This is a genomic window from Anaerocolumna xylanovorans DSM 12503 (assembly GCF_900143645.1).
In the GTDB taxonomy this organism is placed as follows: domain Bacteria; phylum Bacillota; class Clostridia; order Lachnospirales; family Lachnospiraceae; genus Anaerocolumna; species Anaerocolumna xylanovorans.
Genome location: NZ_FRFD01000005.1, coordinates 1 through 57671 on the forward strand (window position 1 = coordinate 1; position 57671 = coordinate 57671).

Here is a 57671-nt window from a genome sequence, read left to right on the forward strand (position 1 = left end):
ATGTGAATATAATAGCCTCTCTGTATTCTTAGCAATACAGCGATTGATTATCCTTGTATATACCTGATGATAAATCTGATGGCGAATCAGGAAAAAACATTGCTTTGGATGGGTGATGTGATCCAGAGCAATATGAATTTAAAGCGAGAGGGTTTCCTGCTAAAGAACAGCGGGACCTATCTGCAGTTGGATGCGGTGCTGGAGGTGAAACCGCTCTTTATGAAGCTGTCATTAAGACAGAGGACAACAACGGCCTTTTAGAGGATACCAGGTGTTTTCGCATCTAAATATATACCAAAGAACTTATCAGGAGGAGTATCCATGAAAAGAAAAAGATGGAAAAGGGGTTCCGTTACCATAGAGGCAACCATCGCCTTAACGGCTTTCCTGTTTGCATTCATGATGCTGTATGACGTAGTTACCTTATGCCGGGCACAGACTAAGATTGGAGTGGCAATTAACAATACCGCCAAGGAAATTTCCCAATACAGCTATATTTATGGACTAACTGGGATTAAGGGGAGCCTGGATCAGTTAAACGAGGCGGCAGGGGGAACACGGGTCGAAATCAATGATGTCATTAAAAACGTGGATAGCTCCTTTCAGGCAATACAATCACTTAGCCAGGATGCATCAGGAATGGCGGAATCCCTAAGCGGTGATTTGCAAGGAGGACTGGATTCCTGGGACAAGACCGGCCAGTCCATAAAAAATGTCTATGATACAGTTTCTGCCGGGAGCGGAGATATAAAAGAGGATGCAGGCCAGTTAAAGGAATCGGTCACTGCCGTTCAGGCACAGATAGAAGCCATGGCAGAGAATCCCCAGCAGCTGATGTTCGGTATGGCGAAAATGATTGTCAGTGAGGGCATCTCAGTAGCACAATCCAAGCTGATTGCAGAACCGGTGTCCCGTGCCCTGATTAAAAAGCATCTGAAACGGGCACCGGGAGATACGGCGGAGGGATGCTTAAAAGCCTTGGAAGTGGTGCCGGACGGGAGTGGTTCTTATTTAAAAGGGCTGGATTTTACCGGCTCCATGCTGTTTCCGAGTCAGTCAGATGATATCCTGGTGGTGGTCACCTATAAGGTGAAGCTGTTTCCTTATCTGCCGCTGGACATTGAATTTACCATAAGGCAGACGGCCATTACCAAGGGATGGCTTATGGGAGACGGACAGACGGTGGATAAGACCTATCTGCCGACTAAAACAGATGCCGGAAAAGAAACGGAGACAACTCCCACACCAATTGTAACACCAAGTCCCACACCGGAACCAACCAATCCGCTTCTTGCCAAGACTACCTTGACAAAGGAGCAACTTTATATTTATTTAAAAGTAAATTATGGCGCTGTACAAGCAGATTTGTATGATGTAACAGGTGAGCTGCCGGAGGATGTACAGATTCCCAAGAATATGACAGTTCTAAATGGAGATAAAAGAATCGATTGGGATCAGGTGCCCAAAAATGGATATGTTCTGAAAGCGAACGGAGAGGCTGATAAAGACGAGTATGATCCTAAAAAGGGAGAGGTAATAGACCGGTATGGACCTTCTAACGGTACCTTCACTTCACCTGTGATTGATGGCAAGTCATATAGTTATGATGAACGTTCGCTGCCATATGTGGAAGATGACAGTAAATACCACCAATATGAATTTACAGATGATTTAAGCAAGTTAAAAGAGTACATAACTACATGTAAGGATGAAGAACTGGTAAAAGAAATCGATAGTTACATGGAATATAAGAATATCAAATCTTATGATGAACTGAAATCCTATCAGGGTAAGATAGCTGGTGGTTTTGGATCGGATGGAGGAGGCATTCAGTATCAGCTGCCGTTGCCGGTAAACATACTGGAGGAGTTGGGAATCATAAAAAAAATTAAATAAACAGGGAGGAAAATAGCATGGATTATAAAGAAGCGATGGATATCATAGCAAGAGAAGAGCTTGGCAGGTACAAAAGATATACCTTTGACGGAAGTGTTATCACGGATAACCAGATTGGAATCAGAGAAGCAGCAGATGGCTGGCAGGTATTCTGCACAAGTGAACGGGGAGGTGTGGAAATAATAAAAACCTATAAAGATAAGGGAGAGGCTATTTCACATATGATTAAAGGACTTCGGGTTGAAAAGAGTATGGCTGAAAGACCCTGGTATTAGATGATACACATGATTTTGGATAGGAAAGGATAAAAAGACTGATCGTTAAGTGACCAAAATATGGAATAAGGAATGGACATATATATTGAGGTATGGTAAAATTATGAAGCGATATAATAAGTATGACAAAATAAAATAAAGGATGGGATTAAGATGAAAAAATTATTAAAACAGTGCTTGGTAATCATTATGGTCTTAAGTTTGGTACCTGCAAACTATGTGAGGGCAAGCGAGGTTAATGAACAGCCGGAAACAGTGCAGGAGGCGGATGGAAGTGTTTTATGCTCTATTTTATCCAGTCCGGATGATTTACAGGGTTTAATTGATAACGATATAGAATTTAGCAGCCAGGACGTAATCACTACAAAGTGGAGTGGTACAGGGAATCCCCATAAAATCGTTGTCAAAGAAAAAGGATGGATTTTTATTACATTCTTTGAAGATGATAAATATACGGATTGTAGTTTGTTTTCTAATTTTGCGTTAACATCGAAAATAGCGAAAGTGCATCCCAGTACCGATGATACCAATACGTTGGCTTGCTATGTAGATGCCGGCACATATTATTATCAAATAAGCAGATGGAATGGATATGTTGTGTCAACAACAACGAGTTATGTGGGCTTTATGCCTGCATCAGCCAGAATTAAGATGGATAAAATTACTTTAAGTGCCGATAAGTCTTCCGCAACGGTTACTTTTGATTATGATGAAAATTATTTGGAGAATTTTTTAAACGGAACCATAAGAGTTGTAGGGGGTACCGCATCATATAAAGATATCCAAAATGAAAAAACCTGGAAGACTGAAAACAGAGAAAACGCACTGGAAAAGAATGCATTTTATACAACCCAAAATGGAACTTATACTGCAAGAATTGCCGGAAGCAGTAAGGATAATTATTTCTGTGATGTCACCTTTGAAATAAGAGGAATAGATAACAAGAAACCTGCTGCTCCCAAAGTTACATCTTATAAAAGCGGTTCCAGAGAAATATCGGGGACTGGCTTGGCTGGTACGCAGGTATACATAAAAACGGGAGGAAGTACTTATTCCGCCACCGTGGGAAAAAATGGGGAATGGAAAGTGACCTGTAAGACTAAGTTAAAAAAAGGCATAAATATTACTGCGTATGTAAAAAACCAAAGCGGAGTAAGCAGTAAATCAACTACAGTAAAAGTGAAATAAGAAAAATGGAACTAAATGAAATAATATGAGAATGACTCAAAATCAGAGGGCGTGGACAGCCCTCTGATTTTGTCTTTATCGGATGGACAACATAGAAGTTTTCAGTGTTATTTCTTTGACAGAAGCCTGTACCGATATTACCGGTGTCAATACGATTGCATTGCTGCTTCTATTATTTTGTATCAAATGAAAGTTAATTACCATTTCTATTATAAAATCTTGACAGCAACCGGTATTTACCAATATAATAATAGTTGAACAATTATTCAACTATTATTATTGGAGGAACCCTATGATACAAATAATTGGAATTATCGAAATCCTAATATTCTATATTGCTTATTTCTTAAAACTATCTAATCAAAAGAGCCGGGGAATAAAAACTAATCAACTGGGAGAGGGAAATAAATTAATTCGGACAATCATAATAGAGAAGCTATTAAGAATTTTTAGTACAGTTATCACTATAGTAATGATGATTAGTGCTATAACAAATACTTTCCTGTTCGAAAGTCTGATAATACGAGGCTTGGGCTTGATGATATTTGGACTGGGTACTTGCATATTCATTACTGCTATGATTACAATGCAGGATAATTGGAGGGCGGGAATTCCTGATCAGGATAAGACGACTATGGTCACATCGGGGATTTATAAGATTAGCAGAAATCCTGCCTTTTTAGGATTTGATTTGACGTACATAGGAGTAAGCATCACTTTTGGAAACGTAGTACTAATCATAATGGCTGTTCTGGCTGTAACACTAATGCACCTTCAGATACTGGAAGAAGAGGAATTTCTGGAAGAGACATTTGGAAGTCAATACAGTAATTATAAAAAACGCGTTGGAAGATATTTTATATTTATCTAAACAGGGAGAGTATTTGTAATGGAAAGTTTATTGCTTTATAAGGGAGGGGTGAAATGATTTTGCGGTTCTCCTTGATTTCATATACTAAGGAATATATAATATTGGAAGGAATATCCGATTTTATAGGAGCGGTGGAGAGTGAAAGAAAATTCAGAAAAAGAAGGGGTGCCACAATGTAATTGGCAGTATCGCAGGTCTTCCTGCGATATGCAATGGGTGTAAGGTTGAAAGAATATAATTCTTTCAACCGGAGATTTGTGCTGCGCACAAAGTCTCCAGACTTTGAAAGGAGCATGGTTATAAATATGAAATTAAAAGTAAGCAATTATGTAAAAGGGATTTTGTTTTTGGGTATCTTAACGATGGGCTTGTTACTGGCGACAGGAAGTAGTTTTGCTGCGCAGAAAAGCAGCGGATTGGATGGAGTTAAAATCTTAGATAAGGATACCACGTATCAATATGATTTAAACGGCGATGGTAAGGCAGATACCATACAGTATAAGACAACTGAGAATGACGAGAAACATACGGCTACCATAAAGCTGTATATCAATAAAAAGCTGTGCCTGACAAAGACGGATGACGGACTGTTTTTCAGAGTATTTATCCTGGATTTGTATAAGAACGACAATCATTTGGATTTGTTTATTCATACAGGAATGGAATCCGATGGTGTCAAAAATGCATTTTTTGTACAGTATGACGGAACAAAAATAGTTAATAAGATAAAATTTGATATTGATAAACTGACAAAGAACTTTGGTACTTACCGGTATTCTATCGAAGAAACCGATGGGAAGGGCAAGTTTACCACTGCTATTGATACTCCGATTTATTCCAAGGCAACCGGATGTTACTACTGTTATGTATCCTTTATATTAAAGGATAATAAGATATCCATTGTTCCGGCAAGTACCTATACCCTGACGAAGTTTTCCAGAGAATATACTTATAAAGCGGTCAAGGGCTTTTCTGTCTATGAGAAGGCGGGTTCAAAGAAAGCTGTTTACCAGGTGAAAAAGGGAGATAAGGTTACTTTTGACCGGATGTATGTATCAAAAACAGGGAAAGCATATTTTAGAATAATTAACAGCAAGGGAAAGAAAGGCTGGATTAATTCCGACCAGGAAAATCTCTTTGCAGAGCTGCCTTTGTGGGGATAAAAATAATGCTAAAAGGGTGGAACATTAGGTGCACCCTGACCAGGAGCCTTTCCGAAGGCTTTTCGAAAGCTCCCGGGATTATAGCCGGTGTAGTGCTTGAAGAAATTGGAGAAGGAGCTTAAATCCTGGGAACCTACCTGGAGCATAATTTCAGAAACCGGAAGCAGGGTATTTTCAAGAAGGGATTTTGCCCTTTCGACTTTTAAGGTATTAACATAGTTGAAAGGAGTAGTTCCCATTTTACTCTTAAATAAGCGGATAAAGTAGTTGGGGTGCATATGCATTCTGGCAGCCAAGTCCTCCAGAGTTATCTTTTTCTCCAAGTTATTATTTATATAAGTGATAATCCCATTAAAGTCGGAGTGGTTGTCATTGTAAACCACCGCCGGCACTGGGTGGGACTTCTCAATATAGTCTGAAAAGAGGGACAGCAGGGAGGATTTTAACCTAAGGGCATTAGGCAGGGAATTATCCCTTGCGGACCGGAAGATGTCCTGAAAATGGTTCGCGATGCCGGCATCATCTGTTACATCAATATAATATGGCAGGTTTAGATATTTTAAGAGATTGCCCTCTCCGGTCTTGATGTCAAAATGAATCCAGTATTTTGTAATAAAATTATCGTTTATATGATAAAAGGAATGTCTTGTCTGAGAAGGGATGAAAAACATCCGGCCCTTTTTCCCGGAATAAGGCGTTCCTTTTATTTTGATTTCGCATTCTCCTTCAGTGATGTAGTATATTTTGCAAAATGGACATAGAACGTCATAGCCCTTCCAGGACCTTCCAAGGTGTGAATATCCTCCGTAATAGTAGTCAATATATAAGTTTGACAGATTGCTTATATTGAAAGTATCCATGAAATACCCCTTTCGATAACAGGTTAATTTTTTTCAAGTTTAGGTTTGTATTTTGCATTACATAATTATTATAGTAATGGTAAACTGACCTTGTCAATGAAGAAAAAAAGGAGAGCGTGATGGGATTATTTAAAGAGAGAGCCAAGAGAACAGAATGGTTTATGGATGCAAGGTTTGGAATGTTTATTCATTGGGGATTGTATGCTATTCCAGCCAGAGGAGAATGGGTACGCAGCACAGAGAAAATGTCTATAGAAACTTATAATCAGTACTTTGAAGAATTTAACCCGGTAAGATATAATCCGAAGGAATGGGCTAAGCTTGCAAAGGAAGCGGGAATGAAATATGCAGTTCTAACCACCAAACATCATGATGGATTCTGCCTTTTTGATTCTGCTTATACCGATTATAAAAGCACCAATACCAAATGTAAGAGGGATTTGGTGAAGGAATATGTGGAAGCCTTTAGGGAGGAAGGGATAAAGATAGGATTTTATTATTCCCTGCTGGACTGGCATCATCCGGATTACCCTCATTATGGTGACAGGCAGCATCCCATGCGTGAAGAAGAAAGCTTTAAGAATGCAAAACATAACTGGAAGAACTATGTGGAGTATTTTCATGGTCAGGTGCGGGAGCTGCTTACTAACTATGGAAAGATTGACTTGATGTGGTTTGACTTTTCCTATGAAAACGAGAACTTAAAAGGTACAGAATTTGAGCATATGTCAGAGGAGACCTGGGGAGCGAAGGAACTTGTCACTATGATGAGAGAACTTCAGCCGGAGATTGTAATTGATAACCGGCTTGGAGGGGATGCAAGAAAGGAAGAGCCGGATCTTCATGCCGGAGATTTTGTATCACCTGAATGTATAATGCCTTCTTCGGAGGAGGTAGATTCCCTTGGAAGATCCATACCCTGGGAGCTTTGCCTTACCTTAAATGAGAACTGGGGCTATGCCAAGAATAAACCATGGGAATATAAGTCAACAGAGAACGTCATACATATGCTTGTGGAATGTGTCAGTAAGAATGGAAATATGCTGATTAACGTCGGACCAAATGCCAAGGGAGAGATTCCAAGGGAAAGTATCCGCGTCTTAAAGGAAATCGGAGAATGGATGCGGGTCAATTCAGACAGTATCTATGGCTGCAAGAAGAGTGAGCTTGAAAAACCGGAATGGGGAAGATACACTCAAAAAGGAAATATGCTCTATGCTCATATTTTTGACAGGGGAGTAGGATCATTTCGCCTTCCCGGACTGGAAGGAAGGATTAAAAAAGCCCGTATCCTGGAAGATGGGGCAGAAGTGAGGATTGAAAGACCCTGGAATGGTTCGGAGTATCCCAAGGATGCCTTTGTGCAGCTTGAAATAGCAGGGCTTTATGATGAGAAGGACACCGTGCTGGAATTGGAGTTGAAATCTTAAAGATACCGGAAAGGACTCCTTGCCGAATATAGAAAGAGGATGGTGCATAAACCGTCCTCTTTCTAACATTTACCTTGCTTGGTGTACAGTATAGATAGACAACAGGAATTAGAAGCTGCATCTAAAAGCGAACGGATAGCAACAGGATAAAACCCAATAAAAGCAATGCAGCCAGCACGAAGGCAAAAAAAGAGCAGATATTTTTAATTGCATTTATGGATTCTGTCTGCTTGGCAAGGAGGGCTTCCACAATATCCTCATGGGTAAGCTCGGGCTCTTTCCATTCATAGACTTCATTATTTTCGTGATAAATAATTTGCGGGTCTTTGGAAGCAGCCTCTGCTTCGGTTATCTTTTTGGAATGTAAAATCTCCAAATCCGTCAGTAAAAACTTTATATCCCTTTTGGTCATATAGAAGCTCCCTTCTTTAATCGAAACGCTTTAACACTCCAAGGCAGGGTGAAAAGTAGATAATATAATTCCTGCAGGCAACATAAACGCCATATTTTCTCTCATAAGCGCTAAGTGCCTCCAGCAGATAATCTTCTGTTACCTCCAGATATTCCGCCATAGTATAGAGGCTGTTGCAGCCTGCTTCGTGGGAGCGGATAATACCCTCTAAACCTATCTGTATATCGTAAGCAGCAAGCCGTGCACGGTATTCCTGCTTTCTGTTGGAAGTATTAGTCTGGTCAAGGATATCCCCTGCTGTTGTAAGATGATGCCCGATTTCTTCGGAAAGGACACAGCTTTTTTCAACGGAGGTAAGGTTTTTGTCTATGGCAATGCAGCCGTCTACATACAGACCCTTTAACCCTTCCACCTCGTAAAGATTCATTTCTTTTACATACAAATAGTCATATTTCGTCTGTAAATCTTCGTATGTCATTCACATCTCCCCTTAACGTTACTGTTTGTTTGCTCTGGCCGCCAATAGAAGCTTCTTATATTCTTCGATTTTATGAAGCTCCTCTTCCGTCCAGTGTTCGTTATCCTCTTTGTGGGCAGCTGTGGTAGGGACAATGCTGTCTTCCCAACCCATCAGATAAGAAGGAGAACAATGAAAAATCTTTGCCAGATTAACAATTGTTTCATGCTTGATATTTTTTATTTCACCGCTTTCATAGCGCTGCATAGTGGCTTCTTTAATCCCTAATTGGTCAGCCACCTCTAATAAGGTCATTCCTAAGCTTGATCTTCGTTCTTTAATTCTTTCCTGCAAAACAGACATAAAATCCACTCCAGTCCATATTTTGTGCGAAATTTCCTATGTTAAATTAAGTTAATTATATCATAATCTTTCGTACTACGCAATAAAATACAAAAATATTTTATAAAACTTACGTAATACGTATTGACAACATAGAAGCGGAGTGGTATTATGTACTTACGCAATGAGTAAGTAGATATAGCAACAAGATGCCAAGTGCTGTCTTGTGTAAAGAAAAATGCTTAAAATATACGGTTTTAATGGTATTGATAATGGATTCTTCTTTTATTAAACAATATATCAGGGGAGTTTTATGCCCTATACTTACGCAATGCGAAAGCTGAAAGCTGTTTTTTGAGGTTTTCAGCTGCTTGGACTAAACCATGTGAAAAAATGTATTTGAGAGGAACATTTTATGAAAAAGAAGCAGTTATTGCAATTAGGTCTTACAGAAGAAATTTCCATAAAAGTACTTGCACTTTACAAAGAAGAACAAAGCGTCTTCATTCCAAAAGCCAGGTTTGATGAGATTAACCAGAAGAAAAAAGAGCTGGAGTGGCAGGTTATGCACCAGAAAGAACAAATTGACGAAATGAGAGGGTCTAATCTTATCTGCCAAAAGTTAAAGGAAGAGATGTTGGGGCTTTTATGGCAGGCAGGACAGGAAAAGAAGAAAGACGAGGAAAAATACAGGGATGTTCTGCTATATTCACTGCTTTTAGAAAGACTTTCTTCCTATAAATATGCAGAGCTTATTTTTGAAAAAATGGACAAGCAAAGGCTGGTTCTTACTCCGGAAGGTGAAGTCCTTGGGGCAGAAGAAGAAATAGAAAGAGTACGTACAGCCTATCAGGAGTTGTTTGGTTTGAAAAATAAATGACATTTTTCACTTTCTATTTGGGCAGTTTCGTAAGTAAACTTGCGAAATGCATAGGTGTTAGTGTGAATTATTGAAAAGCATAATTCACACCGGACAGCTACTGGAAAAAACAAAATAAGAAGGAGGGAAGCCATGGGAAAAGAACTAAAGGATGCCATAAGTGCAAAGCTTACAGAACTTTTTCCGGGGGTTACGGTATATGATGAGGACTTGCCTGATGGTTATCAAAAACCGGCTTTTCTTGTTACCACAACAAACGCGGTAAAGGGAAGAGGGCTGGGAGGCAGAAAGAATTATTCGTTGTCTTTTGATGTTTCCTATTACAGTAATTTAACAGGGCAGACGAATAATGACTGCTACCAAAAAGGAATAGCGTTATTAGAGAGTTTTCACCTTTTAGAATACCGGCTTAAGGGAAAGAAATCCGCTACGGCCCAGGGAGTACTGCATTTTACCTTTGAAACACAGTTTACTGTTGCAGGGGAAACCAGTGACACAAAGATGGAACAGAAAGAATTATCAACCAATATAAAGGAGGATTAACATGGCAGGAACATGGAACAACCAAAACAAAATATTACCCGGTGCTTATATTAATTTCTTAACCAATGCGCCCTTATCCATTACACCGGGGGACAGGGGAACCGTACTTTTATTACAGGAAGTAAGTAAAGGGACCAAAGGAGATATTTATACCGTAACAGCAACGGATAATGACTATCCAAGCGGCATTACAAGCCAGGACAGCTTTTTGGCAGGAGAAGCCTTAAAGGGAGCCAATACCGTAAAGGTATACAACCTTGGCACCTCCCATACAAATGCCGAAGTAGAGGCAGCGCTTACAGCAGCTAAAACAATGGATTTTGATGTACTTGTTTATCCTTATGACGGACAGAACTTTGATGCCATTAAGACTGCTATTGCAGCCTGGATTACAGCAATGGTAACAAATGAAGGCAAAGGAATACAGGCAGTACTTGCTAATTTCACAGGAAATTCAGAAAATATCATCAACGTTGCCCACGGTGTAAAATTATCCGATCAGAGCATTCTGACTCCGGCACAGACAACTGCCTGGGTAGCAGGTATTACCGCAGGAGCGAAAATCAGCCAGTCCAATACCGGCAAGAAATATACCGGTGCCATTGATGTGGTTCCGCGCATGACCAAGGCAGAAATGGAAAGTGCCGTATCAGCAGGAAAATTCATCTTAAAGGTGGACACTGCACAGAATGTAACAGCAGTTTATGATATCAACTCACTTACAACTCTGACAGAAGAGAAGGGAAAGGCATTTACCAAGAACCGTGTTATCCGTACGCTAAAGGGTATTAACAATGATATCACAGAGATTTTTGAAGCCAATTACGTGGGTACAATGAGTAATAACGAGGACGGAAGATCCCTTCTTCGTGCCACTCTGATTCAGTACTTTGGAAGGCTTGGAGAGCTTTCTGCTATCAAGAACTTTAAATCCGAGGATGTGGAAGTAAAAGAAGGTACAGATTCCGATTCTGTTATCATCAACTGCTATATCCAGCCGGTGGACAGCATTGAGAAGATGTACATAACTGTAAGCTTATCATAAAGAAGGAGATGAAAACTATGACAGATCAATATTTAAGATTGGCAGACACGATTTCTGCAAAGGAAGGCACAGCCTTTATCATTATTAACGGTGTTTCCAGGCCGCTATTTGAAGTTTCCGCTTTAAAAGCACAGCTGGACTTAACCGTACAGTCAAGAAAGACCCTTGGGAACCGTATGACACAGCACAAAATAGTAGGGGCGGAAGGAACCGGAAGCATGACGATGTACTTTATGGATTCTGACATGTTAAAACTGGCGGTAGAATATTTGAGCGGCGGCAAATTCGGAACCATTGATTTGAAGGTAACCAATGAAGATCCCCAATCCAGCGTTGGCAAGCAGGAGGTAATACTCAAAAATGTCCTGCTAAAGACAATACCGGTTGTAAACCTTGATGACCAGTCCGATGATCCCATCACGGTGGATACAGATTTTACCTTTGACGGTATAGACAAGCTTAAATTTTTTAACAAGCCGGAAGGTTTTAACGAATAAAGAATTTCTCTGTTGTTGCAGGCTGCAGAAAATAATGCATAGGTGCAGCCTGCGGTATTTAAAAAATAAAAATATAAAATTCAGTTCGCAAAGAAAAGGAGAACAAATATGAGTTCATTAAAAGCATTCTTAAATCCTGTACAGGTAGAAAATAAAGAAGTTATAGTATCCAACCGTTTTATGGAGGAGGGGAAGGTCATTCCTTTCATTATCCACCCCATTACCCAGAAAGAAAATGAACAGCTTATCAAAAAGTATACCAGAAAGGATAAAAAGGGAGTGGAGAATTTCAACCGGACAGAGTACGTACAGGCACTTACTGCCTGCGCGGTGGTTTTTCCCAACCTCAATGATGCTAAGCTCCAGGAAAAGTACGGTCTTGGAGATACGGAAGTTCTAAAAAATATGCTGCTAGTGGGAGAATACGCTACTCTTGCTTCTGAAGTACAGACCTTAAGCGGGCTGGATACGGATATTAATGAGGATATTGAAGAAGCAAAAAACGAATAACGCAAGGTGATGCCGAATTCAATCTGGCACACTTTGCACTTCAAAAGCTCCATATTCTGCCCTCCGCTTTAGACGCCATGAGTCAGAGAGAAAAGGCATTTGTCTATGCCAGTATTATGGTAAGGGTAGAATCGGAGAGAAGGGAAGCAGACAAAATAAAGATGAAAGGAGGCAGGAGTAGATAATGGCAGATATTAATACAGTGATTGCATCAATGAACATGAATTTGACAGCAGTAAATAAAACGTCAATAAATTATAGCAAGGTCACAAACAATATGCTGATTGTCAACAACCAGCTGGGAAAATCTTTGGATAGTGCAAAAAGCAGCGCATCAAAGGCTGGAGATAAGGTAAAGGCCTTAATAGGAAAGTTCAAAGAACTGAAAAATGTAACAAAAGCCTTTGACTTAGCAGATAGTCTTAGTGTGTCCAATACAAAATTGGATAAGGTTTACGACGGAAGCCAGCCATCTAAGGATAAATTCCATGAAAAAGTAGCTGCGGCAGCAGGCAGCTCCAGAAGCACTTATAAAGACATGTCGGGTTATGTGGCAAAGCTGTCAACCTCGGGTGATACCTTTAAGAAGAATGATGACGCTGTTGCTTTTGCGGAACTGATGCAAAAAGCCGTTGTAGCAGGGGGAACTGATGATCGTGGAGCGGCAATGAACCAGATGATTGACAGGCTATCAAAGGGGAGTCTTGGAAGTGAAGACTTACAGGCGGCTTCAGGAACCACCCCTCTTGTTATGGAATCCTTAAAAAGCTATACGGGTAAGTCTTCAGAAGACCTGTATAAAATGGCAGATCAGGGAGAAATTACGGCAGATGTGATAAAAAATGCAATGTTCTCAATGAGTGGAGATATCAATGGAGCCTTTGCAAATACCAAAATGACCTTTGGAGAGACCTGGGACAAATTAAAAGAAGGAGCATTACAGGCGGCTTCCGGTGTACTGGAGAAAATAAACGAGATAATAGCAAATCCCCAGGTGCAGCAGTTTATAGATAAAATAATAGCAGGTATGAGCTTGTTGGGAGATGTAGCGACAAGCGTGTGCGACTTTATCATTTCAAATTGGAATATAATTGGATTTATTTTAGGCTTTATCGGAGGAGTAGCCCTTGTGTCTATGATAACCTCATTATGGGGAATGTTACCTCCATTACTTGCACAGGCTGCAGCGTGGCTGGCAATCAATTGGCCTATTCTTCTAATTGTGGGACTCTTGGTGGCGGTCACTGGAATTTTAGTAAATATGGGAGTTTCTTTTGAACAGGTATGTACTGCAATCGGAGGTTATATCGGTGAACTTGGAGCAAACATTTATAACTTTTTTATAGACACATGGAATGGGACAGCAGAGCTTGTAAATTTCTTGGGTAATTCATTTAATATTGCTATAGCGAATATAAAAATTCTTTTTCTTGACCTTGCGATTACTGCATTAAGCAATATAACTAAAATTGGAAAGGGATTTTCTTCTTTTATCAGTAAGCTGACAGGGAAAAAAATAAATATAGCAGCAGGGATTACTGAAATGACCGATGCACTATCTTCAGAAAAAACAAAAGCAATGGGAGATATGGGAAATAAGGTCTATATGGACTATAAAGCTCCTATGGATGTTCAAAAGGCCGCTTTAAATGGAGAAAAAGCCGGTAGTAACTTTGCCGGAAAAGCAAAGAATGCCGTAAATTCGGTTAATGATACGCTGAATAAATACATGACAAAAGACCCTGTGACGAGTCCGGGTTACACCCCTTTTCAAGGGGGCGCTGCTGGGAGTTCTACTTCCCCTTTCCAGGGAAGTAAAAACATTCTTGGAGACCAGACAAAACCTCTCAAAGTAGAAGGAACAGGTGCAGGAGGTTCCATGAATGTGGAAATGCCGGATGAGGATAAGGAATATTTAAAAAATATTGCAGAGAGGGATTACATTGCAAATGTTGCCACCAACTCCCTTGCCCCTAATATATCCGTGCAGTTCGGAGATGTTCATAAGACAGCTGATGCCAATAAAGTAGCAGGCAGAATCAAGAAGATCCTAAGGGAGCAGATTGCCATGGCAAGTGAGGGGGTATATTAATGTACGCAATATTCTTTGACTACAATGGAACAACCTACCGGCTGCCTACCACTCCGGAAGAAATCAGTGTATCAAACAGTCAGGCAGTAGAAAAATACAATGTATTAAAGATTGGGCAGATTGCGGTTCCAACTTATATGGAACTGAAAGAATACAGCTTTGAATGTGAGTTTCCCCACATGCAGTACAGTTATGTGAAGGTTAAGAAAGAGGAAGAATTCTTAGAGGCAAAGAAATACCTGGATGTATTTGCCCAGTGGAGAAAGAAAAAAGTACCGGTAAGATTCTTAGCCGGCAGTGTTACAAAAAAAGGGATCCTCTATAAAGACAGGATTAATACCCTGGTGCTGATTGAAGAGATGTCCATATCCGAAAAAGCCGGAGAAGAAGGGGATAAATATGTATCCTTCAAGCTTATAGAATACCGGGATTTTAATAAAATACCCTATTATGAAATAAATAAAGTTACGGGTAAGCCTGAAAAAGGGAAAAATGACGCGGAAAATCCCAAGAAAAATAAATACCACATTGTAGTATCAGGAGACACACTGATTGGTATTTCAAAAAAATATTACGGGGATGGGACAAAATATACGAAGATATATGAAGCCAACAAGGATAAGATAAAAAATCCTGCCCTGATTCACCCCGGATGGAAGCTGGTGATCCCATGATTAATTTCATCATAAAAACCGGTGACAAGGTCTATGACATCAGTGAACTGGTGACAAAGATTTCTTTTCAGGAAACATTAAATGAGGGCTGCAGCAAGTTGGAATTTACCTACATAAAGAAGGAACTGGATATAAAAAACGGAAGCATTGTGCGATTTATTTATAACAGTGTAGGCATTTTCCAGGGGCGTGTCTTTAAAATCAGCAGAGGACGGGATCAGGAGATAAGCGTCACTGCCTATGACCAGCTCCGTTACTGTAAAGCGAAGGACACTCTGTTCTTAAAAGAAGATACGGCATCCACCCTGACCCATAAGATGTGCAATTATTTTCATTTAACTAAAGGGACTATAGCGGAAGCAGGATTTGTTCTTCCGGTGGGAGTTCAGGAAGATAAGACCTGGCTTGATATTATCTATTCTGCCATCAGTGATACTTTAAAGGCTAAGGGAAAATGGTATGTCTTAAGGGATGAATTCGGAAAGATAACGCTGCGTGAAATAGGAGATCTTAAATTAAATCTGATACTTGGTGATGCCAGTCTTTGTTACGACTATAAGTATGAGAAATCCATTGATGATGAATTTTATAACATGATAAAGCTGGTAACGGTGGATGAAGAGGCAAAGAAATCCAATGTAGAAGTGGTAAAGGATGACAAGTCGATTTACACCTATGGATTTTTACAATATTTTGAGAAGGTTGATAAAAACTACAGCAGTGCACAGGTAAAGAAAATGGCGGACAGCCTGTTAGGTCTTTATAACAGAGAGGCAGAAAGCGTAAGCCTTGAGTGCCTTGGAAATACCAAGATACGGGTAGGTACCAGCTTTGATGGATATATAAAGGATATAGGCCTTAATAAACGGCTTATCGTAAAGAGTGTTACCCATCAGTTTTTACCTCATCACACCATGAGCCTGGAGGTAATGATATGATACAGGAGATTAAAATAATAATAGAGAATTATCTAAATAATGCAAAGCTGTGTATGCTCCTTACCGGAACAGTAGTGGAGGAAGGAATTCAGATAAGTGACAGGCTGACTCTGCCCTTAGAGTTAGTACAGGGAAACCTTAAGAAAGGGCTGACCCCGGGAAAACAAGTCAGGCTCTTAAGAAACCATGGCGGGCAGCAATACTATTTACTGGAGGTGGTGGAATGATTCCGGCAAATTTATTAGAAGATGACCTGATAATTGAGACAGAAGTGCAAAGCAGCAGAACTTATGGCCTCTATCCTGATAAAATCCAGGGATATATTACGGATGCAGATGCGGTATGGCAGGCAGTCTATAAGATGTTAAATACGGAAAAGTACGAATACCCCATCTATAGCTTTGACTATGGAATCGCCCTGGAGGACTTAATCGGAAAGGACCCGGACTATGTAGTAATTGAAATAGAACGCAGGATATCCGAATGCCTTCTCTCCGATGAAAGGATCAGTGATGTAACGGATTTTGAGTTCGAGGAAAATGGGGATGAGCTCCACATCAGCTTTCTGGTAAAGAGCATCTACGGAGATTTGAATGTGACAAAGGAGGTGACATATTAATGTTCGAAACAATGACCTACGAAACCATATTAAATGACATGCTAAGCCGTGTAGGAAGCGATGTGGATAAAAGGGAAGGAAGTATTATATATGATGCCCTGGCTCCTTGTGCCTATGAGCTTGCCCAAACCTATTTTAATATGGATAACTTTATTGACCTGGTATTTGGCGACACTGCTGTGGATGAATATTTAGACCGTGTAGTATCCGATTACGGTATTACAAGAAAGCCTGCTACCAAAGCAATCAGAAAAATAACCACAAATAAAGAGATTCCAATAGGCAGCAGATGGGGACTGGAGACAACCACTTATACGGTTACGGGAAAGCTTACGGCTGGCACCGGAGGAGGTAGTGTTCCAAATAGTTATGAAGGAGAATGTGAACAGGCAGGAGAAATAGGTAACCATTACAGCGGTACTCTTGTAAATATTGATAACATAAGTGATGTTACAGCCAGCCTTACTGATATCATTACGGCCGGCGAGGAAGAGGAAAATGACGAGAATCTAAGAGCCAGATTCTATGCTTTAGTCCAGTCACCCAGTACCAGCGGCAATGCATATAATTACCGTAAATGGGCCCTTGAGGTCCCGGGAGTGGGAGATGCCAAGGTGTATCCCCTCTGGAACGGTAACGGTACGGTAAAGGTGATGATCGTAGACAGCAGTATGTCTATTGATACCAGCCTGGAAGCAAAGGTATATGAGCATATTGAGACGGTAAGGCCTATTGGTGCCGCTGTTACGGTAACCAGCCCGGCAAGTAAGGAAATTACAGTAACAGCAAAGATAACTTTAAATGGAACCAGGCTCTTAAGTGAGGTATCGGCCGATTTTACGGCAGCTGTAGCCGAATATTTAAAGGGAACCATCTTTGAAGCCTACTCAGTCAGCTATGCCAAAATCGGCAGTCTTCTATTAGGTACGGCGGGAATATCTGATTATACCGACCTCCTTTTAAATGGGGGTACAGGAAATATATCCATTGACGATACCCAGATGCCAATAGCAGGAGCAATCACCCTATCGGAGGTGGATTAAGTTGAATCTAATGGAATATTTACCCCCTTATTATGGGGGAAACAAAACGATGGAAGAGCTTCAGAGAATACTTACCGTAAAAACAGAAGAAGCGGCTCTTAAATTTGAGGAAACGGTCAATCAGTGCTTTATCAACACAGCCACAGCTCTCCTTAGCAGGTATGAGAAAATCTATGGAATTACGGTAGATGTCACAAAGAGTGACGGATTTCGAAGGGAAAGGATTTTGGCAAAGGCCAGAGGAACCGGAACGGTGACCAAAAAGATGCTTGCAGAGACCGCCAGTGCCTATTCCAACGGAGAGGTAGAGGTAATTGAGGATGTGAAGAATAACTACTTTACTGTAAAGTTTGTGGGAACCAAAGGCATCCCGGCCAATATGGCGGACCTTACATTGACCATAGAGGAAATAAAGCCCGCCCATCTGTCCTTTGCCTTTGAGTATACCTATAATACCTGGAAGGATGTAAGCAATATGACCTGGCAGGAAGCAAAAGCTTATACATGGAAAGTAATCAGAGAAAGGAGTTAGGTTGAAAAATAAATTTTTCAACTACCAATTAGCGAATATCCAATCGAAGATTGGATATTCAGGAAAGAGGTTAATATGGCAGAAAAAACAAGCAATTATAATTTAGAAAAGCAACAGCTTAATGATTACGTTGATATCGAAGGTTTAAATGAGAACTTTGATATTATCGATGAACAGATTAAAAACGTAAGTAATAAGGCAGACCAGGCTTTTCAGTCAGCCAGTAATGGTAAGTCCGCTATAAAGACGGCTATTACTGGCGTAGACCCTAAAGTTACAGTACCAACAGATGCCACTTTTAGTCAGCTTGCAACGGCTATTGGCCAGATAAAGACCGGAGTGGATACGGAGGATGCCACGGCAAAGGCGGAGCAAATACTTGCAGGTATGACAGCTTATGTAAAAGGTGCAAAAGTAACAGGTACCATGCCTGATTGTTCAGGAGCAAGCCAAGCAAATTACACTGCTACTGATATGTATTCCGCTAATACACAAATACTTCTTAAGCCTCCTGTAGGCTATTATAATCCAAATGGAGACCATAATAATCCTACACAGTTATCGGGATGGGTGTATGCGGCAGACTCTAACTTTGTTTCAGATAATATAAAAGCCGGTAAAAGTATTTTTGGTGTGTCTGGCAAAAGCAGTGTAGTAGATACAGCGGATGCTACTGCCACAGCGCCAAATATATTATCGGGGAATACAGCTTATGTAAATGGCAATAAAATAACGGGTATAATGCCAAATAACGACACTCGCGCCAATTGGGCAGCAAAGGATGTGTATACATCAGGTGGAACGGTGTACTTGAAGCCACAACCGGGCTGCTATAACCCTGGTGGAAGTTCTTCTGATGGAAGTTCTATAGGAGGATGGGTGTCAGCTTACAGCTCTGGTTTATTTTCTGGAAACATCCTTTCTGGCAAATCCATTTTTGGAGTAGTGGGAACCGCTATAGAGGGGAAGAGATGGGCAAGCGGAACAGTTAATATTCAACCAGGCGGAACGTTTATAACAAGTAGTGGACTTAGTGTGACATCAGTATTCGTGGAAGTTTCAGGTCTAAATTTTAAGCCATCAATTATAATTACGTGGCCTTATAAATGTAATCCAACAAATTTTACCATTTATAATAGCAATGACGAAAGTTATCTTGGAGTACCATTAATCATGACTATCGCCACACAGCTGACATATAACTATATAGACACGCCTACTAATTCCGCAGGCAGACATTTTAGGCTAACAGGAAATGCATATGTGGCTAATACTGGATTTAAATTACCAGTTTTTGATGGATTGTACGATCGACATAACTGGATAGCATATGAATAAGGAAGGAACAAAAAAATGAAAACAGTAATAATTTATGACACAACCGGTGAAATATTTTATCAGGCCCAGGGAAACATACAGGAGCCTGCCGGAGTCCCATTTCTCTGACTTGAAATCCCGGAAGGGAAAACACTGAAATCCATTGACACTACAAAGACACCACACGAACCTGTATATGAGGATTTGCTAAAAACAGAAGTACAGCTCATTGGTGAACAGGTTGCAGCGTTAAACACTGCACTAGCCGAAATAATGGGGGGATAGAATATGCCAACATGGAAGAAAACAATATTCGTTAATGCCATTAAGAGCAGGATGCAATCAGAGAATCGAACGGCAGAGGATAGCTTAAAGGAATATGTAAAGCTGACTGAAACAGAAAAAACAGAAATATTAAATGAGCTTTAAACTGGGACTGTCACAGATAGGCAGTTAAAGTGGGGTATCTGGGATGGTTATCAGATACCCTATAGTTTTCAGTAAAAGCCGCACTTTGAAATCTAATAAGGAGGGTTATGTTAATTGAAGAAAAAGTAAATGAGCTTGAAAAAGCTCTGATAAAAGTAGACGAGCGTTCCAAGTCAAATAAAAGCCGGCTGGACGAGATGGAAGCAGAAATGAAGGAAAATAACTCCCTTGTTACTGCCATCAAAGAACTGGCTATCGAAACGAAATATATGCGGGCTGATTTGAACGAAACGATACAAAGGCTTTCGAAACTGGAGGGCAGAGATGCCGATAAATGGGATAAGTTCAAATGGCTCTTGGCGGCTGGAACGGTAACAATTATTCTGGGCTTTATAGCCCTGCAGATAGGGCTTAGATAAGCCCGTGAAAGGAGTAAAAGAATATGGATATCACATTTTTACTGCAATACATCAATGTAATTACCCTTGGGATATGCCTGTGTTTAGGATATGCCTTTAAGAACATTAAGAAGTTTGATAACCAGTACATACCGGCAGCTATGTTGATCCTTGGGACGGTTATCAATGTAATTGCCAATATCCCAAGCATCAATATGACAGTAGTCCTTAGCGGAATGATCAGCGGACTGGCAAGTACCGGGCTTTATGAAGCTATGAGAAACCTGATAGAGAAAGGACAGTAAAGAGGTTACTATGAAAAACGAAGATTTTATAAAAGCAATAGCAGTCGCAGCCATAAAACACTATCCTGCCTTCCGGATACTTCCAAGCCTTACCATAGCCCAGGCTATTTTAGAATCCCGCTGGGGAAAGTCCGGGTTAGCAAAGGACTGTTACAATTATTTTGGCATGAAGTGGTCAAGTACCTGCGGCACGGCCTGTAAGGAATATGCTACCTGTGAGCAGACAGCGGAAGGGGTTCCTTATACCATAAAGGCGAAGTTCCGGAGATATTCCAATTTAGAGGAGGGCATTGCAGGCTATTACAAATTTCTTGGATATCCCAGATACTCGAACTTAAAAGGAATTACCGATTACAGGGAAGCCTGCGAGCTTATCAGGAAAGACGGATGGGCGACGGATACCTGTTACAGCATTAAGCTGGTGGAATTAATCCAAGCCTATAAATTATGGAAATACGACTTACAGGCTGTGTACGCAAAAGGGCCGGAAGAAGCCATAACACCGGGAGGGGATTTTTTGGCAATTATCTGGCTGCAGGATAGGCTTAATGGCTGCCTTAAGGGGAAGGCAGGTTTTAGGGAATTGGCTGTGGATGGAATCTATGGGGAAAAGACCAGAACAGCGCTGCTTCTTTATTGGAAGAAGCTTGGCTGGAATAAGAATGGAGTAAGTACCGGATGGGAAGCAGGAAATAAAACCAGGGCGGTGCTGGCAGCAATTTAAGAGGCTTATAAAAAAATGCACTTTTTCGACTTATCAAAAATATAATATTATGTCCGTAGTTAAAGTTTATGCCGCCCCAGGCGGCGGAATGGAGAATATATGAAAATAGCAGTAGATGCAGGACATGGCTATAATACCGCCGGAAAGCGCACTCCTCCGGTACCTACAGACGTGGATTTTAATAAGGACGGAAAAGCAGATGTTAAAAAAGGAGACAGTATCAGGGAGCATGTAGCAGCGGTAGGAGTTGCCTACAACCTTATAAAAGAATTAAAGCGCTGTGGTTTTGAAACGGTTATGACAGGTTTTAAGGATGATAATCCGAAGGATGATGCGGATACCCCTTTAACAGAAAGGCAGGCAGCTATCCGGGAAGCCAAATGTGATTATTCTGTCAGCATACACTATAATGCCTATGGTGACGGAAATGCATTTAATTCCGCAGAAGGGGTAGGAATCTATATCCACAACACCTATAGCGGCAAATCAGATAAACTTGCTAAAAGCGTATTAAAATACCTTGTACAGGGGACCAAGCAGACGAACAGGGGAATCAGCAAGATGGCTCTTGCCATGTGCAACTGTAAGACCCTTGGAACGAAAGCTTCTATTCTGGCAGAGCTCTGTTTTATGACCAACGAAAAAGAAGCCTTGCAGATGATGGGAAGCAGTGCCTATTGGAAGGAATCTGCCCAGGAAATCTGTAAAGGAATCTGTGATTATACGGGAGTAAAATATGTGCCGGAGGCGTATACACCAACAAAGACGATTAGTAAAAAATCTTCTGTGACGGATATTAAGTGGCTTCAGGAAAAGCTGAATTCGGTATTGGCAGGTGAGAGCTTTATTCCGTTGGCGCTTGACGGAAACTATGGGAACAGAACGAGAATTGCAGTACTTATTTATTGGGAGAAGCTTGGCTGGAACCAGACAGGAAAAGATACCGGGTTTAGTGCCGGCAGCAATACCATAACGGCACTTTCGAAGGGTAGGAAGAAATAAGGAGTCTGCCTGGGACAAATGCATGAAGATTGTTACAGAGGCTGTGCCGGCAGGATTATCATATGAGTATAACACTGCCGGCAGTTAAGAGCGAATTGTGCAAAATGTTGAAAGTATTAGTAATGTATTGGAAAGAGTAAATTGTGGTTTTATGCATAATTAGCATAAAACGAGTTTGTTTCTGCTGTATTAAATATAAAAAGACATGTAAAAAGTTGTAATTTAGAGAAATAAATTGAAATATGCCCAAAATGATGATAGAATAGATACTAAACAAATATTATTCATACAGAGGGGGATGGACATGTTTAAAAGCAGCAGAAAGTTACAAAGCCCAGTCTTAATACAGAGAATGTTAGACTGGGATTTCGAAAGCGAATTTGTTGGCAGCGACAATAAAGATGAGAATGATCTGTATCACAGCTACCGAAAATATTTTACCCAGTTCCGTAATGAGTTCGATAATGTCAAATCCATATCCGGGCAGTTAGAAGGCGTGGTGGAAGAGATTGTCGATGCCTCCCAAAGTGTGCGACATTCATCGGAGTACATAGCCCAGGGCGCACAGACACAGGCAGAGGATGTCGGAAGATGCATGGGCGTTGCTGACCATCTTTCAGAGAAAATCAACGAAATGGACCAAAAATCAAAGGATCTGATCGGTCTCGCTTTTGATATGAGTAAAGTTAATGCAGAAGGCAAGGAGGCCATTCATAATCTTTCCCTGAACCAGGAAAAGAATGAAAAGGTTATGAAGGAAATCTCAAATGCCATCTATACGCTTTTAAATAAAACCCAGAACATAACAGAGATTACCAAGGTATTATATAGTATTGCTTCCCAGACAAATTTACTGGCGTTGAATGCTTCCATTGAAGCAGCCAGAGCCGGTGAAGCCGGTAAAGGCTTTGCGGTGGTTGCGGAGGAAGTCAGGAAACTGTCGGAAGAAAGCAGACAGGCCAGTGAAAATATCAGCAATTCCCTATCGGATATTACCAGCCAGCTGGACAATTTAAAAGATGTAATGGATTCCTCCACAGCTATTTTCGGAGAACAGAATCAGGCAGTAGACAAGGTAATTAAATCCGTTGAGCAGGTTAATAATACAGCGGATGTATTTATTAAGAAACAGGAGGATTTTGGACAGGAAGTAAATCAGCTCACCCAGGAAAAGAGTACGCTGATTGAAGCTCTTGGAAGTATTGCTTCTGTCGTAGAGGAATCTTCTGCTACAACGGAGGAAGTTGCCTCCTTAACCATCAGCCAGAACAGTATGGCGGATGTATTGGTTAAGATGACAAGGGAATTATGTGAAAAGGTAACAGGAATAGACCGTAATTCCGCTGCTGTGAAGATAATTGCGGCAAGCAAGAAGAAAAAAAAGATAGCCCTTGTCTGGGATTTGGATGACCCATTCTGGGAACCTGCCGCAAAAGAAGCACAAAAGACCTCGAAAGTACTTGGCATGGATATTGAGATATTTGCTCCCAGGTCCAGAGGGGAGCAGGGAACAAAGGAAATGGTTGATATCTTAAAGAGAATAGCCGTAGGCGGATTTGATGGGGTTGCAATCTCTCCCATTGAAAATGATGAGGTGGCAAAAGAGCTGAAGGCTATTTCGGACAAAGGCGCAAAAATAATCTTTATCCAGTCTCCTGTTAAGGGGATTCCCTATGAGTCAGTTATCGGTACCAATACCCTGCAATGCGGAAGAAGTGCCGGAAAGATAGTGAACCAGCTCTTAGGGGGCAAGGGTGAGGTTATTGTTGGAATGTGGACGGACTATAAGCTGGCTTCGATTGAAGAAAGGGCCGAGGGCTTTATAAAAGAATTAAGAGAAAATTCCGGTATTACAGTGCATCAGGTAGGTGTCATGGGAGAACCCTCCAAGGAGGATGCAGAGAGAGTCATTTCAAAGATGCTTAAGGATTATCCGAACACCAGGCTGCTTTTTGCTACCAATGTAGGCTGGGGCTTGGCCTATGCAAGGTATGTGGAAAGCCATAAGTTAGGCATCAAGGTTGTGACGGTTGACTTTACCAAAGCAGTAGCAGAGCATATGAAGAAAGGAAGCATAAGCGCTGCAGTAGCTCAAAGACCTTTTGCATGGGGAAGTGTTCCTCTGGAATTGTTTGTAGACGTACTTGCTGGAAAAGAAGTTAAGAAGGCAGTAGATACCGGAACTTATGAAGTAAATGCGGGCAATCTTAAAATATTTGAGCAGAGAGTTTAAAGCTGTTTAATCACATTGTAAAACCTGTTGTTGCATATTAAATCACTTTTGCAGCAGCAGGTTTTTTGTGCTGCAACCATATGTTCTGGCTGCTCTCGACTTGAAAGCTTTTCTGTGGTATAATGCTCTTTAAATTCAGGCCGGCCCTGCAAATGAAAGAAATTTGTAAAAAAATTTAAAAATACTGCAATAGAAACTTAAATAGTTTTCCCTATAAGCCTGTGTTATAATGTAAGCGGAAACTTTTCAAAGATTTGCCATTTACAGAAAGGGATTAGTATGAAAAATGCATTGCATTTTTCATACACAAATTTGTGCTGACGCCCAAATTTGCGGCGCGTTGGCAGCATGGAGGATTATTATGAAATTCATTCATATAGCAGATGTACACCTTGGTGCCAGCCCCGACAGAGGATTTCCCTGGTCAGAGCAGAGGGCAAAAGATATCTGGGACGGCTTTTTTCATATAACGGAGATTTGTGAAAGAGAAGAGATAGACCTTTTGTTAATAGCAGGGGATTTATTTCATAAACAGCCTCTTCTTAGAGAATTAAAGGAAGTATCTTATGCTCTTGGAAGACTTTCTAAGACCCAGGTGGTTCTAATTGCGGGCAATCATGATTACATCAGCGAACGCTCTCCCTATACGGGCTTTTCCTGGACAGAAAATGTACATATGCTGATTAACCGTGATATGGACAGTATTTATCTTGAGAATATAAACACAGAGGTTTATGGCTTTAGCTACCATGCAAGAGAGATAAAGGAGCCTCTTTATGATAAGATAACCCCCGGCTGCGCAGAGAGAATTAATATTTTACTTGCTCATGGAGGGACGGCAGATAACATCCCTATTGATAAGAATGCCCTGCTTCGCTCTGACTTTGATTATATTGCGCTGGGGCACATCCATAAGCCGGAATACCTGGCGGAACGTATAGCATACTGCGGCTCCTTAGAACCCATGGATAAAAATGAGACAGGGGAGAGGGGCTTTATAAAAGGGGTAATTATAAAGGAAGAAGAGAAAAATACAATTCATTCAGAGTTCATTTCCCAGGCAAAGTGCCAGTATAAAAAGACGGCACTGACAATCCACCCGGGCATGACAAACGGAGAAATCCGTGATGGAATAAAAGCTGTAATCAAGAGTCAGGGAGAAGGACATATCTACCAATTCTGCCTTATGGGAAAGCGGGCAAGAGACATGATATTTGACAGAGAGAGTTTTCTTACCCTTGGAAATATCCTTGAGGTCACAGATAATACTCTTCCGGATTATGATTTTAAAGCCTTAAAGGAAGAGAACGAAGATAATATCATCGGACTCTATATCAAAGCAATAGAAGAAGGGGACTTTCCGAAGGAATTTGGGGAAAAAGCATTATATTATGGTATGGAAGCCCTTTTAGAAGCCAAGAATTACAAATAAGGAGAGAAAAGTTGCAATTTAGGGAGCTTAAAATAACGGATTTCGGAAAATTTCATCAGAAGAATATTTCCCTGAAAGAGGGTATCAACCTGGTTTACGGGGAAAATGAGACCGGCAAATCCACGGTTCACGCCTTTATCCGGGGAATGCTCTTTGGTATTGAAAAGCCCAGAGGAAGGGTTTCAAAAGAAGATATCTATACCAGATACCAGCCATGGGATACTCCTGCGCTATACCGCGGAAGCCTGGATTTTACTCTGGAGGGAAAAGAGTACCGGATTATCCGCAATCTTGAGAAAAATCAGAAAAACACCACCCTTCTTGACTTAGAGACCGGAAGGGAACTGGGTAACGATAACAGTAAGATAAGAGAACTGCTGGGAGGGCTTACGGAATCGGGCTATATCAATACCGTAAGTATAGAGCAGCAGAAAATCAGGACAGGTACAGAGCTTGCGGGAGAAGTCCGGAATTATATTACCAATCTGTCCCTGGCTAAGAACAATGAAGTGGATGTGAATAAAGCTCTTACTTTCCTGCAGGGAAAGAAAAAAGAACTGGAAGGCAAACGGCCCTTAAAGGAACTAAAGGAAACAAAAGAACTGATAGAGAAGGGAAAGGTCTTAGAACAGCGTGCTGACAGCCTTATGGATCAGCTGAATGCTGTTAAGTGTGACTTTCTTGCTGCGGAGGAGAGGTTAAATCATCAAAAGAATGACAACGCAGAAAGAGAAGAAACACCGCAATATGACGAGGCACTTCTTCGATATCCCCTTATGCAAAATAAACTGGAGAACTATGAGAAGAAAAAGGAACAGATAAGAGAGCTTCGGGAAAAAGCCGATGTCTTAAGAACAGAGACAGCAAAGACACAGTATCCGGGGAGTAATGAGCTTAAAAAGGATATGGAAGCCATTAAGAACACCGTTAAGGAGAGAGAAGAAATAGAAGCAGAAAAGGAACATCTGCTTTTGGAGGCTTCCGAAAAGAAAAGCAGGACGAGAAAAGCTCTTACCGGTGCATCACTATTATTTTTGGCAGGTTTACTGTCGCTTTTAATTGGTTTTACAGCACACAGTAAAGTCTGGCTGGCAGCCATCCCGTTTGTTCTTGCCGCTATGGCGGTATTTATAAGGTTCTATACAGGTACCCAAAGAGCAGCGAAAGAGTATGAAGAGGGCATAAAAGCTCTTGATGCTAAATATCAGAAAAACAAAAAGAAAATTGAAGAAGCCTTTGCGAAATACAATGTAAAAGAGGAAGAAGAGCTTACTGTTCTTTATGAGGCTTCCATAAAGGCAGAAATGCAAAAAAAATTTACAGAAGGACAAATCAGGGAATACATAGGGCAGGAGGAACAATTAAAAGAGCTGGCAGCAGAAGAAAAGAAGGAGTTGCTTTCCTATCTGATGTTGATACCTGACTGGAAGGAAAAACTGCCTGACCGGCAATATGAACCGGAAGAAGAGGACCTTCTAAGGGTAAAAAGCTTTTTTACCGGAAAGAAAGAGGAACAGCAAAGAGCAAAAGAGGAGCTTTATAAGGAGAGGGACCGGTTGAAGCTTTTGACAGAACAAATCAAGTGGGAGCTTAATTCTCTGGCAGATAATGAAGAAGAATTATTATTCTGTCAGGAGAAAGAAAGAGAACTCCTGGAAAAAGAAGAAGAAATAAAAACAGAGCTGGAGGCTGTCACAACAGCGATGGAGACCATAAAAGGCCTTTCCCAGAAAATTCATGATTCCTTTGGAACGGTACTAAACCGTAAGGTATCTTGCCTTGTGTCGGAACTTACCGGAGATAAATACAGCAATATTAGGATAGATGAAAATCTTGAAATGAAGGCAGAGGTAGGGGATGAATATAAGGCTTGGGACAGATTGAGCACCGGAACCATGGAGCAGCTTCTATTTGCCCTGCGGCTTGGTGTATCGGACATTCTCTATAACAAAGAGCTTCCTCTTCTTCTTGATGACTGCTTTGCCTATTATGACGATAAAAGGACAAGAGCAGCTTTATCCTATCTCGCCGGGAGCAGCAGGCAGATACTTATTTTTACCTGCCACGGGAGAGAGAGGGAAATAATAAGGGAGCTTGGTATTTCTTATAACTACGTAGACTTGGGAGAAGCGTAAAGGCTTCCCTATCCGTTTTTATTCAGACGGTATAAAGAGGTATATATGGAAAATAATAAAAATAATTCGAGAAACAACGACACACGAAACCAGACAAACAGAGGTACAGGAAGCACTTCGGGCGGTAACGCACAGAGAAGCAGCGGTGCAGGTACCTCCCATAAGGACAGTGGTAATATGACAACAGGAAAGAATCACAAAAAGAAAAAAAATAAACGTTTAAGGCAAAAAGTAAGGCTGACAGTTTTAGCAGTATTTCTGGTGTTTTCCCTTCTTTTTCTGGCGGGCTGCCTGTTCTTTGACTATAAATACGGAGATGCCTTTGTGGAATATCAAAAGGAAGCCAATAAATTAGTCGGTGAATCAACCCCCGAGACCTTCAGGCAGATGGAGACCAGCCTGGTGTATGACAATAATAAGAAGCTTTTGTCTGTTTTAAAGGGTGAAAAGGATGTTTATTATCTGACCTATGAGAATATCCCGCCGGATGTAGTGAAAGCAATGATTTCCATTGAGGATAAGAAGTTTTTGGATCATGGCGGAGTAGACCTCACAGCCAATATCCGTGCTGTTGTGGCACTGATAAAGCATAAGGGAAAGATTACACAAGGGGCCAGTACCATTACCCAGCAGCTTGCCAGAAATATCTTCTTATCCAATGAGGTAAGCTATGAAAGGAAATTAAAGGAAATATTTTTTGCGGTAGACTTGGAGAAGAAGTACAGCAAGAAGCAGATAATGGAGTTCTATCTGAATAATATTTATTTTGCCAATGGATATTACGGAATTCAGGCGGCCAGCAAGGGATATTTTAATAAGAATGTAAGTAAGCTAAGCCTTTCGCAAATTGCTTATCTTTGCGCCATTCCTAATAACCCTACCATATATGACCCCCTTGATTACCCGGAGAATACCTTAAAAAGAAGGGACCGTATCCTATACCAGATGTATAAGGACGGCAATATCAGCGAGGCAGAATATGACCAGGCCCTTACGGAAAAGATTAAGATTAAGACAAAGAAGCCGGACCGCAATAATTATGTGGAAACCTATATTTTCTATTGCGCTACAAGAGCCTTAATGGAGCAGCAGGGATTTGTCTTTAAGACAGAATTCGAATCGGATGACGATAAGAAGGAATACGAAAAGGAATACAATGAGTTATACGCCAAGTACCAGAAATCTTTGTATTATGGCGGATACCGTATCTACACTTCCATTGATATGACAAAGCAGGAGGAGCTGCAAAAGGCTGTGGATAATACTTTGGCAGACTTTACCGAAAAGAACAAAGATGGAATTTATAAATTCCAGGGAGCGGCAGTTTCCATTGACAACAAAACGGGAAGAGTAATTGCTATTGTAGGCGGCCGGTATCAGGAGTCACAAGGGATTACATTAAACCGTGCATACCAGAGCTTTCGCCAGCCCGGCAGCTCCATCAAGCCGCTGATTGTATACACCCCGTCCTTTGAAAACGGCTATTATCCCGACAATGTGGTGGATGACCATAAATTCAAGGGAGGACCCTCCAATTCCGATGGGAAATACCTTGGAAAGATACCCCTAAGGAAAGCCGTGGAGATGTCCAGGAATACCATTGCCTGGCAGTTGTTTGAAGAACTGACCCCCAAGGTTGGTTTGTCCTATCTTTTAAATATGAACTTTAATAGGATTGATAAGAATGATTATTATCCGGCAGCATCTCTTGGCGGCTTTACAAATGGTGTAAGTACCCTGGAGATGACTTCTGCCTATGCCGCTCTTGAAAATGACGGTATATTCAGAAAGCCCACCTGTATTGTGACCATTAAGGATTCACAGGGAAATGTTATTGTAGACGATAAGATGATAAAGAAGCAGGTCTACAGTCAGAATTCAGCCCGCATGATGACCGACGTGCTGACAGGAGTTATAAAGAACGGTACCGGAAGAGGACTTGCCCTTGACAACATGATAAGTGCAGGAAAGACAGGTACTACGAATGATAAAAAGGATGGGTGGTTTGTGGGATATACACCTTACTATACTACCGGTGTCTGGGTGGGCTATGATATTCCGAAAACAAGCAGCGGCTTAGCCGGTGCTACCTATCCCGGAACTATTTGGAAGACCTATATGAATGTGATTAATAAAGGCCTTGAAAATGTTTCCTTCCCTTCCTATACCGATACCAGATCGGATGAAGAGAAGGCAAAGGATCAGGGAATTACGCCGACTCCAACCGAAACACCGACACCAACTCCCACGGAAACGCCTACGCCAACTCCAACAGATACCATTACGGAGGAACCGACAGAACCGGATGACGAAGGAGATACGGAAATAACAGAAGAACCAACGGAGGAACCAACCGAAGAGCCGGGTGATGGAGAAGATACTGGAGAAGGCGGAGATAACCAGGGAACGGATAATGGCGGGAATACGTTTGTTCCATAGGTTCTGTTATAAAAAATATTATAAAAGATATTTAACAGGTAATATCAAAATTTAAGGGTATGTAACCACGAAGGTTACATACCCTTTTTTCTTTTGTTTATTACAGCATTTTCTTTTGTATAACTATTATATCGGCATGTAAATCGAAAACATTATAGATTCCGACAAAAAAATTATTTTTTTACTCTGGCCAAAATGTTCTGGATTCTTTCAGTAGGATTCAAAAGCTTACTGATAGAGGAATCATGGTTCAAGGTGTCTATTAAGAGAGCAATGTATTTGCTCATGTCTACATTGATATAATAAGGCTTTGATAAAAGCTCTTCTGTCTGGTAAACCAAATTGGTGGTAAGCACTCGGTAGATTAAGCCTTGCTCATAGGCTTCATCAAATTTCTGGAGCCCGTTGGTAAATAATCCGAAGGTAGAAGCAACAAAGATTCTGCCGGCCTTTCTTCTCTTTAATTCCTTGGCAACGTCAATCATACTTTCACCGGAGGAGATCATATCATCAATGATAAGCATATCTTTTCCTTCGATATCAGAGCCTAAGAATTCATGGGCAACAATTGGATTACGGCCGTTTACGATAGTAGTATAATCACGGCGTTTATAGAACATACCCAGGTCTACGCCCAGTACGTTAGCGAAATAAATGGCACGGTTCATGCCGCCTTCGTCGGGGCTGATTACCATCATGTTATCGGAGCTTATCTTTAAGTCCGGTACATGGTTTACAAGAGCCTTGATAAATTGGTAGGTAGGCTGAACGGTTTCGAAACTTTTTAAAGGAATAGCATTTTGTACACGGGGGTCATGGGCATCAAAGGTAATAATGCTTTCCACTCCCATATTGGTCAGTTCCTGTAAGGCCAGGGCGCAGTCAAGGGATTCTCTGGAGCTTCTTCTATGCTGTCTGCTTTCATAAAGAAAAGGCATGATAACAGTAATTCTTCTTGCCTTTCCGCCGACTGCTGCAATGATCCTCTTCAAATCCTGATAGTGGTCATCGGGTGACATATGATTGGTATGTCCGCATACCGTGTAAGTTAAACTGTAGTTGCAAACGTCCAGAAGCAGATAAAGGTCGGAACCACGAACTGATTCTTTGATAACACCCTTTGCTTCACCGGTACCAAATCTCGGGCAGTAAGCATCAATAAGGTAGGAGTCACGTTGATATCCTGCAAAAGCAATGGTTGAAGTATGTTCGCTTTCTCTTGCTTTACGCCAGTCCACAATGTAGTCATTTACCTTTTGACCAAGAGATTTACTGCTTTCTAGTGCAATAATACCCAAGGTACCGACGGGAATCGTTTCTAGTATTTTTTCTTGCTGCGGCATTTCGTTTGACCTCCAATTAATTTTAGGGAGTTGATAAGTATCTTAAACCCCGTTGTTTACGATAAAATGTCCATTAACGTTATACCATTATCGGGATAGTTAGTCAAGGCTAAAACAGTTTTTTTAGTCGAATATCCTCGCCTATAATTTTTAGCAGGGTGAAATTGCTGGCAATCCTTGAGAAAACTCTTTCACTGTATAGACTGTTTATATTGTCAAGGGACAAGTTGGTAGAGATAATGGTGGATTTGTTTCTTAACAGTCTTTCATTAATGCAAAGATACAGCTGCACATTCACAAAGGAGTTGTTAAGCTCTGTACCCAGATCATCAATGATAAGCAGGTTACAGTCTAAAATATATTCAAACTGGCTTTGGGATTCGAAATTATCTTCCCCTCTGCCGAATTTGTTCTTTTCCAGGATATCAAAGAGCTGGAAGGCGGTCAGGTAAATGACGGTAAAGGCCTTATCTAAAAGCTCTTTTGCAATGCAGTTGGCCAGAAAGGTTTTGCCGACACCGGTATTTCCGTATAATAGAAGATTTCCTTTCGCGGTATCAAAGTTGTCAATGTAAGACTTGCATTCCTTTACCACCCGGATAATATTCTCTCTGGGAGTCATATTCAAAGAGGGCTCCACGTAAGTCTCATCATAATAATCAAGAGAAAATGTATTGAAATTTTCCCTGCCGATAGCCTCCTTCATATTGGACTGGGAGTAGACAATATCGACAATAGCCTGCTTAAAACAGTGACATTTTTCATTGCCTATATATCCGGTATCCCTGCAGTCGGGGCATTGGTAATGGAGCTTTAAAAAATCTTCCGGATAACCGTTTGCTTTAAGCAGAGCAGCACGTTTTTTTTCTGCACTTCCGGCCACCTGCTTTAGGGTATCCAGCGCATCCTCATTGCCGGTCAGCATTTCTTTGGCACTGCTGATAGCACAGGTTACAATCTCATCGTCGATTTCTTTCAGGGCGGGGATTTTTCCATATGCCTCCTCCATGCGGGTATCAAGCTCATGTTTGGCCTCAAGCTGCCTGTTATCATAATCCCTTAAGATTTTGTTATATTGATAATTTTTAAGAGCCATAGGGTAAAATCTCCTTTAATTGCATCAATTCATTTTCTTTTGCAGAAGCTTCTGTTCCATGGAGGAATAGTCGGCGTCTGTATAGGAACGCTGGGGGAAAGCATTAAAACGGTTCTGGGAAGAAGGACGCGGCTGCTGTGGTGCCTTATTATAATTATTTACGGCTGTGCTGGCTTTTGCAGCATCAGTTGCATGTTCTTTATCCAGCTTGCTGATTTGGGACAACTCTTTTACACCTTTTTTATGCCAGTTCTCCAAAATCTTATCCGTATATTTAAAATCGGGCTTCTGGGTCAGAAGAATCGTACGGTTGCAGGCTTCTATGATAATTTCAATGGAAAAGGCGAATTTATTCAGCCATTTCTCTATGTACTGCTTTTCAATCTGTCCTGGGGCCCGGTTTAATCCGAAAGCCTTATTGATAGCATTGTAATTACTGTTGTACAGGGCCGTGCTTGCCTCTGCCTTTTCTACGGTATCAATTCCTTCCTCTGCCCAGGAAAGAGCCACAGCTTCTATGTAGGAAGGATTTTTCTTGTTTTTTGAAATACAGTATTCGTACAGATACATAATAAGCTCTGCGGAAAATCCAAGGCTTTCGTACAAATACAGGATTAATTGCATGTCCGAAGGCTTTATTAAGCGCTCCAGATAGATTTCTATGATATTTAAGAGCCACTTTACCTCATCATTTTCTGTAAGTTGTTTTATTTGGGCCTCGGAGTAAGTGGGCTTTTCAAACAGGTGGTGTCTGGGGGGCTCTGCCGTTTTGGATGTTGCAATTTCTTCGTAAGAGGCCTGCGGTGTTTCCAAAGGGTATTTTTTTTCATCAGCAAGTTTCGCATCCCTGGCAGCTTCGCTTGGAACAGCCTCATGACTTTCCCTGCTGTCCGGTGTTTTGTAATCCGGCTCGTTAACAGTAATCGAGACAATCTCCTGCTGCTCATTTCTTTCCAAAGTAATCAGGCTGACTTTTTCCCAATAGCACAGAGCACGAATAATATCTTTTTCCGTTTCATCCAGATGGTCGGCTATGGATGATATGGTAATTCCAACATCAGTAGAGCTGTTCATACAGCGAAGCAGATAAAGATATACTTTTACGTAGGAACCGCTGGCAACGGGCATATATTCATCAATAAAACAGTTAGGCACAAGGGTCACGCCCCGTTCACGGCTGGAATTTAATAGTATTGCACTCATTTTCTTAAACCTCTCATTTCCTTTGTAAAGCTATTGTATCATAGTCTAAAGTACTTGAAAATAGGCTAAATTTTGAAAGGCTTTTCAAGAAAAAAATTGTGGATAATGTGGATGGTGTGGATAAACACTCAAAAACGTATGTAAAATTATGTAAAATATACAGGAACACTGTAAAATTCAAAGGGTCTGAATTTATTTCAGAGGCGTTAACATAGGAGAGGGAGAGTTTAAAAAATCCACAGCCTTATCACAGGGAAATTGTTGATAAGGTTGTGGATAATGTGGATAACTATAGTCCTAAAAGGGCATTTCCAATGGTTACAACGTCTCCGGCACCCATAGTTATCAACAAGTCACCGTTCGTACAATTTTCTAATAAATAATTTTGGATTTCATCAAAGCTCTTAATATAGATGACATCCTTGCCTTTTTCCTTTAAAGCGGTTTCCAAATCCCTGGAAGAAATATCTCCGGGGTCTTTCTCCCTTGCAGCGTAAATGTCGGTTAATACAATCTTATCCGCCAGGGAAAGACTTTCTGCAAAATCATTTAAAAAGGCGCGGGTCCTGCTATAGGTATGCGGCTGAAATACACAACAGATACGGCTGTGAGGGTAATTCTTCGCAGCCTCTAAAGTAGCCGTTACTTCGCTTGGGTGGTGTGCATAATCATCAATAATGGTAACACCTGCAATAGTCCCCTTTTTCTCAAAGCGCCTTTTGGTACCTGTAAAGCGGGAAAGAGATTCTGCTATCACAGAAAGTGGTATCTCATAGCTTCTTGCCAGCGCAACGGCAGGTAAGGAGTTGGATATATTGTGGCTTCCTACGATATTAAGGTTGATATCGGCAAGAAATTCCCCGTCTTCATAAAGGCTGTACTGCCCAAAGCCCTGGGCATCATAGTGGATATCCTTTGCATAATAGTGATGCAGGGCATCCTCTGCAGGGGAAACTTCACTGGTGATGCTGTAAGTAATAAAGGGGCAGGCAAGGTCTTTTGTAAAATACGTGATATTATCAATATCACCATTAAAGATTAAAAGACCGTTTTCCGGCAGGAGCTTCGTAAACTGCTTAAAAGAGTTTCTGATATCGTCAATATCTTTAAAGAAGTCCAGATGTTCCGGTTCTATATTCAAAATGACACCTGTTGTCGGACTGAATTTTAAAAAGCTATTGGTATATTCACAGGCTTCTACTACAAAATGTCCGGAACCGCCAATTCGGATATTGCCTCCGATATTTTCAAGAATGCCGCCTACGGATATGGTAGGATCGAGTCCGGCATCCAATAATATCAAGGATATCATAGAAGTTGTGGTGGTTTTTCCGTGGGTACCGGATACAGCGATGGCATCGGAATACCGCTTCATAACCTGGCCCAATAATTCGGCCCTGTCGATAACGGGTATTTCAAGCTGCCTTGCTTCCATCAGCTCCGGGTTATCTTCTTTAACAGCAGTGGTGTAAACGACCAGATTTACATCGGGGGTAATATTTGAAGGACGTTGACCATAGAATACAGTAATGCCGAGTCCTTCCAGGTGGTCGGTAGTGGTACTCATTTTCGCGTCAGAGCCGGTGACTGTAAAATGCATGGTATGTAAAAGCTCTGCCAGACCGCTCATGCTGATACCGCCAATGCCTATAAAATGTACCTTGATGGGGGTGTTAAAGTTAATGTTATACATAAGACACTTCCTATTCTCTGTGATTGCTTTTTCTGAAACATAAATTGCAGGGATAAACTTAGTAATAGTATTTTACCTATTTGTAATTATAATCAATTCCCCTGAAAAAACAAATCCTTTTTTCGCATACACCCATAATATGTATGGATACATAGAGAGGGAACTTGGGTAGGCAAACTTTTGCCGCAATTTTTGCCGCAAACTTTTTACCCCAAAGTTTACCGGCAGACAGTCTGATAGGTCTTATGTATAAAAATTATTTCAAACGATAGGAAGGGAGGTTAAAAGAATAATAGGAATGGACAAAATGGTAATATATAGTACCGGAAATAGAAAAAATATCCAGATGATTATATATAATGCTATAAAAAATATATATTTTAATAAAATATTTGTAAATTTTATTCACAAACATGTAAATGAATGGTATAATAATGTCAAATTAAACAACGAGAGGTGATTGCATGATAAAGAAGGAAATGATCGCAATGCTTCTGGCAGGGGGACAAGGCTCAAGACTTGGCGTATTGACCTCAAACATTGCGAAGCCCGCGGTAACATTCGGTGGAAAGTACAGAATTATAGATTTTCCGCTAAGTAACTGTATCAACTCAGGTGTTGATACTGTCGGGGTACTGACCCAATACCAACCCCTTCGTTTAAATACTCATATAGGGATAGGAATTTCATGGGATCTCGATAGAAATATCGGAGGGGTTTCCATTCTGCCGCCCTATGAGAGAAGTACCTGCAGCGAATGGTATACAGGTACTGCTAATGCGATATACCAGAATATGGAATACATGGAGTACTATAATCCGGATTATGTTCTGATACTTGGCGGGGACCATATCTATAAGATGGATTATGAAGCAATGCTTGATTTCCATAAGCAAAAAAATGCCGATATTACGCTGGCTACGATACCGGTCCCATGGGAAGAGGCCAGCCGCTTTGGTGTTGCGATTACGGATGAAGACAGGAGGATCAAAGAGTTTGAAGAAAAGCCAAAGGAGCCGAGAAGTAATCTGGCTTCAATGGGGATATACATATTCACCTGGTCTGTTTTAAGAGAGGCACTTATTACCTTATCAGAACAAAAAGGCTGTGACTTTGGAAAGCATGTGATTCCGTACTGCCATAAGAGAGGGGATAGGGTATATGCCTACGAATATAATGGTTATTGGAAAGATGTAGGAACCCTGGGGGCATACTGGGAAGCCAATATGGAGCTGATTGACCTGGTTCCCGTATTTAATCTGTATGAAGAATTTTGGAAGATATATACCAAAAGTGATATTATCCGGCCACAATTTATCGGAGAAGAGGCTGTTATTGATAAAGTAATTATCGGAGAAGGGGCAGAAGTTTACGGGGAGGTTCATAATTCTGTTATCGGCTCCGGTGTTTACATCGGACAAGGTGCCGTTGTCAGGGATTCCATCATTATGAAATCCGCTGTGATAGAAGATGGAGCCAAAGTTTATAAAGGGATTGTTGCAGAAAGCGCTGTTATAGGAAAAGGAGCAGAGTTGGGTGAGGGTGAAGAAATCCCCAATGAGAAAGAACCTTCGATTTACTCCTTCGGTCTGGTCACAATCGCAGAAGGAACAGTAATACCGCCAGGCGTCAGAATCGGTAAGAACACTGCTATTCGGGGAGTCACCCTTCCATCTGATTATCCAGATGGGTACCTTTTAAGCGGAGAGACACTGATAAAGGCAGGTGAGAGACTATGAGAGCATTAGGGATTGTTTTGGCAGGCGGAAATAACAATAAAATGAAGGAGCTGTCCCATAAAAGGGCAATTGCGGCTATGCCCATAGCAGGCAGTTACCGCAGCATCGATTTTGCACTAAGCAACATGAGCAATTCCCATGTACAGAAGGTAGCTGTCTTTACCCAATATAATGCAAAATCCTTAAATGAGCATCTGAATTCTTCAAAATGGTGGGATTTTGGCAGAAAACAAGGCGGGCTTTTTGTATTTACACCAACCATTACCATCGATAACAGCTTTTGGTACAGAGGTACAGCAGACACTATGTACCAGAATATAAATTATTTAAAGAGCAGCCATGAGCCTTACGTTATTATCGCTTCCGGCGACGGTGTCTATAAGCTGGATTATAATAAGGTGTTAGAGTATCACATTGACAGGAAAGCAGATATTACCGTCGTATGCAAAGAGCTTGATAAGGATGAGGACACCAGCCGGTTTGGTGTTGTAAAAACAGATGCAGATAACAGGATTATTGATTTTGAGGAGAAGCCTTTAAAGAGTGCAGATAAGAAGGTATCTATCGGGGTTTATGTTATCAGGCGGAGGCTCTTAATAGAGCTTCTTGAAAGGTCAGCAGAAGAAGACAGATATGATTTTGTAAGGGATATTATTATCCGCTACAAAAATGTAAAGAAAATCTATACCTATCCTATTGATACTTACTGGAGCAATATTGCCACAGTAGAAGCTTATTACAAAACGAACATGGACTTCTTAAACAAAGAAGTCAGGGATTACTTTTTCAGGCAATACCCGGATGTTTACTCTAAAATCGATGATTTACCTCCGGCAAAATACAATCAGGGTTCACTTGTCAGAAACAGTATTATTTCAAGCGGCTGTATTGTTAATGGCAGAATTGAGAACTCTGTGATATTTAAAAAAGTTTACATCGGGAATAACTGTACCATAAAGAACTCGATTATTCTTAACAATGTTCATATCGGGGACAATACCTACATAGAAAATTGTATTGTTGAGAGCCGTGATACTATTCGGGCCAATTCCACGTATGTTGGCGATCCTGATAATGTAAAAATCGTTATTGAAAGAAACGAAAGATATCTCATGTAAAAGCAAAAGGAAATATCCTTTTCGCATAAAAAACAGACAAGAATTTAAAGGGGGCTATACAAAATGCAAATTACAGACGTTCGTGTACGTAAGGTAAGTAAGGAAGGGAAAATGAAAGCAGTGGTATCCATTACTATGGATAACGAATTTGTCGTACACGATATTAAGGTTATTGAAGGGGAAAAAGGCTTATTTATTGCAATGCCCAGCCGAAAAGCAGGAGACGGGGAATATCGGGATATTGCACATCCTATTAATTCAGAGACAAGGGATAAAATTCAGAAAGTAATACTTGAAAGCTACGAAGTAGCCGTTGAAGAGTATGATGAGAAAATAGAAGCCTAAAAGACGAAATGAATTCATCTTCACTCTATAGAAGGGGGTGCTGCAGGAGGTTCTTACATTTCTTGCAGCATCCCCTTTTAAAAACGTTTGCAAACGGAAAGTTATTGCATAGGATTAGCAGTATGCTGTATAATAGAATTGTGTTTACTATATATGGAAAGATATTGCTGGGTTTTAAAAAGCAGAAAACCATGCGGCTTAGCGTGAAATAGAAAACATTTCACGCCCTGATTTGAGGCAGTAAATCATCTGCAAGCAGACGATTTATGCCATGGGAGCTATTATAGACAGCAAGAAAGGAGCCATTCTATGCGAAAAATAACCAAGACATTATTTTGGGTCGGCGTTATTGCATTTGTGTTATTTGGGGTTAATTTTCGGTATCACATCAGCCGCAATGTAAGTATGAATGTTTTAAGCGAAAAACAGGATAATGAAGATTTTGTCCTGCAGGTCAGGGAAGCTATGCTAAATGGGGATGAAAAGAAGGTTCTTTCCTATAAAGGCAATGTAGAAAGTATGGAATGGTTTACAGAGGATGTAATTGATCAGGTATATGCCATAGACGACGAAAGTACCTCGGACGATTACGATTATCTAAGATATAAGGTAAATAGTATATATGCCCATATAGTGGGGATTGGAAGTAAGCTGACAGTAACCTATGAATTTAAATATAACGAAGATTATGAAGAAACTAAGCTGGTAGATGAGACAGTCAGCCACCTTTTAAAAAAGTGGAAAATAAATGAATTAAGCGATTTTGAAAAAATTAAGAAAATACATGACTTTATCATAAATAATGCATCCTATGACACTTCAGCAAAAAACTATTCCTCCTATGCTAATCTTATCGGAAAAAGCTCGACCTGTCAGGGGTATATGAGTATTGCCTACAAAATGTTTACGGAAGCAGGTATTCCCTGCCGGATTATAACCGGTACCGGAAACGATGACAGCCATGGCTGGAATATCGTTAAGCTTAATGGCGAATGGTATAACGTAGACTGCACCTGGGATGATCCGTTGACCAGGAGTAAAAAGAATCTTCTGCTCTATGAGTATTTCCTAAAGGCTGATAAGGATTTTGAAGGACATATAAGAGACGCAGAATTCAATACAACCAATTTTTACAGTGAGTATGTAATGGCGAAAGAATCCTACAAGTGGAAATAAAAATTAGGTAACTTCTTACAAATTTGTTAAGATTATAAAGTTCCTGCCCCCAGTACCGATATAACTCATAGAATCAAAATTAATGTTTAAAAATGGGTATTCAGGGATATCAAGTCAAAGTTTGATATTCGCGAAAGGAGTTTATATGAAGGTGGGAACAACACAAATCTTAAGTAACAACAAAATAAACAACAGCAACGTAAACGGCAGGGAATTAAATGAAACTGCCCAAAACAATAAACACAGAAACAAGCATGAAAAAACGGCAGGCAGCATATATGCAGGTGACCTGAATGTAAATCAGGACCTCGTTGCGAATAAAAAAGCGATGGGACAAAAGCAGGCCATAAAAAAGATATTGGACGCTTTTTCAAGAGAGCTTAATGTGGACGCTGGCGTTCAGGAGATAAAAAACCAGCGGAAAGAACTTAATACGAATGTTGACGAATACAAGGATAAAATAAAATCAGTTCAGGAAATGAAAGGGGATATACAAAAATCCTATGGAGTATCCGGGGATTCCGAGGAACAAAAGAACTTGGATGTCCTTATTAAAGCGAATAACAATCCTGATACACTATCAGAAGACGAGAAGAGCAGACTGGTAAATATGGGTCCTCTTACGGACTATCAGAAGGAAATACTGAAAGTAAGCAGTATGGAGACCTACTGGTCTAAGAAGATGGAGACTGCTACAAGTGAGATAGCTGATATCGGTAAAGTGATAAATGAAATTAGTATCGAACGCCTGAAAACACATTCAATTGTGGATGCAGGGAAAGATGCGCAAGAGATAGCAAAAGGTACCGCTAAGGAAGTTGCCGGTATGCTTCTGGATGAAGCAGTAGATAAGACGGATGAGAAGTTGGAAGATAATACAAAGACGGACGAAAGCAAAAAAGAAGATGCCGTACAGGCTGAAAAGAAGCCGGAAGAAGCCGGAGATGAGACGGACTCTATGGAAGACATTGCCCAAAAGCAGGAAAAGGTGCTGCGTGAAATTAAGAAGCAGGCGCAAAAAAGCAATTTGTCAATGGAGGATATCAAGGGAATCCTTGTGGATGCACAGTCTTAAGACGGGAGGATAGCCTATAGCCGTACCTAATTTCAACTGATAATAAGATGAAATTAATAAAATTTAGCCGTTCTGGTGGGAAAGAGGTAAACTCTACCTTATAAGTTAGACATATCTTTCATTATTATGTCGGGCTTGCAGGGTAGAGCTTGTTTTTTATGCCAGAAATTATTTATTCTAGTGATTAATAATCTGGTTTTGGGTCTTATTGTTTAATCAAATCATTAAGAAGGGATATATTTACAATAAATACAATTTGTGTTAATATTTGTAGGCAACTGTTAATTTGCTTTGGGAATGAGAGGTTGAGAGTATGAAAAACAAAGTAGTAGCGCTAATGATGGCAGGGATTATGTTATTTACGTTAAATGGTATAACAGCTTTCGCTAAAGAAAATGAGAGCCAAACTAGAAGTTGGGTTGCACCTGTAACAGAAACGACACAAAATGGGATACCAGAAAGCCAAATAATCACACCATATGATGTAATTATAGGTCCATATTTTTCTTCTTATAACTATAATGTTACATCAAAAGTTGATAAATTTAAAACTATTGCTACTTTTTCGCATAATAATAAGTATGGAAGTGGACCAGCAGTGATGAACGGAGTTGTAACAAATTCGACTTCTCAAGGATCGGAATGGAGTGGTAACGTATCATTTACCGGAGAAATAAAAGCTGGTATATTAGCTGATATTAAAACGCAGGTTGGTGTTGGATACAAGGATTCCCGCAGCACAAATGAAGCTGTCGGATATTCGTTATCTTATACAGTGCCAAAAGGAAAGGTAGGGCATATAGATCTTTATTATAGAGGGACTAAAGTTGGAGGGACTGTAACAACGTGGACTGCCTATACTGCAAATATGAATAATAAGCTGTATACAACAAGTTATGTTTATGCTACAGTTTATCCGTCTAGTAATATAGATATATATTCGGAGACATATGACACAACAAATTGATAAGAAAAAACATGTTTTATATTTTTTAGTACTTATAATTAGCATGATGATGGCTGGATGTAATAGCAATCAAAAAGGCGGAGAGAAAGACTATTATACATCCTTTGAAAAGAGTTTCTTGTATATAAAAGAAAATCTGACATCTGAAAATTTTGCGCAGATCACATCAGAAACTGACGAGTATTATAGCGCGTCATTACCCGATAATGATTATTTTATTGAAAAAGATGACCTTTATGAGAATGATCCGTTGAAGCCGAAAAACAGACAATTATTATATATAAACAAAGAAAAGGATATATTGATAGCAGTGAATTATCTATTTTCGGGAGATACCTTAGGCAAGCATTTTTTAACAGTTGATTCCTGGCCCATTTCATATATGGAAAAACAATTTGAAGGGCAGGAATATCGCATACCTTATTTCGATCAATTCGTAATGACAGATAATCATAGCATTATCCTGCTAAAAGCCGTATTTATCGGAAGCCATGTTATAGCTACGAAAGAGGAAGAGCGGTTTGTCAATCAAGCGAAGCAATTTGTCGAAGACTATACAAATTGCTTAAAAAGCGAAGAAAAGCTGCGGTAAAAAGATGATAAACAGATATTGCTACCATGAATTTCAAATCATGTGTAAATCATGACGAACTTGAAGCCAGCATTTAATGGTGCTGGCTTCTTTTGATTTTACTGCTATGTACGGTGCTAAAATGGGAAAGAATTCAACAACTTTAAGAAGTTCGATTCTTCCCTTGCCATTGCTTCCTCCTTCGTATATAATAAATTTATATACACAATAATAGTAATTAACGGCTGCAAGTCCATCTGTGTGGTAGGCAGCTTCCTTTATATCAGGGCGGATCGAAAGATGCGTTCTATTGTTGCGTGCGAAAAAATATGAATATAAGAGGTCAACATGTACATTATCGTAGGACTTGGAAATCCAACCAGAGAATATCAGGCCACCAGGCATAACATCGGATTTGATGCTATTACAAAAATTTCCGATGATTACAGGATTTCTCTGGACTTTAAAAAACATAAGGCAATATGCGGAAAAGGAATGATAGCAGGGGAAAAGGTGATTTTAGCACAGCCCCAGACCTACATGAACCTTAGCGGGGAAAGTGTAAGGGAGTTAAAGGATTTTTATAAAGTGGAACCGGAGGATATTATTGTCATATATGATGATATCAGCTTAGAGCCCGGAAAACTCCGCATCCGTACCAAGGGAAGTGCCGGAGGGCATAACGGGATAAAGAGTATCATTGCTCATCTGGGGACAGAAGATTTCCCAAGGGTAAGGGTAGGTGTGGGAGATAAACCGGCAGGCTGGGATTTGGCCGATTATGTACTCTCAAGGTTTTCAAAGGAGGAGCAGCCTGTCGTCAGAGAAGCTCTGGGGAAGGCTTCGGAGGCAGTGAAGACCATTCTGACAGAGGGAATGGAGCAGGCTATGAATCTATATAACAGAAAATAAGGAGGCACCTTCTTGAGAACCTTTATTAATCCGCTGAAGGAATTGAAAGAATTTAATGAGATAAAGGATAGTTTAAAGCTTAAGAATACACCGGTTCAGATAACCGGCTGTATTGATTCCCAGAAATGTCACCTTATATACGGACTGGGAGAGGAATATTCCCAGAAGCTAATTGTAACCTATAATGACCTAAAGGCGAAAGAAATCTGTGAAGACTATAAGCTCTATGATAAGAATGTTTTCTTCTACCCTGCCAAGGATATTATCTTTTACAGTGCAGATATCCACGGCAATGCCATTGTCAGGGAAAGGCTTAAGATATTAAAAAGGCTTCTAAGCAAAGAGCCCATTACCGTGGTAACCACCGTTGACGGCGGAATGGATAGAATCCTGCCTCTTAACTTCCTAAAGAAAAATGTCATCAGGTTAAAGGAAGGAGAAGCCTGTGATCTGTCAAAGCTCCAGGCAGCCTTAATCCATCTTGGATATGAAAGGCAGGCACAGGTGGAAGGACCGGGGGAATTTGCAGTAAGAGGAGGAATTCTTGATATCTTTCCGCCGGCAGAGGAATGCCCCTATCGTATTGAGTTCTGGGGGGATGATATTGACTCCATCCGCTCCTTTGATGTCAGCAGTCAGCGCTCCATTGAGCGCCATGAAGAATTTATCATATTCCCGGCAGCAGAAATTGTCTTAAGTGAAGAGCGGCTGGCAGCAGGACTTAGGAAGCTGGAAGAAGAGAAGAAAGTCCATGTTAAGAGGTTGAGAGAACAAAGAAAGACGGAGGAAGCCTTCCGTATCCAGAGCATTATTGATGAATTCAAGGAAAATGTAGAGAGCTTTCAGGGCTCTGTAGGAATAGACAGCTATATCCGTTATTTTTATGAGGAAACCGTATCTTTCTTTGATTATTTCACCAGAGAGGATTCTCTTATATTCCTTGATGAACCTGGCAGGGTGCAGGAAAGAGGAGAGGCAGTCGAGACCGAATTCAGGGAAGGCATGATAGGAAGAATTGAAAAGGGCTATATTCTTCCGGGACAAAGCGATGCCGTTTACAGCTATAAGGAGCTTTTGGCAGGCTTAAGCCAGAAAAGTCTCCTGCTTCTTAGCACCATGGATGTAAGAATGCCTTCTTTTGCGGTTAAGAATAAATGGGATATGACAGTCCGTTCTGTCAATCCCTATAACAATAATTTTGATATCCTGGTACAGGATTTGCTGAAATGGAAAAAGAGCGGCTACAAAGTGCTGTTACTCTCTCCTTCCAAGACCAGGGCAAAGCGTCTGTCAGAGGACTTAAGAGAGCATGAATTAAATGCCTTTTACAGTGAGGACATGGACAGGGTCATCCAAAAGGGCGAGATTATGGTGGCAGGGGGGAATCTTCATAAGGGTTTTGAATACCCCCTTATTAACCTTGTTGTTATTTCCGAAAGTGACATCTTTGGCACGGAAAAGAAGAAAAAAAAGAAGATTAGAGAGTATGACGGCAATAAGATACAAAGTTTTGCAGACCTTAATATCGGTGACTATGTCGTTCATGAAAACCACGGACTTGGTATATACCGGGGGATTGAGAAGATAGAGGTCGATAAGATTATAAAGGATTATATTAAGATAGAGTATGGCGGAGGCGGCGTACTCTATATTCTGGCGACGGGTCTGGATGTCATTCAAAAATATGCCGGAGCTGATGCCGGAAAGCATAAGCTTAATAAGTTAAATTCCATAGAATGGAAGAATACCAAGACCAAGGTAAAGAGCGCTGTAAAGGAGATTGCCAGAGAGCTGGTGGATCTTTATGCAAAGCGCCAGCAAAAGGAAGGCTATGCTTTTAGTTCTGATACGGTATGGCAGAATGAGTTTGAGGAAATGTTTCCTTATGAGGAAACCGATGACCAGTTAAGAGCCATTGAAGAGACCAAGCGGGATATGGAAAGCATCAAGATTATGGATAGGCTCGTCTGCGGGGATGTGGGTTATGGAAAGACGGAAATTGCCATCCGGGCAGCCTTTAAGGCAGTTGCCGATGGAAAACAGGTGGTGGTATTGGTTCCCACAACTATCTTAGCCCAGCAGCATTACAATACCTTTGTCCAGAGAATGATGGATTTTCCGGTTAGCATTGATATGCTCTCCCGTTTTAAGACACCTGCTCAGCAAAAATCGGTTATAGAGCGGATAAAAAAGGGAAGTCTTGATATTCTTATCGGAACTCACAGGGTACTGTCAAAGGACATCCAGTTTAAGAACCTGGGACTGCTGATCGTAGACGAGGAGCAGCGCTTTGGCGTAACCCATAAGGAAAAAATCAAGCAGATAAAAGGGGATGTGGACGTATTGACCCTGACAGCCACCCCCATACCAAGAACCCTTCACATGAGCCTTATCGGAATCCGTGACATGAGCGTATTAAATGAGCCTCCGGTTGACAGGATGCCCATTCAGACCTTTGTATTGGAGCATAACGAGGAAATTATCCGTGAAGCCATCCACAGAGAGTTAGCCAGAGAAGGACAGGTTTATTATGTGTATAACCGTGTAAACGGTATTGACGAAATAGCTGCAAAGGTTGCCAACCTGGTACCGGAGGCCAATGTATCCTTTGCCCATGGTCAGATGAGTGAGAGGGAATTGGAGCGCATTATGTTCAGCTTTATCAATGGGGAAATTGATGTACTGGTATCCACCACCATCATTGAGACAGGACTTGACATATCCAATGTAAATACCATGATTATAGACGATGCAGACAGACTGGGGCTTTCCCAGCTCTATCAGTTAAGAGGAAGAGTCGGCAGAAGCAACCGTACAGCCTATGCCTTTTTGATGTACCGCAGGGATAAGATGTTAAAGGAAATCGCTGAAAAAAGACTTCAGGCAATTAAGGAATTTACGGAGCTTGGTTCCGGTTTTAAGATAGCTATGAGGGACTTAGAGATCAGAGGTGCCGGAAATCTCCTTGGAGCCCAGCAAAGCGGTCACATGGAAGCGGTAGGATATGACCTTTACTGCAAGATGCTAAACGATGCCATTAAGACTATGAAGGGACAGATTTCAGAAGAAGAAACCTTTGAAACCACGGTAGACATGGATGTGGATGCCTATATTCCTGCAACTTATATTAAAAATGAATTTCAGAAACTGGATGTTTATAAGAGAATTGCAGATATTAACACCGAAGAAGAGTTCCTTGACATGCAGGAAGAGTTAGTGGACCGCTTTGGGGATATGCCTTCCAGTGTTAATAACCTGTTAAACATTGCACACATTAAGTCCATATGCCACAGTGTTTATGTTACCTCCCTTACGTACAAAGGGGATGAGATTAAGTTTGTAATGTATCCCAAGGCAAAGCTGTCCGTAGCGAGGATTCCGGAGCTTGTAAAGAAACATGAACCCTGCTTTAAACTGGTGCCGGAAGCCAATCCTTATTTCCTGTATTCGATAAAGAAGATTCAGGGAAGAGGAAAGCCTGATGCCTTAAGTATATTTGAGCTGATAAAGAATCTTTTAGACGATTTTAAGCTATTGATTGAAACCGTATAATACCTTATAATGGGAAGGTATAAGAGACTATAAAGATACAAAGAGGATGCGCTTTAGATAAAGATTGGAGTTTTCATGAAGAAATCAGTGAAAAAATTTGGGTGTTTATTAATGGCTTCGGCGTTGTTACTTAGTCTTACCGCCTGTAAGGAGAAAGCCTCTGTGCAAAAGGAAGAGAAAGCTCCAACGGTACAGGCGGCAAAGGATTACGGGAATGAGGAGGATACAAAAGAGAATAGGGGGCAGTTGGTAGTAACCATTGGGAACAATAAGGTATATTACAATGAGGTTATGCTATATTTTCAGTTCATGAAAGCCCAGTATGAATCCTATTTCAGTGACCAGATATGGAGCTATAATGTAGGAAGCAATACGACCTTTGAAGACCAGGCAAAAGAGGAGATATTAAATCTCATCACTCAGACCAAAATTATTCTTGATAAGGCAGGCGGCTATAATGTTTCCCTGTCGGAGGAAGAAGAGGCCACCGTGCAGGAAAAGGCAGCAAATTATTTTAGCGGAATTACGGAAGAAGATAGAGAAAAATACGGCGTTACAGAAGATCTGATCCGTAAATTCTACAGGGAAAATACCGTTTATCAGAAGGTTTACGATGCCGTGACCATGGATGTGGACACAGATGTCTCTGATGAGGAAGCAAAGCAGATAACCGTTGACCAGATACTGATAAAAACAACTGTGGAGAAGGATGGCAGGGAAGAGGCCATGACGGTGGCAGAAAAAAAGACTGCCTACAACAGGGCGGTAAAGCTCTTAAAGGAAGCAAAAAAAACAACGGATTTTAAGAAGTTTGCGGAAGCTAACACCGAAGACAGCAAAGTAGAATATACCTTTGGCAAAGGAGACATGGTGGAAGAATTTGAAAATGCCGCCTTTGCTCTTAAAACCGGGGAGATAAGTCCTATTGCAGAGAGCCAATACGGATATCACATTATTTATTGTGTAAGTGATTTTGATAAGGATGCTACCTTAGAGAAGAAGGAAGAAATCATTCAGGAAAGACAGAATGAATTGTTTAAGAAGCTTTATGAGCAGTGGTCAAATAATTATAAGGTAGAGGTAAAGGAAAAAGTATGGGCTTCTTTGATTCTGCGGGATGACGCTGAAGAAACTGCACCGGAAGGCGGTGCCGGAGAGACTGCGCCAACAAGTACTCCGGAGACTGCACCCACAAGTACTCCTAAGCAGGGATAAGGCAGCGCTTAGCGGTATTTACAAGGATAAAGGCAAGAAGAATCCCAAATAGCATTCCGCCAAGAACATCAGAAGGATAATGGACAAAAAGATAAATCCGGGAAAAACCGATAAGGGCAGCGATTGTAAAAAAGACAATACCGCTGCTCTTTTGCCTATAATATAGAATGGTGGCTGCTGTAAAGGAGGACATCGTGTGACCCGAGGGAAAGGAGTAGGAATGAGGGGCTTTAATCAGGTCCGGATAACCGGGAAGTCTGACAAAAGGCCGTTCTCTTGCAATAAATGGTTTCAAGATATCATCACACAGTAAGAACTCTGCAATAAGTGCGGCTGCAAGCAGAATGCCCCATTTGCGGTCTTTTTTTGTAAGAAGCAGGATAAGACAAAGGGCAGTCCAAAGAAGAGAAGAATTTCCCAATGTGGTGAAGAATATCATGAGCCTATCCATAAAAGGCGTATGTAAATTTTTTGTAACAAAGAAAAGAAGAATATCATCTATTTGTTGAATTACCTCAAACATAATTACCTCGTAAGAAACTGTCATCCTAAACTATATGATAAAAGAGAATGGTTTATGCCATGGGAAAGAAGTTAAGATGGAAGCTAAGAATATAAAGTTAATAGTATCCTATGACGGAAGCGGTTATGCAGGCTGGCAGAGGCTTAAGGAAGAAGAGAGTAAAAAGTCCATCCAATCTGTTTTGGAGGAGGCTCTTTCTTTGGTGCTTAAGGAAAATATCAAGGTAACAGGCTCCGGCAGAACCGATAAGGGTGTTCATGCCATAGGACAGGCGGCAAATTTTAAGTGCCATACAAATCTTAGCTTAAAAGAAATGCAGCGATACATCAATGAAATTTTGCCGGAAGATATTAAAGTTACGGAGCTTTCGGAAGTTTCTATGGATTTTCACAGCAGAAAAAGTGCTATAGCAAAGACCTATGAATACCGTTTTGAGGTGGATGAAGTGCCTTCGGTTTTTCTTCGGAAATATGTCTGCCAGGTTGGTGAAGAGCTTGACCTCTCTCCGATGGAAAAGGCAGCAGGGCTTCTTACAGGTACCCATGATTTCAGAGCTTTTTCCTCGGAAAAAAGAGAGAATTATGATACGGTCAGAAGAATCGACAGTATTTTAATAGAGCCGGTTGCAATGACAGATTATCACAAAGTAGTAAAACAGGTGAGAATACTGATTACCGGAAATGGTTTTCTTTATAACATGGTACGAATTATTGCCGGAACACTTTTAGAAATAGGTCTGCATAAGAGAGAGGCAGAAGACATAAACTGTATTTTTCAGAGCAAAAGAAGGGAAAATGCCGGTATAACTCTTCCGCCGCAAGGCCTGTATATGAAAGAAGTAATATTTCCTGTCGAAATCAATTTTAATATAAAATAATCCAACAATGTATAATTTATTCCTTTTGACAAACAATAATAACCATAAGAACCACATTATGAATAGGATGCAAAATGGAGGAATAAATTATGAAAGCAACAGGAATCGTTAGAAGAATAGATGACTTGGGACGTGTTGTGGTTCCAAAGGAAATCCGCCGTACTTTAAGAATCAGAGAAGGAGATCCGTTAGAAATATTTACGGACAGAGAAGGTGAAATTATTCTCAAAAAATATTCTCCCATAGGAGAATTAGGTCTGTTTGCCAAGCAATATGCCGATTCCCTTGCGCAGACAACAGGGCACGTTATTGCCATATCGGATAAAGATCAGCTTGTGGCAGCCTCTGGCAGCATGAAGAGAGAACTCCTTTCAAAATCCATAACACCGGAACTTGAACACGTAATAGAGGAAAGAGAAAGTGTATTAGCCTCCAAAGAGGACAAGAATTTTATACACATTGTTGCCGATGATGATACGGAATATACTTATCAGGTGATTTGGCCGATTATCAGCGAAGGTGATGCAATCGGGTCTGTAATAGTGCTTACCAAGGACCCGAAGGTGAAATTCGGAGATGTGGAGAATAAGCTTGCAAGCACGGCAGCTTACTTTTTGGGAAGGCAGATGGAGCAGTAATGGATGGGCGCTGCATTTATCCTATCAGACAGACATGTTCAACGGTCTGATAGGATAAATGCAGCGCCTTTCATAGTTATGCCCTCCCTACGCAGTAATAGTAAAAGCCCTTTTCTGCCATAATTTCTTTTGAATAAATATTCCTGAAATCAAAGAAATATAAATCCCGCATCCCATATTTAAGTTTATCAAGATCCAGACTTCGAAACTGGTTCCACTCTGTCATCAGGATAACAGCATCGGCACCCAAAGCCGTATGGTATTCATCTTCACAGCATTCTAACACCGGAATCTGCTTTGCTGCCAATAAGGGAAGGGCATTTTGCATGGCCTTTGGATCATAGATACGAAAGCTTGCGCCTTGCAGAGCCAGCTCACCAAGTATTGTCAGGGAAGGAGCTTCTCTCATATCGTCAGTATTGTTTTTAAAAGCCAGGCCAAGTATGCCTAAGGTCTTCCCTTTTAAGGACCCCATTGCCTGTAATACCATCCTAACCATCCGGTGCTTTTGCTTTTCATTTGCATCTATGGTGGCTTTTACGATACCAAGGCTGCAGTGGTTGACCTCTCCGATATGCAGTAAGGCTTTTGTGTCCTTTGGAAAGCAGCTTCCGCCGTAACCCGGACCTGCATGCAGGAATTTATAACCGATTCTTCCATCCATCCCCATGCCTTTAGCAACCTGCTGGATGTTGGCGCCGGTTTTCTCGCACAGCTCCGATAATTCATTTACAAAAGATATCTTTGCTGCCAGAAAGGCGTTAGAGGCGTACTTTACCATCTCTGCCGTTTCAATATTAACAATCAGAAAAGGGGTTTCATTAAGATATAGAACCCGGTAGATTTCTTTCATCATTTCTATGGCTTCTTTGGATTCTGCTCCAATTACAACCCTGTCTGCATGAGTAAAGTCCTGAATGGCCGAGCCCTGCCTTAAGAATTCAGGATTGGAAACCACATCAAAGGAAAAATCCATGCCTCTTAAAGTGAGTTCTTCCCGTATGATTTTCTTTACTGCCTGGCCGGTTCCTACGGGAACGGTTGACTTATTTACAATAATTTTAGATTGCTTCATAAAGCTGCCTATTTGATGGGCAGCTTCATAGACATTGGTAAGGTCGGCACTTCCGTTTTCTTTTTGGGGAGTACCAACTGCAATGAAGATAACATCGGAAGCATTTACCGCCTCCTTGATGTCGGTGGTGAAGCTGACTCTTTTGTTATTTAAGTTTTTTATTAATAAATCCTCAAGCCCGGGTTCATATATAGCGGGGACTCCCGTGTTCAGCTTATGGATGGATTCCTCATTCCGGTCCACGCAGATTACCTGCCATCCAAAATCGGACAGGCATACCCCTGTTACCAGGCCTACATAGCCGCTGCCTATAATTGCTATTCGAATCATATTTACGACCGTAAGCACCTTTCGTCATGCGCCGACAGTGCTTATTCCTTTCTTTGCCATAGTGTCTTCATAAATATTCATAAGGCCTTCAAATATCTTATCCCAGGACCTTAAGGTGCTGTACTCACGCCCGTTTCTCTTAAGAGTATTTTGGAGGGAGGGATTCTCTAACAGTTCCGCCATACAGGCTGTAAGCTCCTTGGCATTCCTTCCCGCAAATTTCAACCCTGTCTGCCGGTGCTTAACAATCTCACCCACTCCTCCGGCATCTGCACCGATTACGGGAAGACCCGAAGACATGGCTTCCAAAACAACATTTCCAAAGGTTTCCGTAGAAGAGGGACAGATAAAAATATCGCAGGAGGCATACATTGCCGAAAGCTCTTTCTCCTTTAAAAAGCCTGTAAAGACAGTATCTTCCGGGGAAATCTGCCTGCATTTTTCCATATAGGGTCCATCCCCTGTTATCACCAGAGCAACTTTATCCCCATATTTTTCATGGATGGTCTGGTAGCTCTCACTAAGAATATCCAGATCCTTTTCATGGGATACCCGCCCTACATAGAGGAATGCTGTTTTATCTGCAATACCAAGTTCTTCCCTTAAACTGTCACTGCGGTACATGGCATGGAAGTTATCGGAATCAATACCCCGGGAGAAGATATCTGTATTGTGGATGCCGTAAGTGTGGAGGAGCTTTTGTGCGGAAAAGGAGGGACAGAGAGTAATGTCATTTTGGGTATGGAACCATTTCATGTAATTCCATACGGACTGTTTTAAGAAGGGCATTTTGTAGTAATCCATGTACTGGGAGAAATTGGTCGTGTAGTTGGAAATGGTAGGTATCCCGTGCTTTTTTCCATAATTTAAACCGGCAAGCCCCATGTTGAATTCGGTCATGATATGTATGAGGTCCGGCTGGAAATCAGAAAGTACAGAATTAATTCGAAAGGTATTTGGAAAGGCAACCCTGTTCTCGGGGTATAAAAAGAACCGGATGCTATAGAAGCGCAAGGTATTACAGTCATCGTCTTCCGTTTCGTACTTTGGTACAAAGACTTTATATTCAATTCCGGCCCTTTGATAATATTGTATAAGCTTATTTAAGGTGTTTGTGACACCGTTTATCTGCGGCAGGTAAGTATCGGTAAAAAGTGCGACCTTCATAGGAGTTCTCCTTCTGCGGTTAGTAAAGAACAGATAGCAGGTTTAAGTCCGCCTGTTAAGCCGGAAGGATATTTCATAAAATAGAGAATGGATTCACAGGCCCACACAGAAGTCATAAGTGCATAATCGATATCCCTTTTCATACAGGGAGTTTGGGAAAAGTAAGACTTACGCATTTCTAAGATAATGGAACTGATGTCTTTTCTTGGCTCCAGCATACTGGAAGTTATTTGGATTTTATGTTTATGCCAGATGGAACGAAGTTTATAGTGAAGTCCCACTTCATAGAAGAAATGATGAAGCCGCCTGTTATGGATTTGCTCATTCAGGTGATAATAGCAGAAGAAATCACATACATAGTGGCAAATCTCTCCTAAACGGGCGGATAAGTATTCTAAGGTTACTTCTTCTTCCATAAGTTCTTTGGAGTAATCGCAGACAGTAAACAGACAGTTTTCCAAGGTATGATGATTTCGTGACCTTGAGGGTAAGTCCGGTTTGATATTACCATAGGAAAAAGAACGTCTATCCAGTTCCACCTCCGGTAAAAAGTGCCGGTATAAAACTTTTGATATAAAAAGATGTGTGAAAAAGTACATAACCTGCCTCCTTCAATACCATTAACAGCTAAGTACATTGTATTGAATACGAAGGTAAATAAAAAGATTGTTTGTGTTAGGTTGTTATAAGATTTTTGTAAAGATTTAGAGATTTTGTGAAGGTGCTGCAGTTAGCAGCTAATCTTTAAGAGATTTGAAGCAGTGAGCAGGGCAGCGGAAAGTGAGTTGTAAGATATTTGGAAATATGATAGAATAACGCCAGGAGCAATCGTGTTACAGGGTGAGTCGGCCTTCATTCTTTCGGAATGGGGATGATGCCTATGAAAAATTATGACTTATTAAATTTTATGTATAAGCTGTAAGAAAGAGGAAACAATGGATAAAAGGTACACCTTTGATGAATTTATGGATATTATCCGGTATCTGCGCAGTGAAAAGGGCTGTCCATGGGACAGAAAGCAGACCCATGAAAGTCTGGACAAATATATGTTAGAAGAGGCTTATGAAAGCGTTGAGGCCATCCGGAATGGCAATACTGAAAATCTTTGTGAGGAATTGGGGGATGTGCTCCTGCAGATTGCCCTCCACGCAGTGATTGCAGAGGAAAGCGGAGAATTTACCGTAGAGGACATTATTACAGGAGAAAGCGAAAAGATGATAAGGCGCCACCCTCATATCTTTGGTGAGAGGGAACAGATAGATGCTGACCAGGTGGTTAAGAATTGGGATGAGATAAAGAAACAGGAAAAAAAGCAGGAAAGTACGTCAGACACCCTTAAGGATATTCCCAAGGCCCTTCCTGCTCTTATGAGAGCCGAAAAAGCTATTAAGAGGGCTAAGAAAGGAAAAGAGGAGGGTCCGGTTAAGGAAGAACTTACAAAGACCTTTGAGAGGCTTTCTAAGGAGCTTTTTACCCTTAAAAATAAGTGGGAAGAGGGGCAGGAGAACCAATTGGAAGAGAAATTTGAAGATCTTCTGTTTCAAATAGTAAATTTGTCCGTATTTTTGCAGTTAAATGCAGAAAATTCCTTGACAAATGCTACTAATAAGTTTATAAATAGATTTGTAGATATCGAAGGACTTACAGAGGAAAAAGTACAAGTTTAACCGATATAACCAATGTCTTAAAAGGCATTGCAGAACAAGAAAATAATCCTAACGGTTATTTTACAAATATCAATTACTTTAGAGGAGGAGTTAAATCCATGAACAAAGCCGAATTAGTTGCAGCAATTGCAGAAAAAACAGAATTATCCAAGAAGGATTCAGAGAAAGCATTAAAGGCTTTTATTGATGTTGTTACAGAAGAACTTACAAAAGGTGAGAAGGTACAGTTAGTTGGCTTCGGAACTTTTGAAGTATCTGAAAGACCTGAAAGAACCGGAAGAAATCCTCAAACAAAAGAGGCTATAACAATTGCCGCATCTAAAGCTCCCAAGTTCAAAGCTGGTAAAGCTTTAAAGGATGTTATCAACGCATAGGATGATTTAACCTGAAAGAAGCTGTTGTTAAGAATCGTGTTCACCAAAGGTAAGTTAACTGCTTGGAAGTGGAGGAACAGATTTTTAGAACAGCTTCTTTTTTGATTTTTATTTTTATTAAGGAAGAGGTATTTATGAGGTTAGATAAATTTTTAAAGGTATCCAGATTAATTAAGCGCAGAACCGTGGCAAATGAAGCCTGCGATGCAGGCCGTGTCCTGATTAACGGAAAAACAGCCAAAGCATCTGCTGCTGTCAAGGAAGGCGATATCATAGAGATTGGCTTTGGCGGTAAGGCAGTGAAGGTAAAGGTACTGGATGTACAGGAAACTGTGAGAAAGGACGATGCCAAGGAGCTGTACGAGTATATCGTGTAAAGAAAGCAATTTTTATACTCTGGGCCCAGGCAATAAAGGAGCTGCAAACAGATGTGACATGCATGGGAGCTCGTATTATTTTGGTATGAAATGAAGGGTCTTCTAATATACTTAAGAGAAAGTATATTAGGAGGCCTTTTTTATGGATGAAAAACAGGGAATTCAGAAGTTACATAAAGTCAGCTTAAATGCCAGAAGCCAGGCTATGATAACCGGCGTTAAGGATGTCTTAAGCTTTGATGCAGGTGAAGTGCTGTTAGAGACAGAGCAGGGAATCTTAATGATAAGGGGAAATGAACTTCATGTAAACCGCCTGACCCTGGAAAAAGGTGAGGTGGATGTGGACGGAAAGATAGACAGCCTTACTTATTCCGATTCAAACGGATACGGTAAATCAGGGGAATCCTTAATTAGCAGGCTGTTTAAATAGGCAGAATCAAAAAGTATGCAGGCAGGAGCGATTGAATGAATAAGGAGATTTTTATAGAGCTTGCGTTTTTTGGAAACTGTGTGCTCTGGGGCATTTATCTGCTGATATTTTATGATGTTTTCCGCATTATCAGAAGAGTCTTTCCCAGGGGAGCAATTCTTATTGGTATAGAGGACTTATTGTACTGGACAGTTTCCAGTGTTCTGATATTTCGCATGATGTATCAGCAAAATAACGGTATTATCAGGGGGTTTGCCATTCTTGGCATGTTTCTTGGCATGCTTTTATACCATAATCTGATCAGTGACCCGCTGGTTGAGCTGATAGCGGGATTCCTGAATAAGATTAAAGGGGGAATTTTGTATATAATACATCTAATCTTAAAGCCCTTTCGCTTCCTTGGACGTGTAACAGGACATGGTTTTTCTAGAGTATTCAAACTATTTAAAAAAATTTCGATAAATATACGAAAATTATTGAAAAAGCATAAGAAATCTAGTAAAATAACCGTATCTGATAAAGAAAAAGGTGGTTAGATTTGAAGGGGCGCAACCGAAGAAAGCAAAAGAGGCGGACAGGCCTGATTCTTACGGCATTTATGGTATTGTCCATATGTGGTATTGTTACATACAAACAGCAGGAGCTTAATCTGGTGGAAGCAAAGGCAGATCAAAAGATCGAGCAGCTAAACACCCAGATTGAAGCGGAGAAAAAAACAGAAGAGGACATCGAAGAGAAGAAGGCCTATGTCCAGACCAAGAAGTTTATTGAGGAAATGGCCAGGGAAAAATTCGGATTAGTTTACAAGGATGAAATTATTTTCAAATCAGAAGAGTAGTGAAATAAAGACTTTCACACCCTGATTTAAAGCAGTAAATCATCTGCAAGCAGAAGTTTATGGAATGGGAGCGAATGGGACTTGACAAACTTTTTGGCAGCAGTTATAATTGTCTTCGTTGCTTTGGCGAAGTAGCTCAGTTGGCTAGAGCATGCGGTTCATACCCGCAGTGTCGGCGGTTCAAATCCGTCCTTCGCTATTATATAATTGAAAAGACCGTATTATTTGATTGGTGTATATAATCAGGTAATACGGTCTTTTTTTAGAATCCAATACATTGAGCTAATACTGCTTCTTATGAGAAAAAGAAGTTCTAATCTTAGTTTCTTAAATAAAATGAGCTCTCTCTATTCGATTCTTTCGTGCAGGCAAAGAGGATTCTGTCAAAAACTTTTTGTATAGGGACACTTGGTTTTGACAAAGATTTCAATGGTACAACCCTATAATACAGGATTAAACGGACTAAACAGGCAGCGGCCTCTTGAATAAAAACTGTTTGTTAAAATCAGGTCCTGTAAGGTAAAAGGGAGGACAGAAAAAACAATGAAAGAACAAAACATAAGGAGAATAGTTACCAGCCTGCTTGGCGTAATTATGGCACGGGCGGTGTTTATGGGTATAAATCCATTTGCCATGGGGTACCTGGCGGCACTGTTTTTGGAACCAAAGGGACGTATATTATCTATGGT

At 40.7% G+C, this 57671-nt stretch carries 60 protein-coding genes and 1 tRNA gene (1 of these 61 running past the window's edge); 49 read left to right on the plus strand and 12 right to left on the minus strand.

Features of this window, described 5'->3' with window-relative positions; genetic code table 11:
• Positions 1-78 precede the first annotated feature (78 nt).
• The 6 genes from BUF11_RS24015 (at position 79) to BUF11_RS08400 (ending at position 5393) form a co-directional block, all read left to right on the plus strand.
• Entirely contained in the window at positions 79-261 is a 183-nt protein-coding gene (locus BUF11_RS24015; RefSeq protein ID WP_175562021.1) for a hypothetical protein, read from the plus strand.
• Positions 262-321: 60 nt separating this feature from the next.
• Positions 322-1896 carry a glycohydrolase toxin TNT-related protein gene (locus BUF11_RS23775; protein ID WP_084558560.1) on the plus strand — a complete coding sequence of 525 codons (1575 nt, stop codon included), beginning with the start codon at positions 322-324 and terminating at the stop codon, positions 1894-1896.
• A 17-nt stretch (positions 1897-1913) separates the two neighbouring features.
• Entirely contained in the window at positions 1914-2171 is a 258-nt protein-coding gene (locus tag BUF11_RS08385) for a hypothetical protein (protein WP_073588407.1), read from the plus strand.
• A 153-nt stretch (positions 2172-2324) separates the two neighbouring features.
• Entirely contained in the window at positions 2325-3359 is a 1035-nt protein-coding gene (locus tag BUF11_RS08390) for an Ig-like domain-containing protein (protein ID WP_073588408.1), read from the plus strand.
• Positions 3360-3651: 292 nt separating this feature from the next.
• Complete coding sequence (locus BUF11_RS08395; RefSeq protein WP_073588409.1) at positions 3652-4230, plus strand: methyltransferase family protein; 579 nt, start codon at positions 3652-3654, stop codon at positions 4228-4230.
• Positions 4231-4535: 305 nt separating this feature from the next.
• The gene (locus tag BUF11_RS08400; protein WP_139243350.1) at positions 4536-5393 is read left to right on the plus strand and encodes an SH3 domain-containing protein; all 858 of its coding nucleotides are present in this window, start codon (positions 4536-4538) and stop codon (positions 5391-5393) included.
• A gap of 8 nt (positions 5394-5401) precedes the next feature.
• Here the strand turns inward: BUF11_RS08400 and BUF11_RS08405 are convergent, their stop codons facing one another.
• Positions 5402-6253 (minus strand): AraC family transcriptional regulator, encoded by an 852-nt coding sequence (locus BUF11_RS08405; protein ID WP_073588411.1) that lies wholly within the window; start codon positions 6251-6253, stop codon positions 5402-5404.
• A gap of 119 nt (positions 6254-6372) precedes the next feature.
• Here BUF11_RS08405 and BUF11_RS08410 point away from each other — a divergent pair, with 119 nt between their 5' ends.
• Complete coding sequence (locus BUF11_RS08410; RefSeq protein ID WP_073588412.1) at positions 6373-7683, plus strand: alpha-L-fucosidase; 1311 nt, start codon at positions 6373-6375, stop codon at positions 7681-7683.
• Positions 7684-7804: 121 nt separating this feature from the next.
• Here BUF11_RS08410 and BUF11_RS08415 read toward each other — a convergent pair whose 3' ends face one another.
• The 3 genes from BUF11_RS08415 to BUF11_RS08425 are packed head-to-tail and all read right to left on the minus strand — an operon-like array spanning position 7805 to position 8915.
• A complete protein-coding gene (locus BUF11_RS08415) occupies positions 7805-8095 on the minus strand; it encodes a hypothetical protein (protein WP_073588413.1) in 291 nt (96 codons plus the stop codon).
• Between the two features lie 16 nt (positions 8096-8111).
• Positions 8112-8573: an ImmA/IrrE family metallo-endopeptidase gene (locus BUF11_RS08420; RefSeq protein ID WP_073588414.1), complete on the minus strand. Its 462-nt coding sequence runs from the start codon at positions 8571-8573 to the stop codon at positions 8112-8114.
• 18 nt (positions 8574-8591) lie between these two features.
• The gene (locus BUF11_RS08425; protein WP_084558561.1) at positions 8592-8915 is read right to left on the minus strand and encodes a helix-turn-helix domain-containing protein; all 324 of its coding nucleotides are present in this window, start codon (positions 8913-8915) and stop codon (positions 8592-8594) included.
• A gap of 394 nt (positions 8916-9309) precedes the next feature.
• Here BUF11_RS08425 and BUF11_RS08430 point away from each other — a divergent pair, with 394 nt between their 5' ends.
• The 22 genes from BUF11_RS08430 to BUF11_RS08535 all read left to right on the plus strand — a co-directional run bounded on the left by BUF11_RS08430 (position 9310) and on the right by BUF11_RS08535 (position 30681).
• Positions 9310-9774, plus strand: coding sequence for a phage scaffolding protein (locus BUF11_RS08430; protein ID WP_073588415.1), 465 nt, complete (start codon positions 9310-9312; stop codon positions 9772-9774).
• 132 nt (positions 9775-9906) lie between these two features.
• Positions 9907-10317 carry a phage tail terminator family protein gene (locus BUF11_RS08435; protein WP_073588416.1) on the plus strand — a complete coding sequence of 137 codons (411 nt, stop codon included), beginning with the start codon at positions 9907-9909 and terminating at the stop codon, positions 10315-10317.
• Between the two features lies 1 nt (position 10318).
• The gene (locus BUF11_RS08440; RefSeq protein ID WP_073588417.1) at positions 10319-11362 is read left to right on the plus strand and encodes a phage tail sheath C-terminal domain-containing protein; all 1044 of its coding nucleotides are present in this window, start codon (positions 10319-10321) and stop codon (positions 11360-11362) included.
• A 17-nt stretch (positions 11363-11379) separates the two neighbouring features.
• Positions 11380-11859, plus strand: coding sequence for a phage tail tube protein (locus tag BUF11_RS08445; protein WP_073588418.1), 480 nt, complete (start codon positions 11380-11382; stop codon positions 11857-11859).
• A gap of 108 nt (positions 11860-11967) precedes the next feature.
• Positions 11968-12369, plus strand: coding sequence for a phage tail assembly chaperone (locus BUF11_RS08450; protein WP_073588419.1), 402 nt, complete (start codon positions 11968-11970; stop codon positions 12367-12369).
• A 184-nt stretch (positions 12370-12553) separates the two neighbouring features.
• Positions 12554-14461: a tape measure protein gene (locus tag BUF11_RS08460; RefSeq protein WP_073588421.1), complete on the plus strand. Its 1908-nt coding sequence runs from the start codon at positions 12554-12556 to the stop codon at positions 14459-14461.
• Positions 14461-15135, plus strand: a complete 675-nt coding sequence (locus BUF11_RS08465; RefSeq protein ID WP_073588422.1) for a LysM peptidoglycan-binding domain-containing protein — start codon at positions 14461-14463, stop codon at positions 15133-15135. The genes BUF11_RS08460 and BUF11_RS08465 overlap by 1 nt, the downstream gene beginning before the upstream one ends.
• The gene (locus BUF11_RS08470) at positions 15132-16073 is read left to right on the plus strand and encodes an XkdQ/YqbQ family protein (RefSeq protein WP_073588423.1); all 942 of its coding nucleotides are present in this window, start codon (positions 15132-15134) and stop codon (positions 16071-16073) included. Before BUF11_RS08465 ends, BUF11_RS08470 begins: the two co-directional genes overlap by 4 nt.
• The gene (locus BUF11_RS08475) at positions 16070-16300 is read left to right on the plus strand and encodes a DNA helicase (protein WP_073588424.1); all 231 of its coding nucleotides are present in this window, start codon (positions 16070-16072) and stop codon (positions 16298-16300) included. Before BUF11_RS08470 ends, BUF11_RS08475 begins: the two co-directional genes overlap by 4 nt.
• On the plus strand, positions 16297-16692 hold the full coding sequence (locus tag BUF11_RS08480) for a DUF2634 domain-containing protein (RefSeq protein ID WP_073588425.1): 396 nt from the start codon (positions 16297-16299) through the stop codon (positions 16690-16692). The genes BUF11_RS08475 and BUF11_RS08480 overlap by 4 nt, the downstream gene beginning before the upstream one ends.
• Positions 16692-17735, plus strand: coding sequence for a baseplate J/gp47 family protein (locus BUF11_RS08485; RefSeq protein ID WP_073588426.1), 1044 nt, complete (start codon positions 16692-16694; stop codon positions 17733-17735). The genes BUF11_RS08480 and BUF11_RS08485 overlap by 1 nt, the downstream gene beginning before the upstream one ends.
• A 10-nt stretch (positions 17736-17745) precedes the next feature.
• Complete coding sequence (locus BUF11_RS08490) at positions 17746-18267, plus strand: putative phage tail protein (RefSeq protein WP_242952357.1); 522 nt, start codon at positions 17746-17748, stop codon at positions 18265-18267.
• 75 nt (positions 18268-18342) lie between these two features.
• A complete protein-coding gene (locus BUF11_RS08495) occupies positions 18343-19605 on the plus strand; it encodes a hypothetical protein (RefSeq protein ID WP_073588428.1) in 1263 nt (420 codons plus the stop codon).
• 267 nt (positions 19606-19872) lie between these two features.
• Positions 19873-20013 carry a hypothetical protein gene (locus BUF11_RS24305; RefSeq protein WP_175562022.1) on the plus strand — a complete coding sequence of 47 codons (141 nt, stop codon included), beginning with the start codon at positions 19873-19875 and terminating at the stop codon, positions 20011-20013.
• 107 nt (positions 20014-20120) lie between these two features.
• Positions 20121-20432: a hypothetical protein gene (locus BUF11_RS08500; RefSeq protein ID WP_073588429.1), complete on the plus strand. Its 312-nt coding sequence runs from the start codon at positions 20121-20123 to the stop codon at positions 20430-20432.
• A gap of 23 nt (positions 20433-20455) precedes the next feature.
• A complete protein-coding gene (locus BUF11_RS08505; RefSeq protein ID WP_073588430.1) occupies positions 20456-20716 on the plus strand; it encodes a phage holin family protein in 261 nt (86 codons plus the stop codon).
• A 10-nt stretch (positions 20717-20726) separates the two neighbouring features.
• Complete coding sequence (locus BUF11_RS08510) at positions 20727-21440, plus strand: glucosaminidase domain-containing protein (RefSeq protein ID WP_073588431.1); 714 nt, start codon at positions 20727-20729, stop codon at positions 21438-21440.
• A 99-nt stretch (positions 21441-21539) separates the two neighbouring features.
• A complete protein-coding gene (locus BUF11_RS08515; RefSeq protein WP_073588432.1) occupies positions 21540-22442 on the plus strand; it encodes an N-acetylmuramoyl-L-alanine amidase in 903 nt (300 codons plus the stop codon).
• A gap of 304 nt (positions 22443-22746) precedes the next feature.
• Positions 22747-24675, plus strand: a complete 1929-nt coding sequence (locus BUF11_RS08520; RefSeq protein ID WP_073588433.1) for a substrate-binding domain-containing protein — start codon at positions 22747-22749, stop codon at positions 24673-24675.
• A 361-nt stretch (positions 24676-25036) separates the two neighbouring features.
• Positions 25037-26107 carry a metallophosphoesterase family protein gene (locus BUF11_RS08525; protein ID WP_073588434.1) on the plus strand — a complete coding sequence of 357 codons (1071 nt, stop codon included), beginning with the start codon at positions 25037-25039 and terminating at the stop codon, positions 26105-26107.
• An 11-nt stretch (positions 26108-26118) separates the two neighbouring features.
• Positions 26119-28242 carry an ATP-binding protein gene (locus BUF11_RS08530; protein ID WP_073588435.1) on the plus strand — a complete coding sequence of 708 codons (2124 nt, stop codon included), beginning with the start codon at positions 26119-26121 and terminating at the stop codon, positions 28240-28242.
• 45 nt (positions 28243-28287) lie between these two features.
• Positions 28288-30681: a transglycosylase domain-containing protein gene (locus tag BUF11_RS08535; RefSeq protein ID WP_073588436.1), complete on the plus strand. Its 2394-nt coding sequence runs from the start codon at positions 28288-28290 to the stop codon at positions 30679-30681.
• A 173-nt stretch (positions 30682-30854) separates the two neighbouring features.
• On the opposite strand, the gene BUF11_RS08540 is transcribed toward BUF11_RS08535, so the two are convergent.
• From BUF11_RS08540 to murC, 4 genes are all read right to left on the minus strand, one after another.
• Entirely contained in the window at positions 30855-32024 is a 1170-nt protein-coding gene (locus BUF11_RS08540; RefSeq protein ID WP_073588437.1) for a ribose-phosphate pyrophosphokinase, read from the minus strand.
• 109 nt (positions 32025-32133) lie between these two features.
• Positions 32134-33120: an ATP-binding protein gene (locus BUF11_RS08545; RefSeq protein WP_073588438.1), complete on the minus strand. Its 987-nt coding sequence runs from the start codon at positions 33118-33120 to the stop codon at positions 32134-32136.
• A 24-nt stretch (positions 33121-33144) separates the two neighbouring features.
• Complete coding sequence (locus BUF11_RS08550) at positions 33145-34323, minus strand: DnaD domain protein (RefSeq protein ID WP_073588439.1); 1179 nt, start codon at positions 34321-34323, stop codon at positions 33145-33147.
• Positions 34324-34612: 289 nt separating this feature from the next.
• Entirely contained in the window at positions 34613-36016 is a 1404-nt protein-coding gene (gene murC, locus BUF11_RS08555; protein WP_073588440.1) for a UDP-N-acetylmuramate--L-alanine ligase, read from the minus strand.
• A gap of 464 nt (positions 36017-36480) precedes the next feature.
• Here murC and BUF11_RS08560 point away from each other — a divergent pair, with 464 nt between their 5' ends.
• The 10 genes from BUF11_RS08560 (at position 36481) to BUF11_RS08605 (ending at position 48686) form a co-directional block, all read left to right on the plus strand.
• Complete coding sequence (locus BUF11_RS08560) at positions 36481-37755, plus strand: glucose-1-phosphate adenylyltransferase (RefSeq protein WP_073588441.1); 1275 nt, start codon at positions 36481-36483, stop codon at positions 37753-37755.
• Positions 37752-38873 carry a glucose-1-phosphate adenylyltransferase subunit GlgD gene (gene glgD / locus BUF11_RS08565; protein WP_073588442.1) on the plus strand — a complete coding sequence of 374 codons (1122 nt, stop codon included), beginning with the start codon at positions 37752-37754 and terminating at the stop codon, positions 38871-38873. The genes BUF11_RS08560 and glgD overlap by 4 nt, the downstream gene beginning before the upstream one ends.
• A 63-nt stretch (positions 38874-38936) precedes the next feature.
• Complete coding sequence (gene spoVG / locus BUF11_RS08570; protein ID WP_073588443.1) at positions 38937-39218, plus strand: septation regulator SpoVG; 282 nt, start codon at positions 38937-38939, stop codon at positions 39216-39218.
• 309 nt (positions 39219-39527) lie between these two features.
• Entirely contained in the window at positions 39528-40394 is an 867-nt protein-coding gene (locus BUF11_RS08575) for a transglutaminase domain-containing protein (protein ID WP_073588444.1), read from the plus strand.
• 145 nt (positions 40395-40539) lie between these two features.
• Positions 40540-41469, plus strand: coding sequence for a hypothetical protein (locus BUF11_RS08580; protein WP_073588445.1), 930 nt, complete (start codon positions 40540-40542; stop codon positions 41467-41469).
• A gap of 313 nt (positions 41470-41782) precedes the next feature.
• The gene (locus BUF11_RS08585; protein ID WP_073588446.1) at positions 41783-42436 is read left to right on the plus strand and encodes a hypothetical protein; all 654 of its coding nucleotides are present in this window, start codon (positions 41783-41785) and stop codon (positions 42434-42436) included.
• Complete coding sequence (locus BUF11_RS08590; protein WP_073588447.1) at positions 42420-43028, plus strand: hypothetical protein; 609 nt, start codon at positions 42420-42422, stop codon at positions 43026-43028. The genes BUF11_RS08585 and BUF11_RS08590 overlap by 17 nt, the downstream gene beginning before the upstream one ends.
• Positions 43029-43355: 327 nt before the next feature.
• Entirely contained in the window at positions 43356-43919 is a 564-nt protein-coding gene (gene pth, locus BUF11_RS08595) for an aminoacyl-tRNA hydrolase (RefSeq protein WP_073588448.1), read from the plus strand.
• Positions 43920-43931: 12 nt separating this feature from the next.
• Positions 43932-47471, plus strand: coding sequence for a transcription-repair coupling factor (gene mfd / locus BUF11_RS08600; RefSeq protein ID WP_073588449.1), 3540 nt, complete (start codon positions 43932-43934; stop codon positions 47469-47471).
• Between the two features lie 75 nt (positions 47472-47546).
• Positions 47547-48686 (plus strand): peptidylprolyl isomerase, encoded by a 1140-nt coding sequence (locus tag BUF11_RS08605; RefSeq protein WP_073588450.1) that lies wholly within the window; start codon positions 47547-47549, stop codon positions 48684-48686.
• On the opposite strand, the gene BUF11_RS08610 is transcribed toward BUF11_RS08605, so the two are convergent.
• Positions 48673-49209, minus strand: a complete 537-nt coding sequence (locus tag BUF11_RS08610) for a phosphatase PAP2 family protein (RefSeq protein ID WP_073588451.1) — start codon at positions 49207-49209, stop codon at positions 48673-48675. The genes BUF11_RS08605 and BUF11_RS08610 overlap by 14 nt on opposite strands.
• A gap of 76 nt (positions 49210-49285) precedes the next feature.
• Here BUF11_RS08610 and truA point away from each other — a divergent pair, with 76 nt between their 5' ends.
• A complete protein-coding gene (gene truA, locus BUF11_RS08615) occupies positions 49286-50086 on the plus strand; it encodes a tRNA pseudouridine(38-40) synthase TruA (RefSeq protein ID WP_073588452.1) in 801 nt (266 codons plus the stop codon).
• A gap of 89 nt (positions 50087-50175) precedes the next feature.
• Positions 50176-50724 carry a stage V sporulation protein T gene (spoVT, locus tag BUF11_RS08620; protein ID WP_073588453.1) on the plus strand — a complete coding sequence of 183 codons (549 nt, stop codon included), beginning with the start codon at positions 50176-50178 and terminating at the stop codon, positions 50722-50724.
• A 76-nt stretch (positions 50725-50800) separates the two neighbouring features.
• Here spoVT and BUF11_RS08625 read toward each other — a convergent pair whose 3' ends face one another.
• From BUF11_RS08625 to BUF11_RS08635, 3 genes are read right to left on the minus strand one after another with little or no spacing between them, the layout of a single operon-like run.
• Positions 50801-52129: a UDP-glucose dehydrogenase family protein gene (locus BUF11_RS08625; protein WP_073588454.1), complete on the minus strand. Its 1329-nt coding sequence runs from the start codon at positions 52127-52129 to the stop codon at positions 50801-50803.
• Between the two features lie 24 nt (positions 52130-52153).
• On the minus strand, positions 52154-53296 hold the full coding sequence (locus tag BUF11_RS08630) for a glycosyltransferase family 4 protein (protein ID WP_073588455.1): 1143 nt from the start codon (positions 53294-53296) through the stop codon (positions 52154-52156).
• Positions 53293-53895, minus strand: coding sequence for a zinc dependent phospholipase C family protein (locus tag BUF11_RS08635; protein ID WP_073588456.1), 603 nt, complete (start codon positions 53893-53895; stop codon positions 53293-53295). Before BUF11_RS08635 ends, BUF11_RS08630 begins: the two co-directional genes overlap by 4 nt.
• 336 nt (positions 53896-54231) lie before the next feature.
• On the opposite strand from BUF11_RS08635, the gene mazG reads away from it, so the two are divergent.
• The 8 genes from mazG to spoIIE all read left to right on the plus strand — a co-directional run.
• Positions 54232-54963 (plus strand): nucleoside triphosphate pyrophosphohydrolase, encoded by a 732-nt coding sequence (gene mazG, locus BUF11_RS08640; protein ID WP_073588457.1) that lies wholly within the window; start codon positions 54232-54234, stop codon positions 54961-54963.
• A 98-nt stretch (positions 54964-55061) separates the two neighbouring features.
• The gene (locus BUF11_RS08645; protein ID WP_033164013.1) at positions 55062-55337 is read left to right on the plus strand and encodes an HU family DNA-binding protein; all 276 of its coding nucleotides are present in this window, start codon (positions 55062-55064) and stop codon (positions 55335-55337) included.
• Between the two features lie 134 nt (positions 55338-55471).
• Entirely contained in the window at positions 55472-55714 is a 243-nt protein-coding gene (locus tag BUF11_RS08650; RefSeq protein ID WP_073588798.1) for an RNA-binding S4 domain-containing protein, read from the plus strand.
• A gap of 142 nt (positions 55715-55856) precedes the next feature.
• Positions 55857-56144 carry a sporulation protein YabP gene (gene yabP, locus BUF11_RS08655; RefSeq protein WP_073588458.1) on the plus strand — a complete coding sequence of 96 codons (288 nt, stop codon included), beginning with the start codon at positions 55857-55859 and terminating at the stop codon, positions 56142-56144.
• A gap of 35 nt (positions 56145-56179) precedes the next feature.
• A complete protein-coding gene (yabQ, locus tag BUF11_RS08660) occupies positions 56180-56680 on the plus strand; it encodes a spore cortex biosynthesis protein YabQ (RefSeq protein WP_073588459.1) in 501 nt (166 codons plus the stop codon).
• Between the two features lie 2 nt (positions 56681-56682).
• The gene (locus tag BUF11_RS08665; protein ID WP_073588460.1) at positions 56683-56982 is read left to right on the plus strand and encodes a septum formation initiator family protein; all 300 of its coding nucleotides are present in this window, start codon (positions 56683-56685) and stop codon (positions 56980-56982) included.
• A gap of 125 nt (positions 56983-57107) precedes the next feature.
• Positions 57108-57181: transfer RNA gene (locus BUF11_RS08670), tRNA-Met, on the plus strand.
• A 344-nt stretch (positions 57182-57525) separates the two neighbouring features.
• On the plus strand, positions 57526-57671 hold the start of the coding sequence (gene spoIIE / locus BUF11_RS08675; RefSeq protein WP_073588461.1) for a stage II sporulation protein E. The gene runs 2152 nt beyond the window's last position; only the first 146 of its 2298 coding nucleotides appear in the window; its start codon is at positions 57526-57528; the stop codon falls past the right edge of the window.

Bases quoted from the DNA above. Each gene is read 5' to 3' on its own strand.
- BUF11_RS08445 (WP_073588418.1), top strand. From the start codon at position 11,380: ATGACAGATCAATATTTAAGATTGGCAGACACGATTTCTGCAAAGGAA.
- BUF11_RS08505 (WP_073588430.1), top strand. From the start codon at position 20,456: ATGGATATCACATTTTTACTGCAATACATCAATGTAATTACCCTTGGG.
- BUF11_RS08435 (WP_073588416.1), top strand. From the start codon at position 9,907: ATGGGAAAAGAACTAAAGGATGCCATAAGTGCAAAGCTTACAGAACTT.
- BUF11_RS08625 (WP_073588454.1), bottom strand. From the start codon at position 52,129: ATGATTCGAATAGCAATTATAGGCAGCGGCTATGTAGGCCTGGTAACA.
- BUF11_RS08475 (WP_073588424.1), top strand. From the start codon at position 16,070: ATGATACAGGAGATTAAAATAATAATAGAGAATTATCTAAATAATGCA.
- BUF11_RS08405 (WP_073588411.1), bottom strand. From the start codon at position 6,253: ATGGATACTTTCAATATAAGCAATCTGTCAAACTTATATATTGACTAC.
- murC (WP_073588440.1), bottom strand. From the start codon at position 36,016: ATGTATAACATTAACTTTAACACCCCCATCAAGGTACATTTTATAGGC.
- BUF11_RS08610 (WP_073588451.1), bottom strand. From the start codon at position 49,209: ATGTTTGAGGTAATTCAACAAATAGATGATATTCTTCTTTTCTTTGTT.
- BUF11_RS24015 (WP_175562021.1), top strand. From the start codon at position 79: ATGGCGAATCAGGAAAAAACATTGCTTTGGATGGGTGATGTGATCCAG.
- BUF11_RS08515 (WP_073588432.1), top strand. From the start codon at position 21,540: ATGAAAATAGCAGTAGATGCAGGACATGGCTATAATACCGCCGGAAAG.
- pth (WP_073588448.1), top strand. From the start codon at position 43,356: ATGTACATTATCGTAGGACTTGGAAATCCAACCAGAGAATATCAGGCC.
- BUF11_RS08645 (WP_033164013.1), top strand. From the start codon at position 55,062: ATGAACAAAGCCGAATTAGTTGCAGCAATTGCAGAAAAAACAGAATTA.
- BUF11_RS08590 (WP_073588447.1), top strand. From the start codon at position 42,420: ATGACACAACAAATTGATAAGAAAAAACATGTTTTATATTTTTTAGTA.
- spoVT (WP_073588453.1), top strand. From the start codon at position 50,176: ATGAAAGCAACAGGAATCGTTAGAAGAATAGATGACTTGGGACGTGTT.
- BUF11_RS08605 (WP_073588450.1), top strand. From the start codon at position 47,547: ATGAAGAAATCAGTGAAAAAATTTGGGTGTTTATTAATGGCTTCGGCG.
- BUF11_RS08460 (WP_073588421.1), top strand. From the start codon at position 12,554: ATGGCAGATATTAATACAGTGATTGCATCAATGAACATGAATTTGACA.
- BUF11_RS08520 (WP_073588433.1), top strand. From the start codon at position 22,747: ATGTTTAAAAGCAGCAGAAAGTTACAAAGCCCAGTCTTAATACAGAGA.
- BUF11_RS08415 (WP_073588413.1), bottom strand. From the start codon at position 8,095: ATGACCAAAAGGGATATAAAGTTTTTACTGACGGATTTGGAGATTTTA.
- BUF11_RS08410 (WP_073588412.1), top strand. From the start codon at position 6,373: ATGGGATTATTTAAAGAGAGAGCCAAGAGAACAGAATGGTTTATGGAT.
- BUF11_RS08545 (WP_073588438.1), bottom strand. From the start codon at position 33,120: ATGGCTCTTAAAAATTATCAATATAACAAAATCTTAAGGGATTATGAT.
- BUF11_RS08580 (WP_073588445.1), top strand. From the start codon at position 40,540: ATGAAGGTGGGAACAACACAAATCTTAAGTAACAACAAAATAAACAAC.
- BUF11_RS08430 (WP_073588415.1), top strand. From the start codon at position 9,310: ATGAAAAAGAAGCAGTTATTGCAATTAGGTCTTACAGAAGAAATTTCC.
- BUF11_RS08585 (WP_073588446.1), top strand. From the start codon at position 41,783: ATGAAAAACAAAGTAGTAGCGCTAATGATGGCAGGGATTATGTTATTT.
- BUF11_RS08385 (WP_073588407.1), top strand. From the start codon at position 1,914: ATGGATTATAAAGAAGCGATGGATATCATAGCAAGAGAAGAGCTTGGC.
- BUF11_RS08635 (WP_073588456.1), bottom strand. From the start codon at position 53,895: ATGTACTTTTTCACACATCTTTTTATATCAAAAGTTTTATACCGGCAC.
- truA (WP_073588452.1), top strand. From the start codon at position 49,286: ATGGAAGCTAAGAATATAAAGTTAATAGTATCCTATGACGGAAGCGGT.
- BUF11_RS08630 (WP_073588455.1), bottom strand. From the start codon at position 53,296: ATGAAGGTCGCACTTTTTACCGATACTTACCTGCCGCAGATAAACGGT.
- BUF11_RS08575 (WP_073588444.1), top strand. From the start codon at position 39,528: ATGCGAAAAATAACCAAGACATTATTTTGGGTCGGCGTTATTGCATTT.
- BUF11_RS08450 (WP_073588419.1), top strand. From the start codon at position 11,968: ATGAGTTCATTAAAAGCATTCTTAAATCCTGTACAGGTAGAAAATAAA.
- yabQ (WP_073588459.1), top strand. From the start codon at position 56,180: ATGAATAAGGAGATTTTTATAGAGCTTGCGTTTTTTGGAAACTGTGTG.
- BUF11_RS08535 (WP_073588436.1), top strand. From the start codon at position 28,288: ATGGAAAATAATAAAAATAATTCGAGAAACAACGACACACGAAACCAG.
- BUF11_RS08490 (WP_242952357.1), top strand. From the start codon at position 17,746: ATGGAATATTTACCCCCTTATTATGGGGGAAACAAAACGATGGAAGAG.
- BUF11_RS08395 (WP_073588409.1), top strand. From the start codon at position 3,652: ATGATACAAATAATTGGAATTATCGAAATCCTAATATTCTATATTGCT.
- BUF11_RS08485 (WP_073588426.1), top strand. From the start codon at position 16,692: ATGTTCGAAACAATGACCTACGAAACCATATTAAATGACATGCTAAGC.
- BUF11_RS08525 (WP_073588434.1), top strand. From the start codon at position 25,037: ATGAAATTCATTCATATAGCAGATGTACACCTTGGTGCCAGCCCCGAC.
- BUF11_RS23775 (WP_084558560.1), top strand. From the start codon at position 322: ATGAAAAGAAAAAGATGGAAAAGGGGTTCCGTTACCATAGAGGCAACC.
- BUF11_RS08465 (WP_073588422.1), top strand. From the start codon at position 14,461: ATGTACGCAATATTCTTTGACTACAATGGAACAACCTACCGGCTGCCT.
- glgD (WP_073588442.1), top strand. From the start codon at position 37,752: ATGAGAGCATTAGGGATTGTTTTGGCAGGCGGAAATAACAATAAAATG.
- BUF11_RS08470 (WP_073588423.1), top strand. From the start codon at position 15,132: ATGATTAATTTCATCATAAAAACCGGTGACAAGGTCTATGACATCAGT.
- BUF11_RS08425 (WP_084558561.1), bottom strand. From the start codon at position 8,915: ATGTCTGTTTTGCAGGAAAGAATTAAAGAACGAAGATCAAGCTTAGGA.
- BUF11_RS08400 (WP_139243350.1), top strand. From the start codon at position 4,536: ATGAAATTAAAAGTAAGCAATTATGTAAAAGGGATTTTGTTTTTGGGT.
- spoVG (WP_073588443.1), top strand. From the start codon at position 38,937: ATGCAAATTACAGACGTTCGTGTACGTAAGGTAAGTAAGGAAGGGAAA.
- BUF11_RS08510 (WP_073588431.1), top strand. From the start codon at position 20,727: ATGAAAAACGAAGATTTTATAAAAGCAATAGCAGTCGCAGCCATAAAA.
- BUF11_RS08390 (WP_073588408.1), top strand. From the start codon at position 2,325: ATGAAAAAATTATTAAAACAGTGCTTGGTAATCATTATGGTCTTAAGT.
- BUF11_RS08440 (WP_073588417.1), top strand. From the start codon at position 10,319: ATGGCAGGAACATGGAACAACCAAAACAAAATATTACCCGGTGCTTAT.
- mazG (WP_073588457.1), top strand. From the start codon at position 54,232: ATGGATAAAAGGTACACCTTTGATGAATTTATGGATATTATCCGGTAT.
- BUF11_RS08540 (WP_073588437.1), bottom strand. From the start codon at position 32,024: ATGCCGCAGCAAGAAAAAATACTAGAAACGATTCCCGTCGGTACCTTG.
- BUF11_RS08480 (WP_073588425.1), top strand. From the start codon at position 16,297: ATGATTCCGGCAAATTTATTAGAAGATGACCTGATAATTGAGACAGAA.
- BUF11_RS08650 (WP_073588798.1), top strand. From the start codon at position 55,472: ATGAGGTTAGATAAATTTTTAAAGGTATCCAGATTAATTAAGCGCAGA.
- BUF11_RS08495 (WP_073588428.1), top strand. From the start codon at position 18,343: ATGGCAGAAAAAACAAGCAATTATAATTTAGAAAAGCAACAGCTTAAT.
- BUF11_RS08550 (WP_073588439.1), bottom strand. From the start codon at position 34,323: ATGAGTGCAATACTATTAAATTCCAGCCGTGAACGGGGCGTGACCCTT.
- yabP (WP_073588458.1), top strand. From the start codon at position 55,857: ATGGATGAAAAACAGGGAATTCAGAAGTTACATAAAGTCAGCTTAAAT.
- BUF11_RS08500 (WP_073588429.1), top strand. From the start codon at position 20,121: ATGTTAATTGAAGAAAAAGTAAATGAGCTTGAAAAAGCTCTGATAAAA.
- BUF11_RS24305 (WP_175562022.1), top strand. From the start codon at position 19,873: ATGCCAACATGGAAGAAAACAATATTCGTTAATGCCATTAAGAGCAGG.
- BUF11_RS08560 (WP_073588441.1), top strand. From the start codon at position 36,481: ATGATAAAGAAGGAAATGATCGCAATGCTTCTGGCAGGGGGACAAGGC.
- BUF11_RS08420 (WP_073588414.1), bottom strand. From the start codon at position 8,573: ATGACATACGAAGATTTACAGACGAAATATGACTATTTGTATGTAAAA.